The sequence below is a fragment of the Cognatiluteimonas telluris genome (assembly GCF_011320095.1).
Classification (GTDB): domain Bacteria; phylum Pseudomonadota; class Gammaproteobacteria; order Xanthomonadales; family Xanthomonadaceae; genus Cognatiluteimonas; species Cognatiluteimonas telluris.
On sequence record NZ_JAANOY010000015.1, the window covers coordinates 1 to 55,389 of the forward strand.

Here is a 55,389-nt window from a genome sequence, read left to right on the forward strand (position 1 = left end):
CGGGCGGGCCGCGACCGGGCGGTCCACGCGGCGGGCGCCCCGGCGGTGGCGGACGCGGGCCGCAGGGTGGGAATCGCTGAAGCGAAAAGGGCGCCGGGAGGCGCCTTTTTTGCGGGTGCGAAGGAGTTTCGAGGATCGGAAACACCATGTCGCCGGGTTCCCGGCGGCCCGGCGGTGCCTGGTGCGGGGGATGACGGCTGTCCGGGATGGCGGCGCATTGCGGCGTCGAAGAATTCGCGGCTGGAGCCGCTCCCACCAAAAGCCGCTCCTGCGTAAAGTCGCCCCTGTCGAAGGCTGGGGACGCCGCGACGCGCCCGGCAGGTCCGACTCAGGTCAGCGCGAAGGCGTCCGCATCGAGCATCGCGGGGAAGCGTTCGCGATGGGCCAGCACCATCGCGCCATCGAGCGTCGTGGTGGCCACGCCCTCCTCCGCCGCCATCGACAACAGCGACGTGCCCATGAAATCCAGCACCGCACTGTCGCCCGAATACGGCAGGTCGTTGCCGTCGATGCCGACGCGGTTGAGCCCGGCGACGTAGCACAGGTTCTCGATCGCGCGCGCCGGCAGCAGCGTCTTCCACGCCTGCGCGCGCGCCGCCGGCCAGTTGGCGACATAGAGCAGCAGGTCGTAATCCAGCCCACCCGCACGCTCGACATCAAAGCGGTTGCGCGAATACACCGGGAAGCGCAGGTCGTAGCAGACCATCGGACAGATGCGCCAACCCTTCCATTCCACCGTCAGGCGATCGCGGCCGGATGCGTAGCGCTCGTGCTCCCTCGCGTAGCGGAACAGGTGGCGCTTGTCGTAATGCCGCAACGTCCCGTCGGGGGTGGCGAAGAACAGGCGGTTGAACACGCCTTCGTCGGTGCGGACCTGCACGCTGCCGGTGATGGCGGCATCGAGCGTGCGCGCCTGCGCGCGCAGCCAACCCACCGTCGGTCCTTCCATGGTTTCGGCGTTGTGGATCGCCTCGTTGCTGAAGCCGCTGGTGAAGGTTTCCGGCAGCAGGACCAGGTCGGTCTGCCCGCGCAGCGGCGCAATGAGGCCACCGTAATAGTCGCGGTTGCCGGCCGGATCGTGCCAGCGCGTCGCGCCCTGCACGAGTGAGACTCGAAGATCCTGCATCGCCTGCCTCCAGATACCGTTCATGCCGCGGCCCGTCGCCCTTCGCACGAACGGCTTCAGCCGCGAGCTTCCGATCCATGGACGAAACAAATCAAGCGCTCGCGGCTGAAACCACTCCTACGAAAAACCGCTAGAGCTTCTGCAACCTTGCGATCGCCGCATCCAGCGTCGCTTCGTTCTTGGCAAAACACAGCCGCGCCAGGCGCTGTCCCGGCGGCGGGATGGCATAGAACGGCGACAGCGGGATCGTGGCCACACCGTGCTCGGTGGTCAGCCACTTGCAGAACGCCAGGTCGTCCAGGTCGCTCACCTGCGAATAATCCACCAGCTGGAAATACCCGCCGGCCACCGGCAGCGGCTTCAGCCGCGTGGTCAGCAGCTGCTCGCGGAAGCGGTCGCGCTTGGGCTGGTAAAACGCGCCCAGTTGCTCGTAATGCGACGGCTCGTCCTCGATCATCGCCGCGAACGCGTGCTGCGCCGGGGTAAAGCTGCAGAAGGTGTTGTACTGATGCACCTTGCGGAACTCGGTCGACAGCGCCGGCGGAGCGATGCAGTAACCGACCTTCCAACCGGTGCAATGGTAGGTCTTGCCGAAGCTGGACACGACGAACGCGCGCTCGCGCAGCTCCGGATACAGCAGCGCCGATGCGTGGCGGGCGCCGTCGTAGACGATGTGCTCGTAGACCTCATCGGACAGCAGCCAGATGTCCGTGCCGCGCAGCAGTCCGGCGACGGCCGCCATGTCATCGGGGCCGAGGATCGCGCCGGAGGGATTGTGCGGCGTGTTGATCATCAGCATCCGCGTGCGCGGCGTGATCGCGGCGCGTACGGCATCCCAGTCGGGCGCGAACGTTTGCGGATCCAGCGCGACGTGCACGGCGACGCCGCCGGCCAGCTCGATCGCCGGCTCGTAGCAGTCGTAGCACGGGTCCAAGACGATCACTTCCTCGCCCGGCCGCACCACCGCCGCCACGGCGTCGAAGATCGCTTCGGAGGCGCCGGAAGCCACCGTGATCTCGCGATCGACATCGGGGCGCCAGCCGTAGCCACGCTCGGTCTTGTCGGCGATTGCCTTGCGCAGCGCCGGGATGCCGCTCATCGGCGCGTACTGGTTGTGGCCCGCGCGCATCGCCGCATCCAGCGCATCGACCAGCCGCTGGGGGACCGGGAAATCGGGAAAGCCCTGCCCCAGGTTGACCGCATTGCATTCGGCGGCCAGCTGCGACATCACGGTGAAGATCGTGGTGCCGACCTTGGGAAGCTTGGTGTCGATGTGGGGAGCGGTCATCGGTCGCACGGTCGTGGGCAGACCGGGAGTGTAGGACAGCCGCCGTCGCGGATGAGGACGCCGCCTGCACGCCACTCGCGGCGACACTGGGGCCATGGCCAATCCCGACGACCTGCCGCGGCTCGCAGCCGCCTTCGCCGCCTCGCGCTACCGCGTGCCGGCCCTCGGCGCCATCGGCAGGCTGCACGTGGGCGTCGCCGCTCCCGTGCTGGAGGCCGTGCTTCCGGCGCGGCGTTATGCCTTCCTCACCGCCTGGGATTCGGACTCGCAACGCGACACCCGCATCGACAACGATCGCGCCGACGGCGAACTCGTGGCGGAACTGGAACGACTGCGCGTCACCCATCTGCGGGCCCAGGCGCAGGACGACGAGGGCAGGCACCAGGAGGATGGCTGGCTGGTTTGCGACCTGCCACTGGACGCGCTGGACGAGCTCGCGCGACGTTTCGCCCAGGACGGCGTGCTGGCGTGGGCCGCGGGGGAACCGGTGCGGCTGCGCCTGTACCACCCGGCCCCGGATGACGACGCTGCGCGGATGCCTTTCATCGATTGGGTGGGCTGAACGCGCTGGTAGAATGCGCGCTTTGGTGCCGGCGTCGGCACGCCAACCGGCCCGCATGGCTGACCTGCCCCCCGACCATCCGCCGCTGCTCGCCGCCCGCGGCCTTGCCTTCGCGCGCAACGAGGAACCGGTGTTCGGCCCGCTCGATTTTTCGGTCGACGCCGGCGAAGCGCTGCTGGTGCAGGGCGACAACGGCGCCGGCAAGACGACCCTGCTGCGGGTGCTGGCCGGGCTGCTGCGCGCCGACGCCGGTGAAATCAGCATCGACGGCCGCACGGCCAGCGTTGCGCTGCGTTCGCAGGCGATTTCCTACCTCGGACACCTGCCCGCGCTCAAGGCCGACCTGAGCGCGCTGGAAAACCTCGATTTCCTCTGTGGCCTTAACGGCCGCCGCCGCGGCCAGTTGCCCGTCAATGCCATGGGCATCGTCGGCCTGTCGGGCTACGAGGACGCGCTGGTGCGGCAGTTGTCCGCCGGCCAGAAGAAACGCCTGTCGCTGGCGCGCCTGTGGCTGGCGCCCTCGCCGCTGTGGCTGCTGGACGAGCCCTACGCCAACCTCGACCTGGACGGCATCACCCTGGTCAACCGCATGGTGCAGGCGCACCTGCGCGACGGCGGCGCCGCGCTGCTCACCACCCACGGCGCTTACGCCGCTCCGCCGGTGCGGACACGGATGCTGGTACTGGAGCGGGCCGCGTGAGCGTTGAAGTGCTGCCGTCATCCCTGCGAAAGCGGGGATCTAGTCCCTTTCGCCTGAGCCCTCGGCACAAGAGGCATTGGCGTTCAGCCGTCGCCATGAAAACGAGCGGCCATCCCGCATGATCTGGTCCGCCGCCCGCGCCCTGGTCGCCCGCGACCTGCGCCTGCTGTGGCGCCGCCGTGGCGATGCCTTGCAGCCGGCGCTGTTCGCGCTGCTCGTCGTGGTGCTGTTCGCGCTCGCCCTCGGTGGACAAGCGCAGGCGCTGGCGAGCGTCGCGCCGGCCGTGCTCTGGCTGGCCTCGCTGCTCGCGGGCCTGCTGGCACTGGACAGCCTGTTCCGCGGCGATGCCGACGACGGATCGCTGGAGCAGTGGATGCTGGCGCCGGTGCCGCTGGCGTGGCTGGTGCTGGTGCGCACGCTCACCCATTGGGCGACGACCGCGTTGCCGCTGCTGGTCGCCACCCCGCTGCTGGCCGAACTGCTGCACCTGCCGCGCGCGCAGCTGCCGGTGCTGCTGGCCTCGCTGGCGCTGGGCACCCCGCTGCTCAGCCTGCTGGGCGCGGTGGTGGCGGCATTAACCGTCGGCATGCGCCGCTCCGGTATCCTTGTCGCCCTGCTCGCACTGCCCCTGTACGTGCCGGTCCTGGTGTTCGGTGCGGGCAGCGTGGCGGCCGCGGGCCAGGGACTGGATCCCACGGGCGCGCTGCTGCTCCTCGGTGCGGGCCTGGTGCTGGCGCTGGTGCTGGCGCCGCTGGCCGCCGCGGCCGCGATCCGTATCGCCTTGGACTAAGCGCCGCCTTGGACTAAGCGCCGCCCTGGATTAACCGCCGCACTGGACTGAGTTTTCGAATGCATCCCGTCGTCCGCTGGTTCCACCAACTCGGTTCGCCGCCGTACTTCGAGCGCTTCGCCGCGCGGTGGACGCCGATCGCGTACCTGCTCGGCCTGCTGGCAATGGCGTACGGCATCTACGGCGCGTTGTTCGTGGTACCCGCCGATTACCAGCAGGGCGACAGCTTCCGCATCCTCTACATCCACGTGCCGAGCGCGTGGATGAGCATGGCGGTGTTCGCATTGATGGCGATCTACGCCGCGATCGCGCTGGTCTGGCGGATCAAACTGTGCGAGATCCTCGCCATGGCCTGCGCGCCAGCCGGCGCGGCATTCACCCTGATCACGCTGGCGACAGGCTCGATCTGGGGCAAGCCGATGTGGGGCACATGGTGGGACTGGGATCCGCGCCTGACCACCGAGCTGATCCTGCTGTTCCTCTACCTCGGCGTGATCGGACTGTACAACGCGATCGATGACCGCCGCGCCGCCGCACGCGCCGCCGGCCTGCTCGCGATCGTCGGCGTGGTGCTGCTGCCTGTGATCCACTACTCGGTCACCTGGTGGAATTCGCTGCACCAGGGCCAGACGATCAGCCTGTTCGGCAAGTCGCACATGGATCCGAGCATGCTGCCGCCGCTGTGGGCGATGGTCGTGGGCACCCACCTGTGGTTCGTCGGCTCGCTGCTGGCGCGTGCGCGCGCGGACAACCTGCGGCGCGAATCGGGCAAGGACTGGGTCGTCAGGCTTGCGGAGTCGCGCGCATGAGCTACCGCAACTACGTGCTCGCGGCGTACTGCGTCTTCGCGCTGGTGCTGCTATGGGATTACGTCGCCCCGCGCTGGCAGCTGCGCCAGCAATGGCGGGCGGCGCGCATGCGCGTGGCGCGTGCACAGGCGGCGCGCACGGCGACGTCGATCGATGCCCACCTTCGCGGGGATGACGACCTGGAGACACGGGCTTGAATCCGGTACGCAAACGCCGCCTGCTGCTGGTGCTCGTGCTGCTGGCCGCCGCGGCCGCGGCGACGACGCTGGTGGCGATGGCCCTGCAGCGCAACGTGGCCTACCTCTACACACCGTCGGAAGTGCTCCATGGCGAAGCGGGCGGGCACGCGCGGTTCCGCCTCGGCGGCATGGTGCAGGCCGGATCCTTCCGGCGCGCACAGGGCTCGATGGAAGCGCACTTCGCCGTCGACGACGGCGACGCCACGCTGCCGGTGGTCTACACCGGCATCCTGCCCGACCTGTTCCGCGAGAAGCAGGCGGTGATCGCCACCGGCCACATGCAGGGCAACACCTTCGTCGCCGACGAAGTGCTCGCCAAGCACGACGAGACCTACATGCCCAAGGAAGTCGCCGACAAGATGGGCGCGGCGCACATGAAGCACGGCGTTCCGGCGGCGGACGTGTCCGGTGAGTGACGCCATCCGCAGGCGATCCCCGCGCTCGCTGCGTAAAGGGGCCTGACGCATGCTCGCCGAACTCGGACAGGTCACACTGATCCTCGCCCTGCTGGTCGCCGCGCTGCAGGCGGTGCTGCCGCTGGTTGGCGCGCAACGCGGAATTGCGCCATGGATGGCGATCGCGCGGCCGGCGGCATTCGTGCAGCTGGCGCTGGTGGCATCGGCATTCGCCATCCTCACCCATGCCTTCGTCGTCCAGGATTTCTCGCTGCAGTACGTGCAGACGAACTCCAACTCGCTGCTGCCGCTGGTCTACCGCTTCACCGCGGTCTGGGGCGCGCACGAAGGCTCGCTGCTGCTGTGGGCGCTGATCCTCGCGCTGTGGACGGCGGCGGTCGCCGCATTCTCGAAGGCGTTGCCGCCCGCGGTGGTCGCGCGCGTGCTCGGGGTCATGGGCGTGGTGGCGTTCGGCTTCCTCGCGTTTTTGATCTTCACCAGCAATCCCTTCGGACGCCTGCTGCCGGCGGCGGCGGAAGGGCGCGACCTGAATCCGCTGCTGCAGGATCCGGGGATGATCATCCATCCGCCGATGCTGTACCTGGGCTACGTCGGCTTCAGCGTGCCGTTCGCGTTCGCGATCGCGGCGCTGCTCGACGGCCGCATCGACGCGCGCTGGCTGCGCTGGACGCGGCCGTGGACCAACGTCGCCTGGGGCTTCCTCACCATCGGCATCGCGTTGGGCTCGTGGTGGGCGTATTACGAGCTGGGCTGGGGCGGCTGGTGGTTCTGGGATCCGGTCGAGAATGCGAGCTTCATGCCGTGGCTGGCCGGCACCGCGCTGCTGCATTCGCAGGCGGTGACCGAAAAGCGCGGCAGCTTCCGCGGCTGGACGTTGCTGCTGGCGATCGCTGCGTTCTCGCTGTCGCTGCTGGGGACGTTCCTGGTGCGCTCGGGCGTGCTGACCAGCGTGCATGCCTTCGCCGCCGATCCCACCCGCGGCCTGTTCGTGCTGGTGTTCCTGGGCATCGTCATCGGCGGCTCGCTGCTGATGTATGCGCTGCGCTCTCCCGATGCCGACGACAACAGCCGCTTCGCGACGTCGTCGCGCGAGACGCTGCTGCTGGCCAACAACCTGCTGCTGGCCTGCGCCTGCGCGATGGTGCTGCTGGGTACGCTGTATCCGTTGCTCGCCGATGCGCTTGGCCTGGGCAAGATCTCGGTGGGTCCGCCGTATTTCGCTTTGCTGTTCACCCTGCTGATCGCGCCGCTGGTGTTGCTGCTGCCGTTCGGGCCGCTGACGCGCTGGCAGCGCGAGCAGGCCTCGCGGCCGCTGGCAATGCTGCTGCCGTGGGCGGGGCTGGCGCTGGGGATCGGGATCGCGGCGTTCTTCCTGGCTCCGCAAGGCGCATGGAAGGTCGCCGCCGGTGTCGCCGGTTCGGCGTGGGTGCTGCTGGGCACGTTGCGTTTCCTGTGGTCAAGGTTGCGCATGCAGGGCAGCCGCTTCACCCCGGAAATGCTCGGGATGACGCTCGCGCACACTGGCGTCGCTGTCTTCCTGGTTGGCGCATTGCTGACCGAAGGCCTCAGCCGCCAGCGCGAACTCGCCCTCGCGCCCGGCCAGAGCGTGACGCTGGGAACGATGGCGTTCCGCTTCGAGGGCGTCGAGCGGCATCCGGGTCCCAATTATGTTGCCGATACCGGCACCGTCAGTGTCACCGGCAACGGCAGGCCGCTGGGCGTGATGCATCCGGAAAAACGCAGCTACGCCAGCGGCGGCCAGGTGATGACCGAAGCCGCGATCGCGCCCGGCATCGGTCGCGACCTGTACGTCGCGCTTGGCGAGCCGCTCGGCGGCGGCAGCTGGGCGGTGCGTGTACACGTCAAACCGTTCGTGCGCTGGATCTGGATGGGCGCGGTGCTGATGGCGCTCGGCGGTTTCGTGACCGCAACCGACCGCCGCTTCCGGCGCCGTGAGGCGGCAGCGTGAGCGCACCGTCGAAAACCATGCGCTGGTTGCCACTGGCGTCGTTCGGCCTGCTCGCCGCGCTGCTCGCGGCCGGCGTGTGGCTCAGCCGCAATCCCGATCGCGAAGCCCTGCCCTCGCCGCTGATCGGCAAGCACGCGCCGGCGTTCTCGCTGCCCGTGCTGCACGAATCGGCGCGCCTGCTGTCGCTGTCCGACCTCGCCGGGCAACCGTTCGTGCTCAATGTCTGGGGCAGCTGGTGCCCGTCCTGCCGCGAGGAACATCCGGTGATCACCCGCTTCGCCGAAACCAAGCGCGTGCGCGTCATCGGCTACGACTGGAAGGACGAGCGCGCCGATGCCCTGCGCTGGCTCGACCAGTTCGGCAATCCGTACTGGGTCGTCGTCAGCGACGAGGACAGCCGCTACGCGCTGGACTGGGGCATCTACGGCGCGCCGGAAACCTTCCTCGTCGACGGCAAGGGGATCGTGCGCTGGAAGCACGTCGGCCCGTTGACCGACGCGATCGTCGCGCAGGAGCTGTTGCCGGCGCTGGACGCCGCCGAGCGTGGCCGATGAGCGCACAGGCTGCACCGTCATCTCCTCCCAACCCGGCCTTCAGGCCTGTCTCCCGACGGCGCTGGGTCGCGCTGGTCGCGGCACTGCTGCTTGTGCTGGCGTCACTGCCTGGCTTGGCCCAGATCGCCGACCCCGCGCCGCTGCGCTTCACCAACCCGGCCGAGGAGCAGCGCTTCCATGCCCTGGTCACGGAGCTGCGCTGCGTGATGTGCCAGAACCAGTCGCTGGCCGACTCCAACGCGCAGATCGCCCACGACCTGCGCCGCGAAGTCCTCACGCTGATGCGCCAGGGCAAGAGCGACGAGCAGATCCGCGATTACCTGGTCGCCCGCTACGGTGAGTTCGTGCTCTACAAGCCGCGGGTCGAGGAACGCACGTGGTTGCTGTGGTTCGGTCCGGCCCTGCTGCTCCTGGTCGGCGGCGGCGTCGTCGCGCGGGTGGTGCGTCGGCACGCGGGTGAAGGTGGCCTGCCCACCGACGATCGGCAGGAGTGGTGATGTCCCTCTTCGTCATCTTCGCCGCGCTTCTTGTCGCCGTCGTGCTCGCGCTGGTGCTGCGTCCGCTGTGGCGCAGCGCGCCTATGTCCACGATCGCACTCGGCGTATTCCTCGCCGCAGCCTGCGCCGGGCTCTACGTGCTGATCGGCACCCCGGCGGCACTGGACCCCGCCCAGCAACACGCGCCGGCCACGCTCGACGAGGCCATCGTGCAGCTGCAGTCCGCGCTAGAACGCGATCCGAAGCAACTGGAAGGCTGGCGCCTGCTCGGCCACGCCTATGCCTCCGCGCAGCAGCCGGCAAAAGCACGCGATGCGTACGCACGCGCCGCCGCGCTGGCACCCGACCAGCCGGACGTGCTGGTCGAAGCCGCCGAAGCGCGTGCGCTGGCGGCGCCACAGCATCGCTTCGATGCGCAGGCCGTGGCGTGGCTCAAGCACGCACTCGATATTCAGCCCACGCAGCAGCGCGCGCGCTGGTTCCTCGGCATCGCGCAGCGACAGGCCGGCAAGCCGGCCGATGCCGCCGCCACGTGGACGCCGTTGCTGGCGGCCGTCGACAGCCGCACCGCCGAGCCGCTGCGCGCGCAGATCAACGAGGCGCGCAAGGACGCGGGCCTGCCGCCGCTGGCCGCGGCTGCGGCGGCGCCGGGATTGAAGGTGTCGGTGCAGCTCGATCCCGAGCTCGCCGCACGCGTCCGCCTGCGCGGCGACGCGCGCGTGTTCGTCATCGCGCGCGTGCCCGACGGCCCGCCGATGCCGGTCGCGGTCGAAAAGCACGGCGTGCAGGAGTTGCCGTTCACCGCGACGCTCGACGACAGCGACGGCCCGATGCCGATGCAGAAGCTGTCCGCGCTGCAGGATGTGGAAGTCATCGCGCGACTGTCCATGAGCGGTAACGCGATCCCCCAGCCTGGCGACCTGCAGTCGGCGCCAGTGCGGGTGAAATTGCCGAGCCATCGGGTCGTCGAGCTCACGATCGGCGCCAACGCCCGTTAAGCTTTCGCGCATGACCGAATTCATCCCGCCCGCCACGCGTTTCCACACCCTGCCCTCGCCGTTCCCGATGAAGCGCGGGGGCGCGCTGCACGGCGCGCGCATCGCCTACGAGACCTGGGGCGCGCTCAACGCCGCGCGCGACAATGCGATCCTGATCCTCACCGGCCTGTCGCCCGACGCGCATGCCGCCGCCAGCGAAGCCAATCCCGACGCCGGCTGGTGGGATCCGATGCTGGGGCCGGGCAAACCGATCGACAGCGATCGCTGGTTCGTGGTCTGCGTCAATTCGCTGGGCAGCTGCAAGGGATCGACCGGCCCGGCGTCGGTGGATCCCGCCACCGGCGAGCCCTATCGCCTCGACTTCCCCGAACTCGCGCTCGAGGACGTCGCCGATGCCGCGATGTCGGTCGTGCGCGCGCTCGGCATCGAGCGCCTGGCCTGCGTGATCGGCAATTCGATGGGCGGCATGTGCGCGCTGGCGTTCCTGCATCGGCACCGTGGCGTCGCCCGCAGCCACATCAACATCTCCGGCAGCGCGCGCGCACTGCCGTTCTCGATCGCGATCCGTTCGCTCCAGCGCGAGGCGATCCGGCTCGATCCGGCCTGGAACCAGGGACGTTACGACGAGGCGCACTACCCCGATGCCGGCATGCGCATGGCGCGCAAGCTCGGCGTGATCACCTATCGCTCGGCGCTGGAATGGGACGGCCGCTTCGGCCGCGTGCGGCTGGATTCGGATCGCCGCGACGACGAGGATCCGTTCGGGCTGGAGTTCGAAGTCGAGAGCTACCTCGAGGGCCACGCGCGCCGCTTCGTGCGCCGCTTCGATCCCAATTGCTATCTCTACCTCAGCCGCTCCATGGACTGGTTCGACCTGGCCGAAACCGCCTCGGACGGCCGCGACGTGATGGCCGCACTGGCCGCACTGCGGGTGGAGAAGGCGCTGGCGATCGGCGTCGCCACCGACATCCTGTTCCCCTTGCAGCAACAGCAGCAGATCGCCGACGGCCTGCGCGCCGGTGGCGCCGACGCGCATTTCCTGCCGCTGCCTTCGCCGCAGGGGCATGACGCGTTCCTGGTCGATTACGAGCGTTTCGGCCCCGCAGTCGGGGGCTTCCTGGCCGGGCTCTAGGCCAGCCGCGGCGGGCTTTGGACCAGCAGAAAGCCCCGGTTCGCCCTGCAGGGGTAGAATCGCGCCCCATGAACGACGCGCACTGCCCCGGTTTCGACTTCCCCGGCCACGACAAGCTCGTGCAGGCGCTTGATGCCGCTGTCGAAAGCGGCGACCAGCATGCGATCACCTCGGCGCTGCGCAAGACGCTGTGCGGGCTGATCTGCGACCACGACGTGCGCCTGCCCGACTGCGTGCATGAGCCCATCGTCGACCATTACGCCCGCCGCGAGCTCTATCGCAGCCCGCGCCACGGCTACAGCGTGGTCGCGATGACCTGGGGCCCGGGCCAGGGCACGCCGGTGCACGACCATTCGGGCCTGTGGTGTGTCGAAGGCGTCTGGGACGGGCAGCTCGAAATCACCCAGTACGAACTGCTCGAGCGCGATGGCGAACGCTTCCGCTTCCGCGCCGCCGGCGGCATGCAGGCCGGCCCCGGCAGCGCCGGCAGCCTGATCCCGCCGCACGAATACCACAGCATCCGCAACGCCAGCCCCGATACCGTCGCCATCTCGCTGCACATCTACAAGGCACCGATGGAGTGCTGCTCGATGTTCCTGCCGCAGGATGGCGAGTGGTATGCGCGGGCGCCGAAGGCCCTGGCGATCGACGAAGCCGCGTGATCGCCGCCGCGCATGGTGGCCAAGCCTCCGCACGGCTATACTCGCCGCCCGCGCCGAAGTGGCGGAATCGGTAGACGCAGCGGACTCAAAATCCGCCGCCCTTAAAAGCGTGTGGGTTCGAGTCCCACCTTCGGCACCAACAGATTCAATCCCCTGGCCCGCACAAGCGGGCTTCGTCGTTTTGGGCAGCGCAGTCCTTGTGCTGCCAATCCAGCGCGCGATCTATATCCCGGTTGCTGGCTTACTGGCCGGAGCCATCCGATCCGCCAACGACGCGGCGGCCGTGCGCGTGATGTGGTGCGAGTCCCAATAGAGCGGCTTGCCGTTCAGCAGCGGCGGGCATCCGGTTGCCGTGCAGAAGTCGTCGGAGGGATCGACCACGCTTACGTTCGGGTGCCTGCCAGCGAGGGCCTGCAGGGCAGCCAGGATCGGCCTGGCATGCGCGTCGAACGCGGCGCGGGTGAGCGTGCAGGCGGCCTCCGCGTGCTGGCGGATGCATTGCGGGACCGGGGCCGGGAGCGTTGGGGTCGGGCCAATCACAATCACGTGCGGCACGGCATCGAGCGCATCGAGCGTCGGCGCCAGGCGGGCGACTTCACCGGCTGAATTCCAGAGGCCGCCGAGGACGACGACCCTCGCCTTCCGTGCCAGCGGCAGAACCAGGTTGTTGTGGTCGCGGCACTGGATTTGTCCGGGGTGCGGGTGGTCGCGTAGCCAGCCGATGAAGGGTTCGCACGAATCCATGGAGACGTCCGAGGCGCCAGGGAACGCCGGCAGCCACGACCACGCCATGGAGTCGCCCCACACCAGCGTGTCGGAGCGCGGTTGGCACTTCATCAGCATCCTGTCGACGCCGGAGATATGGCACACCTTCGTCGCCATGTCCCTGCCCGCGGCAACGGCGGCCTGGTTATCGGCATGAACGGCCATCGCACTGCGGGCATGTAGCCCGACCGCGCAGGCACAGAGCACCAGGGCCGATGACAGCGCCGCCCCGACGACGACCGTGCGCCCGCTGCGCAAGCGCAGGCGACGGAAGGGCCGTTCGATGTAACGGTAGCTGCCGAGGGCCAGCACGAGGGCGATCGCGCAGAGGGTCAGGCGCACCGACAGGCTGCCGGCGCCGATGATGTTGGCCCGGTAAAAGGCCAGCAGCGGCCAATGCCAGAGGTACAGGGAATAGGAGATCAGGCCGATGCCGACCATCAGGTTGGAGCGCAGCAGCGGGTTGGTCGCGCCGCCGTGGACCGCCGCGATGATCGCGCAGGCGCCGAGGACAGCCGGCAGGGCGCCGACGCCGGGGAAGTGGCCGAGCGGCCAGGCGCAGGCGGCAAGCGTCAGCACGATCCCGGCCGGGGCCAGCCAGCGTGGCAGGACGCGCGGCGCGGAAGCGGCGATCAGCCCGCCCGCCGCCAGCTCCCAGAAGCGCGCAGGCATTTCGTAGAACGCCGCCTGCGAGCCTTGGGCGATCCAATATTCAGCCGCCGCGAACGAGGCCACCGCCAAACCGCACAACGCAGGAACGAGCCAGCGGCGCGGAATGAGCATCAGCAGCGCCGGCCATAGGAAATAGAATTGTTCCTCGACCGAGAGCGACCACAGGTGCAGCAGGGGGAGTTGATCGGACGGTCCGTCGAAGTAGCCGCCGGTGGTGACCTGGAAGAAGACATTGGCGCCAAACAACAGCGCCGCTCCCGCCGACTGCGCGGTGTGTGCCTGTTGCTCCGGGGACAGGAGGAGCGAGGACGCGCCAATGACAGCCAGCACGACGGCAGCGGCTGCCGGGAAGATCCGGCGCACGCGGCGGGCGTAGAAGCCCAGCAGGTCGGTACGGCCGGTCGTCCGGCGCTCGCGCAGCAGCAGCAAGGTGATCAGGTAGCCGGAGATGACGAAGAACACGTCGACGCCGACGAACCCCGCCCCGCCGATGCCGGCGTGGTACAGCACCACGGCCAGCACCGCGATCGCGCGCAGGCCGTCGATTTCCGGGCGGTAGGCGATTCCCATGGCCGGACTATACGGCCACGCCCATTTCCTGAAGATTGCAAAAAGCCGCGCGTTGGTCCAGGAAACCGCGCGCGCAAACCTGCGCGCCATTCTGGATGGGCGGCGACGCGCTTTTACTCAACATGCCAAGCGTGCTGTCGTCCGTGGGGCAGCGTGATCCTGCGCCAAGTGTGCTCGATCGCCTGCGGTTGGCCTCCCTGGAGGACCGATGTACCGCCCGCGGTGGCGTTCGAAGCTGACGTCACGTCCGGCATCGTGGCCCGCTGCCCATCCTCGCCGAAGTGGTGCAGCAAGCCGATCGGCGGGATCCGCTGCCCACGAAGTCGAAGGCCCGGTCTTGCGAGGGGTGAGCCTCGGTGGGGACTGAGCCTTCCATGCCGGATCTGCAGATACTTGCGGGCTGGACTGGTTCGCACCAGGCCGACCCACCTGCCTGTGTTCGTCCGACGCCCGCAGACTAGCGCCGCGCGCGTGACGCAAACATCAGGGATTCGTTTCGCGCTTCAATCCGGCCACGGCCACCAGCCACGGCCGCTGCGGGCATAGCGATCGGCAGCGCGCTCGAAGCGGTTGCGCACCCCGACGCCGCCACAGGCGAAGTACAGCGGCAGGAACAATGGCCCAAGCGCCATGTACTGCAGCACGTGCGCGCGCTCGTGGTCGGCCAGGCCGATGGCCTCCTCACGCGCCAGGCCGGCGCGGTGAGCATAGGTCATGCATGGCACATCCAGCGACGCACCGGTGTGCAGGATGACGTTGCCCAGCGTCAGCGCGCCGCCTGGCCCCCACGGCATGTCGTTGAAGACGACGGCGCAGTCGCGCCGGCTGAACTGCGCTTGCGCACCATAGGCGAGCGCGACCAGCCCGGCGACGAGGCCCAACAGCGTATTGGGCATCGTCCACAGGATGCCGACCGCCAGCAGCACCCGTCGCACGCCGGCCCACTCAGCGCGAACGCTGCGCCAACCAGTCGTGGATCGTCTGCGGCACCTGCGTCTGCGCGCGACCCGAGACGTAGATGCCGATATGCCCGCCGCGGAACGACAGCTCGGTGTAGTCCTCGCTGCCGACCAGCGCCTTCAATGCCTTCGACGATGCCGGGGGCACCAGGTGGTCCTGCTCGGCGAAGATGTTCAACACCGGCATCTCGACCATGCCCAGGTGCACCTCGCGATCACCGATGCGGATGCCCCCGTTCACGAAACCGTTGGCCTGGTAGAACTGCTTGATGAACTGTCGGAAGGCTTCGCCGGCCTGGTCGGGCGAGTCGAAGATCCATTTTTCCATCCGCAGGAAATCCTCGACCGCCTGCTTGTTGTCCAGGATGTCGACCAGGCCCACGTATTTCTGCAGGTTGAGCCGGAACGGCTTGAGGTCCAGGTAGCACGCGTTCATCAGGTCGGCTGGCACGTTGCCGAGGGTGTCGACGAACAGGTCGACGTCGATATCGCGCACCCAGTTGGACAGCATGTTGTCGTCGGTGTGGAAGTCCACCGGCGTCACCATCGTGATCAGGTTACGCACCTTGTCCGGATGCAGCGCCGCGTAGCACAGCGCGAACGCGCCGCCCTGGCAGATGCCGAGCAGGTTGACCGCATCCAGCGCGTGCTCCCGGCGCAGATGGTCCACCGCGCCGCCGAGGAAGCGTTCGATGTAATCCTCGAGGGTGAGGTATTTGTCGGAGCGGTCCGGATAGCCCCAGTCGATGATGTAGACATCCTCGCCGCGGGCGAGCAGGCCCTTGACGATCGAGCGGTCTGCCTGCAGGTCGACCATGTAGGGGCGGTTGACCAGTGCATAGCTGATCAGCAGCGGCACCCGCGCAGCGGGCGTGCTTTCGCCGCGGTAGCGATAAAGGACGACCTTGCCGTCGCGCCAGACTTCCTCGCGCGCGGTCGCGCCATAGTCGACATCCTCGACTTCGCGCAGCGTGCCAAGGCCCGCGCCGAGCTTGGACTGAAGCTGCAGCGCTTCGCGCGCAAGCGCGTCCGGGGAGAAATCGAAGGGGCCGATCATCGCTTGCCACCCTTGGCTTGTGCGCCTTTGCGGGCAGCGGCCTTCGCCGACGTGGAGCCTGCCGGCGATGCGGTTCCTGCCGGTGTCGATTTCGAAGCCGCGCCCATCGCAGGAGTGCCCCTTGCAGGAGCGCGCTTCGCAGCCGCAGCGGTTGGCGCTGCTTTCACCGAGGTGGATTTGCCGGCCGCCTTCGGCCCAGCCGCCTGGCTTTTCGCGCCACGCGGGGAAGCTGGCTGCACCTGGTCGCGCACGGCGCGCAGCGCACGCTCCAGGTCGGCGATCTTGCGGAACGCGGAATCCAGGTCGCTGCGCGTGGGCATGCCGAACAGCGCGCTGGTGCGTTCGATCTCGCCCTGCACCGCCTGCCGCAGCCGCATCTGCGCATTGACGCGCGCGCCGTACGCGGCCCGGAATTCCGGCGACAGCGCGACCTCGGCATACGCCTCTTCGGCGGCATCGATCCACAAGTCGAACAGTCCGCGCGCGGAGGTCAGCTGTTGACCCGGCTGGGCGCGCTCGCGCAGCTTGTCTTCGAACACGCCATACGCCCGCTGCGACGCCTTGAGCAGCAATGCGTTGAACGCCGTCTCGTGCTGCTGGTAATCCAGTTGCGCCTGCGCCAGCTGCTGCCAGCGCTGTTGTTGCTCGCGACCGATGCCGAAGGTCGGAAGGCCCAGCGAGCCGCTGCTTTCCTTGCGCCACGCGTCCAGGTACGGACGTGCGGACTCCATCCATTGCTCGATCCCCTGCGCACCCTGCCCGCGCATGGCACGGAACATGTCGCCGAAGGGATTCTCGCCAAGCCCATCGAGCGCGCGTTTCCAGCTCGCGGCGATGTCCGGGGCCGATGCCTGCTGGCCGGCGAACTGCGCCGCCACCTGCTGCATCTGCCCGTACCAGTCGCGCGCCTGCGCGTTGAATCGATCGAGCATGGCGTCGGCGGCAGGATGGCCGCTGCGTGCCGAGTGGCTCCACCAATCGATCGCCTCCTGCCAGCCGGGCATCGCATTGCCCGTTGCGGGCGACGACGGCGCGCCCGTGCGCATCGCGTCGCCCCAGGCCGACCAGTACTGGCGCGCCAATGCCTCGAAGTCGCCGCTACCGGGCCATTGCGTGTTCATGCGTCTCTCCTTGGACTGCGCATGCTAACGCCAGCGCCGTTGCAATTGCGTTTTCCACTTCCACGCTCCCGGCGAAACCGCCCCGGCAGGAGCGGCTTCAGCCGCGAGCCCGTTTTCGAGGTCCGCAAAGTTCAGGAGCTCGCGGCTTTAGCCGCTCCTACGACGAACTGCAAGGCGGCTCGCAAGGAACGGACGACTACAACACCCCCGTGCGCGCCGGTGCCCGGAACACGCGCCAGGTGAAGATCAGCAGGGCCAGCAGCGTCAGCAACGCGCCCGCGCCCACCACCGGGCCCGCCCATGCGGTGCGGGCGATCGAGCCGACGATACCGATCGGCAACAGGATGGCGCCGGCCAGCTGCACCACGTAATGAACGCCCATCGCGCGCGCCGAGACCTGCGACTGCCCGTTGTAGAACAGGCCGGCCAGGAACATCAGCACGCCGCCCACGAGGTTGAGGTGCGCATGCGCGGGCGCGTAGGTGAAGTCCTGGGTGAGGCCCATGCGGATGCCGAAGCACACGCCAACCAGCAACAAAAGCACCGCGGTGCGGAGAAAGAGATTCCCGTTCATTGACTTGGCTCCCCGAAGTGACGATTCCGGCGCCGCCCCCGGCGCCCGGCACGAATCATGCGCGGCGCCGGGCCACTGCGGCAAACGTCCGCAGGCGCCGCGGCAAGCAGGAACCGCGGGACCCGTAGCCCGGGTATGCGCAGCGCACCCGGGGCTGTCCCATGTCGATCGACGGTTCGGCCGCGACGAAACCCGGGTGCGGCTTCGCCTTGCCCGGGCTACGGATCCAACAATTCCCGACTCAGGGCGTCGACCGGACGGCGGCTTGAAACTCCCCCTACGGCTTGGGGATGTGCAGCGTCTTGCTGATCATCAGCGAGCCCGACAGGGCGTACACCAGCGCCAGCGGGTGCAGCAACCAGGGGCCGATGCGCACGGCGCCCCACCACAGATCGGTGACGCCCAGCCGGCCCTGCAAGGCCGCCAGCGCCAGCACACCGACGATCAGCACGCTGGTCGGAATCGGCGTGCCTTCGAAATACTTCACCTTGCCTTCGTCCCCCGACAGCGACTCCGCGGTCACGTTATAGCGCGCCAGGCGGCTGACACCGCAACCGACGAAATACGACAGCAGCACCCAGTCCCAGCCGCCCTGCAGGCCGCAGGCGTAGCCCAGCGCCGCGGGAGCGACGCCGAAGGAGATCACGTCGGCCAGCGAATCCAGCTCGCGCCCCAGCGTGGAGGCAACCTTGCGCCAGCGCGCCACCCGCCCGTCCAGTGCGTCGAACACGAACGCCGCCGGAATCAGCGCCATTCCCCACAGCAGGTCCGCCACCTTGCCTTCCAGCAGGAACCGCATCGCCGCGAACACCGCGCCGGTGCCGCAGAAGGCGTTGGCCAGCGTGAACCAGTCCGCCAGCTGGAAGTCCCGCAACATCGAAAAGTGCCGCTGTTTCATCGCGAAGGCTCCCGCCGCAACCCGGCCCTGGCCCACAGCGTGCCAAAACCGGCGTGAAGTCGGCAAACTGCGAGTCCCGCCACCTGGAGCCGGCCATGGCCACCCGCTGCATCCTCATCACCGGCGCCGGCAGTGGCATCGGCGCCGGCATCGCAGCCGAACTGGCCCGGACCGGGCACCACATCATCGTGTCCGACGTGGATCTTGCGGCCGCCGAAGCGGTCGCCGCCGCGATCCGCGACAGTCGCGGCTCGGCCGAGGCGCTGGCGCTGGACGTGACCCGCGATGACAGCGTCGATTCCGCCCTCGCAGCGATCGGGCGGCCGGTCGACGTACTGGTCAACAACGCCGGCCTGCAGCATGTCGCACCGCTGGAAGACTTCCCGATGCCCAAGTGGAATTTCCTGGTGCAGGTGATGCTGGTCGGCGTCGCCCGGCTCACGCGCGCGGTGCTGCCGGGCATGCGCGAACGCGGCTTCGGCCGCATCGTCAACCTCGGCTCGATCCATTCGCTGGTCGCCAGCCCTTACAAGAGCGCCTATGTCGCCGCCAAGCACGGCCTGCTGGGATTTTCGAAGGTGATCGCGCTGGAGACCGCCGATACCGACATCACCATCAACACCATCTGCCCGACCTACGTCAAAACCCCACTGGTCGACAAGCAGATCGCCGACCAGGCCCGAGCGCGCGGGATCCCCGAATCGCAGGTGGTCAGTGAGGTCATGCTCAAACCGATGCCCAAGGGCGTGTTCATCACCTTCGAGGAGCTCGCCGGGATCACCGCCTTCCTGCTCACCCCGGCGGCGCGCAACATCACCGGCCACACCATCGACGTCGACGGGGGATGGACGGTGCAGTAGGCCCTGATTTCGCCGCAGGAACCGACGCGCGTACCGACCGCCCGGCTATCGTCGCGATGATCGACGTGAGCGCACTCGCCACCGGCAGGCATGAGCTACGGATTGGCCAGCCGCCAATCCCTGGACATCCCGCCACGGAGGCATCCGACGCCGAGAGTATCCGGTTCTGGCGGTGACCAGCGTGGCGCCGACAGGCTTGCGACGACACCGCGTTGCCGGCAACCAATGTCATGGCCTGCCCGCGCGGGGACCATGGCATCGAGGGATCGAACGCCAGCCCATCGTCCCCTCCGCGACCCGCATGTCGCCACCTTCATGCATCGGGTGGGCCTGGCAGGCGACACTGCAGCGATGTCCCGGACGCCGCGACCTGCCGGACAACGACCCAGCCTGCGCGAGCGGGTCGGCGCGCTGCGCAACATCCCGCCGTTCCTGCGCCAGATCTGGGCGACCAGCAAGGCCCTGACGCTGGTCAGCCTCGGCCTGCGCCTGGTGCGCGCGCTGCTGCCGATCGCCACGCTCTACGTCGGAAAACTCATCATCGACGAGGCCGTGCGCCTGGTCGGGCTCGCGCCGCACTTCGATGGCATCGCGGATGCATCGCGCAGCGGGATGCTCTCGCACCTGGTCGCATTGCTGCTGGCCGAGTTCGCGCTGGCGATCGCCGCCGACCTGCTGGGGCGGGTGGTGAGCTACGCCGACGGCCTGCTGTCGGAGCTGTTCACCAATGCCACCAGCATCCGGCTGATGGAACACGCGGCGACGCTCGACCTCGAGGACTTCGAGAACCCGGACCTGCAGGACAAGCTCGATCGCGCCCGCCGGCAGACGATGGGGCGGATGAACCTGATGTCGCAGCTGTTCGGCCAGGTGCAGGACACGATCACCGTCATCAGCTTCGCGATCGGGCTGCTGGTCTATGCGCCGTGGTTGATCCTGCTGCTGGGCGTGGCGCTGGTGCCGGCCTTCGTCGGCGAGGCGCACTTCAACTCGCTGGACTACACGCTCAACTTCCAGTGGACGCCCGAGCGGCGGCAACTCGAATACCTGCGGCAGATGGGCGCCAGCGTGGAGACCGCGAAAGAGGTCAAGATCTTCAACCTCAACCGCTTCTTCATCGCGCGCTTCCGCGAGCTGTCCGACCGCTTCTTCGCCGCCAACCGCCTGCTGGCACGCAAGCGCGCATTCTGGGGGACGCTGCTGGCGGCACTGGGCACGCTGGGCTACTACATCGCCTACGCCTACATCGCCTGGCGCACGGTGCGCGGCGATTTCAGCATTGGCGACCTGACCTTCCTCGCGGGGAGTTTCCGTCGCCTGCGACAACTGCTCGAGGGCCTGCTGATCGGTTTCTCGCAGGTCGCGGGGCAGGCGCTGTACCTGGACGATCTGTTCTCGTTTTTCGAGATCACGCCGGAGATCGCGCCGCCGGCGGATGCGCTTCCGATGCCACGTCCGATCGCGCGCGGCTTCGTGTTCGAGAACGTCGGCTTCCGTTATCCCGATGCCGAGCGCTGGGCGCTGCGCGGCCTGGATTTCGAACTGCGCGCGGGCGAAGTGCTGGCACTGGTCGGCGAGAACGGCGCCGGCAAGACCACCCTGGTCAAGCTGCTCGCGCGGCTCTACGACCCGGACGAGGGCCGCATCCTGCTCGACGGCCGCGACCTGCGCGACTACGACCTCGATGACCTGCGCGCCAACATCGGCGTGATCTTCCAGGACTTCGTGCGCTACCACCTGACCGCGCGCGAGAACATCGGCGTCGGCCGGATCGAGGCGATGGACGACCTGCCGCGCATCCGCGAGGCGGCCCATCATGCTTTTGCCGATGAGGTCATCGACGGCCTGCCGATGGGCTACGAGCAGCTGATCGGGCGCCGCTTCAAGACCGGCATCGACCTGTCGGGCGGGCAATGGCAGAAGATCGCCATCGCGCGGGCCTACATGCGCGACGCGCAGGTGATGATCCTCGACGAGCCGACCGCGGCACTGGATGCGCGCAGCGAGTTCGAGGTCTTCCAGCGCTTCAAGGAGCTGTCCAGCGGACGCACCGCGGTGCTGATCTCGCATCGCTTCTCCAGTGTGCGCATGGCCGATCGCATCCTGGTGCTGGCCGAAGGCCGGCTGGAAGCGTCGGGCACCCACGAGCAGTTGCTGGCGCAGGGCGGCCGCTATGCGGAGCTGTTCGAGCTGCAGGCAGCGGGGTATCGCTGACGGCGCCAAGCGGGCCTGACCCACCACGCGCGGGTTGCTGAATGCATCGACGGGCGCGTTGTCGTAACGGTAACGCCGCTTCCCCTAGCCTGCAGCCGACCACTCCACGATGGAGGCTGCAATGCGACATCGACACGACGACCGCCACGGCGACAGCCGCCACACCGGACCGCGCGCAGGCCGGCCCCCGCACTACGCTGCCGCACCCGACAACGCGGCGCTCTACGACGGGCTGCCCTCGGTGACCAACCGCGCGTGGGGCGCCGACCGCCACGAAGACACCGAAACCTACGGCTACCGCGGCCAGGGTGGCTATGGAGATTTCACCACCGACCACCAGGGCGGCTACGGCGAAAGCCAGGGACGCCACGCGCAGAGCGGCCACGGGCGCGGCGGCGCCGATTTCGACGGCCACCGCCACGGCAGCACGCCATCGCTGGGCGTGCGCGACGACGCCCGCGGCGACGCCCGCGCCACAAACCACCGCGGACGCGGCCCGCGCAATTACGTGCGTGCCGACGACCGCATCGTCGACGACATCGTCGACCGGCTGACCGACGATCCGCAGATCGATGCCAGCGAGATCCTGGTGATGATCGAAAACGGCGAGGTCACGCTCAGCGGCGACGTCCCCGAGCGCGCGATGAAGCACCGCGCGGAGGACCTCGCCGCCGATGCGCGCGGCGTGCGCGAGGTGCACAACCGCATCCGCGTCGACAATGGCGCGCGGTCGGCAGGCAAGCCGGGCCAGGCCGTCCGCAGCGGCAACGACCAGCTCGGCAGCGGCTTTTCCAGCTCGGCGCGGCCGGATCCGGTGTGGAGCAACATGCAGGAGGACTCCGACTGGCCGGGGCGCAACTGGCCCGGGCAATGATCCCGCGTCGCGTCCCCTGGCGAGTCGTCCCGCTGCTGTGCGCACTGGCCCTGTCCGCCTGCGACGCCGCGCGGCAGGCGTCCGCATCGGCGGCGCCACGGACGGAAGCGCAGCTGCAGACGATCGCGCGCGGACTCGAGCATCCGTGGGCCGTCGCGCTGCTCGATGACGGCAGTTTCCTCGTCACCGAGCGGCCAGGACGCCTGCGGCGGATCAGCGCGGACGGCGTGGTCTCGCCGCCGATCGCCGGGGTGCCGAAGGTCTGGGCGCACGGCCAGGCAGGGCTGCTGGACCTCGTATTGGCGCCGGATTTCGCCAGCAGCCATCGCCTCTACTTCACTTACGTCGAACCGGCTGGAGATGGCAGTTCACGCACCACCGCGGCGACGGCGACGTTGCGAGGCGACGCGTTGTCAGGCCTCCAGGTGCTCTATCGCGAAGCACCCGCGATGAGTGGCGAGGCGAACTTCGGCTCGCGCCTGGCGCTGGACGATGGCCATGTCTTCATCACCCAGGGCGACCGTTTCGCGCCACGCATGCGCGCGCAACAGCTTTCGGCCAGCGAAGGCAAGTTGATGCGGCTGGATGTCGATGGCAGCGTGCCGGACGACAATCCCTTCGTGGGCCGCAAGGATGCGCTGCCGCAGACCTGGAGCTACGGCCATCGCAACAGTCAAGGGCTGGTGTTCGATCCCCGCACGGGGACCTTGTGGGAAAGCGAACACGGCCCGCGCGGCGGCGATGAGATCAACCTGCCGCGCCCCGGCAGCAACTACGGCTGGCCGATCGCCAGTTTCGGCATGGATTACGCGACCGACCGCCCCTATCCGGACACCGTCGGCACCTCCGCGCCGGGCACGCAGCCGCCGCACCACGTCTGGCGCAAGTCGCCGGGCCTGAGCGGGATGGCGTTCCTGGCCGGTCATCCGGAGTTGGCGTGGAACAACAGCCTGTTCCTCGGTGCGCTGGCCGATCGCAACCTCATCCGCCTGTCGCTGGACGGCGACCGCATCGTGGCCGAGGAGCGCCTGCTCGGCGAGCTGGGCGCGCGCATCCGCGACGTGCGCGTGGGCCGCGAGGGTGACGTCTACGTGCTGACCGACGAGGACGACGGGCGCCTGCTGCGGTTGCGGCCGCCGGCTGCCGCGAATTGATCCGGTCGCGCGCACGCGTGCGGCGATGCTGATCGCTTGATCCGCTGTCTGGTCGATGACCCGAGCGCTTGATATCCCGTGTTGCTGGAAGCCTGCGAGGACGACTCCCGTGCAAGATCCCATGAGCCTCCTGCAATGGCCCGCGATGGCAGTCACCTTGCTGGCGGCATGGCTGGTCGCCTCGCTGCACAAGAAGAAGCGCAGCTGGGGCTTCTGGTGCTTCATCGCCAGCAACGTGCTGTGGGTGGCCTGGGGCTGGCATGACCAGGCCTGGGCGCTGATCGCGTTGCAGGTGGGACTGTTCGCGATGAACCTGCGCGGCGCACGCAAGAACGAGCCCGATGCCGGTTGAGACCGCCGAGCGGCGCCTGTCGCAGGCGGTGCGCCCTTCGAAGATCCCCTTTCGCAGGAGCGGCTTCAGCCGCGAGCTGTTCCGCATTCCATGAAAACGTCGGGGATCGGAGGAAGTCCTCGCGGCTGAAGCCGCTCCTGCCAGGGCAGGCACGACGGCGACAGCGATCAGAACAATGCCGCCTGCGCCTCCGGGGCCGCCGGATAGACCAGCACGTCGTCCACCATCCGCGCAGCCGGATTGAGCACGTGCTCCTGCGCCTTGCCCGGCGCCATCAGGTGCAGCACCTGCCAGCCACGTGCGACGAAGTCGTCGGCGATCAATCGGCGATGGCAGCGCCACCACACCGCCTCGGCGCACATCACGCTGGTGCGTCGCGCGCTCGCCAGCGGCATCAGGCGGGCGCGGGCAAGTTCGAATTCGGGGGTCGCCATGTAATCGGCATAGCCGCGGAACGCCGCCACCCGCCACGCGCCGTTACGCGACTCCGCCAGCGGTGCGCGCCGCCCGCCGTACTCGGGCATCGGCAGGTACTCGATGCCGGCCTCCTGCAGCGCAGGCCCCATCGCCAGCGGCGAATACTGCGGATTGCGCCTGGAACCGGCGAAGCGCCGCACATCGACCAGGCAGGCGATCCCCGCCTCGCGCAGCATCGCCAGGAACGCATCCCATTCGCGCGTGGAATGGCCGATGGTCCACAGCGTGCCCGGCGGCGACGCGTTCGATGGCTCCTGCATGCCTTCATCCTGCCGTAACGAGCATGAAGCCGCCTTGACGGCGCCCGGACTAGGCTGGATTTCCTTCCTTGTCGCGCCCACCGATCCCATGACCGACTCCAGCGGCCTAGCCCGCACCGCGCAGATCCTGCACTTCCTGGTCAAGTACCGCAGTGCCGGCGTGTTCACCGGGCTCGACCTGGATGCGTCGTTGCTGGACGCGGACAGCGAGCCTGCCGCCGAAGGCAAGCCGGTCGAATTCGCCAGGGACCTTGAAGCACTCGGCCCGACCTTCATCAAGATCGGACAGGCGCTGTCGACACGACCGGACATGGTGCCGGCGCCCTACCTCGCGGTGCTGGAACACATGCAGGATGAAGTCGATCCGGTACCGTTCGACCAAGTCCGCGAGGTGGTTGAATCGCAGCTCGGCGTGCGCCTCAATCGCGCCTTCGCCAGCTTCGATGAAGTGCCGCTGGGCAGCGCATCGCTGGCACAGGTGCATCGGGCGACCTTGCGTGATGGCATGGACGTCGCCGTCAAGGTGCAGCGTCCCGGCATCGCCGAGCAGGTGCGCCAGGACCTGGACGCGCTGGCGCGCCTGGCAGGCCATGCCGACCGCATGACCGAAATGGGCAAACGCCTGCGCTTTTCCGACTGGGTACATGAGTTCGGCAAGGCGCTCATCGCCGAGCTGGATTACCGCGCCGAAGCCGAAAACCTCGAGCGCTTCGCAGACCACCTGCAGAAATACCCGGAATTGTTCGTACCCCAGCCGGTGTGGGACTTCACCGCGACGCGCGTGCTGACCATGCAGCTGGTGGCCGGCACCAAGGTCACCGAACTGTCGGGACTGCAGCGGACCGAACAGGATTTCTCCAAGTTGGCCTCGGCGTTGATGCGCGGCTACCTGGACCAGATGTTCATCCACGGCGAGATCCACGCCGATCCGCACCCCGGCAACCTGCTGGTCACGCAGGATTGCCGGCTCGCGCTGTTCGACCTGGGCATGGTCGCGCACGTGCCGCCCAAGCAGCGCGAACGCATGCTCAAGTTGCTGTTCGCGGCGGTCGACGGCCGTGGCGAGGAAGTCGCCAACGAAGCGATCGCGATGGGCACGCGGCTGGAAGATTTCGACGAGGAGCGCTTCACCCGCGATGTCGGCCAGATGGTCGCCCGCTACGCCGCGCATGGCTCGCAGTCGCAGTCCGAAGGCCGGCTGATGCTGGAAATCGTGCGACAGGCGACCGCCTGCGACCTGCGCACGCCCGCCGAACTGAGCCTGCTGGGCAAGACCCTGCTGAACCTGGAGCAGGTCGCGCAGGCGCTGGATCCGGCGCTGGACGTCAAGCGCATCGTCGAGCGGCATTTGGAATACGTGATGAGCCAGCGGCTGAAGAAGGCGCTGTCGCCGTCCAACCTCGCCAGCGAGCTGATCGAGGTGCAGGCGTTGCTGCGCGAATCACCGCGCAAGCTCTCCGACATCCTGTCGCTGCTGGCCGAGAACAAGCTGCAGGTGCGCATGACCGGGCTGGAGGATTCGCACCTGACCGAGAACCTGCAGAAGATCGCCAACCGCATCGCCGCCGGGCTGGTGACGGCGGCGTTGATCGTCGCCTCCTCGATGATGATGCGGATCGAGTCGAAGCATCAGCTGCTGGGCTATCCCGCGGTCGCGCTGGTGCTGTTCCTGGTCGGCGCAGGGCTCGGCATCGCCATCGTCCTCAGCGCGCTGTTGGGCGACCACAAGGCCAAGCCGCACGAAGAGCGCGGCCCGCGTTGAGCAGCGACAGATGCTAATGCGGGCCGATGTCGAGCGTGGAGGACTGCATGCAGTGAAGCGCGGGGGCGATGCGCGCTTCCCGAGAACACTTCCCGCACCGCGCCCAGGCGGCTTCGGCCGACCTGGCCGCCGACCTGCGCGCCGCCCTTGGGCAGCGTACGCGCGAGTGCGCCGGGACGTGGCCGGCGAGCGGCCGGCCGCAGGTCGCACGCACTCCGCGCACGGACGGACTGCGGGTCGCCCGCCGCGTGGCCTAGAACTCGCGCCCGTTGACCGGGACCCGCTTGATGCCGTCCAGGTCGATGCCGTCCAGGCAGCGGAGGTTGATCGCCGCCATTTCCGACCCGTCGGGCATGCGACCCAGTGCGAACGGCTGGCACCCGCAGGTCGGGCAGAACCGATGCTCGATCACATGCTTGTTGAAGGTGTAGGTGGCCAGCTCATCACCGCCCGACGTCACCTCGAACGCCTGGCGCGGCACGAACCACAACAGCAGGCCCTTGCGGCTGCAATGCGAGCAGTTGCATTCGATCGCCTGCTCGATGTCGCCCCGCGCGGTGAAGCGGACCGCACCGCAATGACAGCTTCCCGATGGCATCTGAATTCCCGGCAGCGTGGAGGGTCCGCCATGATGCCGCCGGGATCGGGACCTGCCCAGTCCTGGTCGCCGCCGATCTGCCGACGGCGCTTCCGGGCCTGCGGCAACGTGACCGGATGCCTTTCCGTGCCGCGATGGCGGGGATACTCTCATCCGTCCCCCATGCAGCGCCGGCCGCCGGCGAATCGATGACCGCGACGCTACCGCCCTTCGCCGATGTGCTGAACCTGCTGCCGGACGCGGTCTGCGTGGTCGATGTCGATGGGCATTACCTGTTCGTCAGCGCGAGCTTCGAGCGCATCCTCGGTTACGGACCTGGCGAAGTGCTCGGCAGGCGCGCGTTCGAGTTCGTCCACCCGGACGATGTCGCCGCGACGATGCAGCAGGCGGGCGATGTCGTCGCGGGCACGATGCAACGCCACTTCCGCAACCGCTATATCCACAAGGATGGGCACAGCGTGGACATCCAGTGGTCGGCGCACTGGTTGCCGGACTACGGCGTGCGGATCGGCGTCGGCCGCGAGATCACCGAACTGCGACGCGCCGAACGCGAACTCGAATACCTGGCCAGCCACGACGCGCTGACCGGCCTCCCCAACCGGCACCGCCTGCAACTGGAGCTCCGGCAACAGATCGACAACGCCATCCGGACCGGCGGCACACTGGCGCTGCTCTATCTGGACCTCGACGGCTTCAAGGCGGCCAACGACCGCAGCGGCCATCTTGCCGGCGATGGCATCCTGCGCGATGTCGCGCAACGGCTGCAGCAGGGCCTGCGCCAGAGCGACCTGGTGGCGCGGGTGGGTGGTGACGAATTCGTCGTGCTCCTGCCCGGGTGCCGCGGCCAGGCGGCGGCGCGCATCGTCGCCGAGGGCCTGCGCGCACGCCTGCTGCCTCCCTACCTGCTGCCGGACGGGCCGATGCAACTGGACGCCAGTGTCGGCATCGCCTGTTTTCCCGTCGACGGGACCGATCCGGAAGCCCTGCTCGCGCATGCCGACCGCAAGATGTACGCGGCCAAGCGGAACACCGTGTCGGGCCCCGACGCGCGGGTTGCCCAGCAGTCCTGCGGTGACGCCGCCGGTTGACCGCGTCCGTGCGCCTTCCATGGCGGCACCGGGGTTGTTGTGATCGAACAGGCTATTGCCGCCATCCCTCACCGCCCGCCCCGTCCGCGATGCGTCCCCTCACTCTTCGAACGTCAGCCATGGCCAGGCACTTGCCACCGCGTGCCAGCCACCCGGTAGACATGCGGGCACGCACTGCGATCACGGCGACTTCGATGGCGCGGCGGGCGCGCCGTCAGGCACCGTGACCGGGGACGCCGCGGCGGCATTGCCCGTGTCCACTGGTGCCGCGGGTTCCTCGAGTTGCGGTGGTGGATCGAAATCGGCGACGCGACAGCCGCGGTCCCGGAACAGCCCGGTCACGCGCGCCCGTCGCGCATGCAGGACCGCGTGTGACATCGAGGCCTGCTGCGCCTGCTGGAAGCGCGCCATCCGATCCGCGTTCCTGGCGGCCGTCCAGGGAGGCCGCTCCGACACCGCCGCCAGCAGCCCGCCGACCAGCGGCACGCGCGACAGCGCCGCCGACGCCACCATGTGGCCCGCACCGGCGACATTGGAATTGACCTTCGGACGCATCTCATCCGACAACGCCGCCCAATCCGGTTGCGGCGGCAGATGCGCGATCTCGGTGCCCAGCGACTGCAGTTCGGCATTGAGCTGCGGGCAATCCAGATCGGCGTCGTTGTCGCGCACGATGCCGTAGTAGCGGCCGAACGCCGCCGGATCCATCGTCTGCGCATCCGCGGGAAGCGGCGGAATGACCGCCGTCGTGACGCGATCCGTTGCCGCCGGCGCGACACCCGCAGGCGGTCCTGCGCGTCCCCACGCCGACGTGATCGATAACAGCATCAGGCCGCCCAGGGCGACGGCCGCGTTCCTCGATGCCGGCATGGCATGGCTCCGCAATGGCCGGAGCCGACTTTAACGCTGCTGCGCCGGCCCCGCACTGCTGGCGTCCGGTCGGTCACGCCGCGCATCCGTGGCGCGAGGCCGATGCGCGTGCCTGCGCGCGTGCGATGCGGCCGCACCGCATGCCGGGCGGTACGCGCTAGGCGGCGATGCCGCCGCCGCGCGCCGCCAGCCTGCGCTCGCACTACGGCCGCCCGGTGCGCGGCTAGAATGCGCGCTTCCCGACGCACTCTCCCTCGCCCATGTCCTCCGCCTTCGGCACTGAAACCGTGCTGGACGTCCGTCACTGGACGGATGCCTATTTCAGCTTCACCACCACCCGCGACGACGGCTTCCGGTTCGAGAACGGGCAGTTCGTGATGATCGGGCTGCAGGTGCCGCAGGCAGACGGCAGCGGGAAACCGTTGCTGCGCGCATATTCGATCGCCAGCGCAAACTGGGAGGAGCAACTGGAGTTCTTCAGCATCAAGGTGGACGATGGGCCGTTGACTTCGCGGCTGCAGCATGTCCAGCCTGGCGACACGGTGCTGGTCGGCCGCAAGCCGACCGGAACGCTGCTGCTGCATGACCTGCTGCCGGGCCGCAACCTCTACCTGCTGGGCACCGGGACCGGTTTCGCGCCGTGGCTGGCGGTGATCAAGGATCCGGAGACCTACGAGCGCTTCGACAACGTCGTGCTGACCCATGGCGTGCGCAACGCGGCCGACCTGGCGTACCGCGACTACATCGTCAACGAGTTGCCGCGGCATGAATTCCTCGGCGAGCAGATCGCGGCCAAGTTGAAGTACTACCCGGCGGTGACGCGCGAGACGTTTACGTTCGACGGCCGCGACCAGCGCGGGCGGTTGACCGAACTGCTCGGCAGCGGGCGTATCGCCGACGACCTCGGCCTGCCGCCGCTGGATCCGGAACACGACCGCGCGATGCTCTGCGGCGGGCCGCAGGTGCTGGCCGATTTCCGCGCGCTGCTCGATGCCCGCGGCTTCGTCGCCGCGCCACGGATCGGCACGCCCGGGCATTACGTGTACGAGCGCGCCTTCGTCGAGAAATAGGCCGGTCGCCCAAGCGTGCGCGAGGGAGCGGCGCGTTGGCGGAGCAGCTTCAGGCGCGAGCCGATCTTCGTTGGCGTGTCGCGTCGCCTGTGCCCAAGGGCGCCCATGAAGCATGCACTTAACCTGTTCCATTAAAACTGAAACGTACGCCTTTGACTCATAAGAGTCTGAGTTCCTGCGACTGGCGAGGTACTAAAATAGCTACCATGCCTTCCCCGCCCGACCTCACCGACCGCCAGCAGGCCATCCTCGACTTCGTCCGCGAGCGCATCGCCGCCGACGGCCTGCCGCCGACCTGGGCGGAAATCGCGCGCGCCTTCGGCTTCCGCCAGACCCGCGCGGCGCAGAAACACCTGCAGGCGCTGGAAGCCAAGGGTTACCTGGCGCTGCTGCCGGGCAAGGCGCGCGGGATCCGGTTGTCGCCGCGCTTGCAGCGCACGCCGCCGCGCGAGGATGAAGTCGAACTGCCCATCCTCGGCCGCGTCGCCGCCGGCCTGCCGATCGGCGCCGATGCCGGCGTGCAACGCCACCTGCTGCTCGACCGCCGGCTGTTCTCGTCGCCGCCGGATTACCTGCTGCGCGTGCAGGGCGATTCGATGCGCGGGGACGGCATCCTCGATGGCGACCTGGTGGCGGTGCACCGCACGCAGGAGGCGCGCGACGGCCAGACGGTGATCGCGCGACTGGATGACGAGATCACGATCAAGCGCCTGCAGGTCACGCCCGATGGCATCCGCCTGCTGCCGCGCAATCCCGGGTACGCACCGATCGAGGTCGCGCCCGGACAGGATTTCGCCATCGAAGGCATCTACTGCGGCCTGATCCGGGAAGGCTGACATGGCGGCCGTGCTCAAACCTGCCGCGCTACAGCCGGTCGTCGACCTCGACACGCTGCTGTCCGACCGTCGCGTCTGGCGCGGCCAGCCGGCGACCGCGCCGGCGACGCCCCGACAACCCACCGGCCACGCCGCGCTGGACGCGGTGCTGCCCTGGGGCGGCTGGCCGGAAGCGGCGCTGACCGAACTGCTGTTGCCCGCCGACGGCATCGGCGAGTTGCGCCTGTTGTTGCCGACGCTGGCGCGACTGACCGGGGCCGGCCACGATATCGCCCTCGTCGCCCCGCCCTACCTGCCGTATCCCGACGGCTGGCGCCAGGCCGGCGTCGACTTCGCGCACGTGCACCTGATCGATGCCAACGCGCGCGAAGCGCTGTGGGCCAGCGAGCAATGCCTGCGCGCGGGTTGCCTGTCGGCGGTGCTGTCCTGGCCGATGCAGGCCGACGACCGCGCGTTGCGAAGGCTGCAGGTCGCGGCCGATACCGGCGGCGTGATGGGTTTCGTGTTCCGCGAGGCGCGCGCCGAGTGCAACCCGTCGCCGGCGGTGTTGCGGATCGCGATCCTGCGACAGGATCGGGAGGACAGCGGGATCCTGGCTGAGGCACGGCAACGTGCTGCGCACCCTCATCCGCCCTTCGGGCACCTTCTCCCGCAGGGAGAAGGAAGCGCGGGAGAGTCGGGGGCGTGGAGCCCCTCTCCCCTCGGGAGAGGGGTTGGGGTGAGGGCCGGAGCGCGTGGAGACCGCGGTGCTGCATACCCTCATCCACCCTTCGGGCACCTTCTCCCGAAGGGAGACGGGATGGGCTTTGGTGCGACCACGCAGGTGCGCGTGCTCAAGTGCCGCGGCGCTACCGCGCCGGCACGGCCGGTGCTGATCACGGATCCGGCCTGCGCGGCCTGATGGCGGACGGCGATGTCCTGGGCCTGCATCCTCCTGCCACGCCTGGCGCTCGACGGCGTCCTGCGTCGGCATCCCGAGCCCGAGCGCCCGCTCGCGCTGGTCACGGGGCCGGCGCAGAAACGTGTGCTCGCGGCGGTGAATCCGGTCGCGGCGCGCATCGGATTGCAGGCAGGCCAGGCGTTGGCGGCGGCGCACGCGCTGGTGTCGGACTTCGCCACCGTGGAGTACGACGCCGGCGAGGTCGCGCGCTGGCGTGATTTCCTCGCCGCCTGGGCGTATCGCTACAGCTCGCAGGTCACCACCGCCTTCGACGACGCGATCGTGCTGGAAGTCGGCGCCAGCCTGCGCCTGTTCGGGCCGTGGCCGCGGTTCGAGCGGCAGCTGCGCGAAGACCTCGTCGCACTCGGGTTTTCGCATTCCATCACGCTCGCGCCCCACCCGCGTGCGGCCTGGGTGCTGGCCGGCGCGCAGGATGGGCTCGCGCTCACGCAGCCGTCGACATTGTCCACCGCCCTCGCCCGCCTGCCGGTCGCGCAGGCGCGGCTGGAGGCGAAAACCGCGCGGGCGTTGCATGCGATGGGATTGCGCCGACTGGGACAGTTGTTCGCCGCGCCGCGCGCGTCACTGGCGCAACGATTCGGCACCGGCCTGCTGCAGCACCTGGATCGCCTGCGCGGCGATGCGCCGGACCCCTTCGACCTGTACCAGCCACCGGATCGCTTCGACCTGCGACTGGAGCTGCCCTACGACATCGAGCATTCGCAGGCGCTGCTGTTTCCGATGCGGCGCGCGATCGCCGACCTGGGTGCCTTCCTTGCCGGCCGCGACGGCGGGGTGCAGCGCTTCGTGCTGCACCTGGAGCATGAGGACCATCCGGCGACCGAAGTCGTGGTCGGCATGCTCGCGGCCGAGCGGGAACCGTCGTTGCTGTTCGACCTCGCACGCGGACGCCTGGAGCAGGCGCGCATTCCCGCGCCGGTACGCGGCCTACGACTGGTGGCCGAGGAACTGCCGCCGTTCGTACCGGCCGGGCGCGAGCTGTTCGACGAGCGTCCTTCGCAATCGATGCCATGGGGCACGCTGCGCGAACGCCTGCGCGCGCGGCTGGGCGACGATGCCGTTTACGCCCTCGCACCTGCCGACGACCATCGGCCGGAACAGGCATGGCGCCGCGCGCCGCTGCCGGCCGCGACGGCATCGGCCATCGAACCTGCGCCGCGTCCGACCTGGCTGTTGCCGCGCGCGATCCCGCTGCGCGATGCCGATCCACGCCTCCTCGCCGGTCCCGAGCGCGTCGAAAGCGGCTGGTGGGATGGCGGGGACACGCGCCGGGATTATTACGTGGTCGAAACCAGCAATGGCCAGCGCGCCTGGGCCTATCGCGGCGTGGGCGAGACCGATACGCCGCTGATGCTGCACGGATGGTTTGCGTGAGCGACGTTCGTTCGAAGCTGGTTTCGCTCCCCTCTCCCCCCGGGAGAGGGGTTGGGGGTGAGGGGCAGCCAGGCGACGAAGTTGCAAACGCCGCTGTAAAGCTGGAGGCGGCGTCACTGTCCTGGCTCGTCCACCCCTCACCCCGACCCCTCTCCCGGGGGGAGAGGGGCTTTTACGCCGAACTCCACTGCCTGTCCGATTTCAGCTTCGGCCGCGGTGCGTCGAATGCGGCGGAGCTGTTCGAGCGTGCGCGGCAGCAGGGTTACCGCGCGCTGGCAATCACCGACGAATGCTCGCTCGCCGGCATCGTGCGCGGGCTCGAAGCCTCGCGCGCGACCGGGCTGCGGATGATCGTCGGCAGCGAGGTCACGCTCGACGGCGACAGCGACGCGCCGCTGAAACTGGTGCTGCTGGTCGAAACGCGCGCGGGCTATTCGACACTCTGTCGATTGATCACGCAGGGACGCAGGCGCTCGGAGAAAGGCGAATACCGGCTGACGCGCAACGACCTGGATGACGGCCTGCCCGGCCTGCTGGTGTTGTGGGTGCCCGATGCACGCCTGTCGCGTGCTGAAGGCGCGTGGTTGAAACAACGGTTCGACGGCCGCCTGTGGCTGGCGGTCGAGCTGCATCGCGGACCCGACGACGCGCGGCGCCTGCAGGCGCTGGAAGCATTGGCGGCGGAGCTCGGCATTCCCGCCGTCGCCAGCGGCGACGTGCACATGCACGTGCGGGGCCGGCGCAGGCTGCAGGACACGATGACCGCGATCCGCCATCGCACCCCGATCGCGCAAGCCGGCAAGCGCCTGTTCCCGAATGGCGAGCGCCACCTGCGCACGCAGCGCGCGTTGTCGGCGATCCATCCACGGCACCTGCTGGATGAAACCCTGCGCATCGCCGAGCGCTGCGTGTTTTCGCTGGAAACGCCGCTGGGCTACGAATATCCGCATGAGCTCGTACCCAACGGACACACGCCCCAGACCTGGCTGCGCGAACTGGTCGAGCGCGGCATGTGCGAGCGCTGGCCGGAAGGCGCCAGCCCGCAGGCGCGCGCGCTGATCGAAAAGGAACTCGCACTCATCCACAGGAAGCACTACGAGCCGTACTTCCTGACCGTCCACGACATCGTCCGCCATGCACGGTCGCTCGACATCCTCTGCCAGGGCCGGGGCTCGGCGGCGAATTCCGTGGTCTGCTACGTGCTGGGCGTCACCTCGATCGACCCGGCGCGCATGGGCCTGCTGTTCGAGCGCTTCCTGTCCGACGAGCGCAACGAGCCGCCCGACATCGACATCGACTTCGAGCACGAGCGGCGCGAGGAGATCATCCAGTACATCTACGCGCGCTATGGACGCGACCGCGCGGCGATCGCAGCGACCGTCATCCGCTATCGCACCCGCAGCGCGGTGCGCGACGTCGGTCGCGCGCTGGGATTGCCGGAAGACCAGCTGGCGCAACTCAGCCGCAGCACCAGCGCGTGGAGCAGCGATACGCCCTCGACGCAGCGCCTGCGCGAATACGGATTCGACCCCGACAGCGCGGTGATCCGGCGGCTGGTCGAGCTGGTCGGGCAACTGCTTGGCAAGCCGCGGCACCTGTCGCAGCACGTCGGCGGCTTCGTGATCTCCGAGCACCCGCTGCACACGCTGGTGCCGGTGGAGAACGCGGCGATGGACGAGCGCACGATCATCCAGTGGGACAAGGACGACCTGGACACGATGCAACTGCTCAAGGTCGACGTGCTGGCGCTGGGCATGCTGACCTGCGTGCGCAAGGCACTGGAGCTGGTGCGCAAGCATCGCGGCCGCGATTACACGATGGCGACGATCCCGCCGGAAGATGCCGCCACCTACGCGATGATCCAGCGCGGCGAGGTCATCGGCGTGTTCCAGATCGAATCGCGCGCGCAGATGGCGATGCTGCCGCGGTTGAAACCGGAGACCTTCTACGACCTGGTGATCGAAGTCGCCATCGTGCGCCCGGGCCCGATCCAGGGCGGCATGATCCATCCCTACCTGCGCCGCCGGCAGGGACTGGAACCGGTCGACTATCCGTCCGAGGCGCTGCGCAACGTGCTGGCGCGCACGCTCGGCGTGCCGCTGTTCCAGGAACAGGTGATGCGCATCGCAATGGAAGCCGCCGGCTATACGCCCGGCCAGGCCGACCAGTTGCGGCGCGACATGGCGGCGTGGAAGCGCCATGGCGGGCTGGAGAAGCATCGCGATGCGCTGCTCGAAGGCATGGCCGGCAACGGTTACGCGCCCGACTTCGCCGAACGCATCTTCGAACAGATCAAGGGCTTCGGCGATTACGGCTTCCCGGAATCGCATGCGGCGAGCTTCGCGCTGATCACCTACGTGAGCTCGTGGATCAAATGCCATGAGCAGGCCGCGTTTTCCTGCGCCTTGCTGAATTCGTTGCCGATGGGGTTCTACCAGCCACCGCAACTGGTGGCCGATGCGCGCAAGCAGGGCATCGAGGTGCGCCCGGTCGACGTGCGCTACAGCCACTGGGATTGCACGCTGGAGGAAGGACTTCCGGCCGCCTCGGCTGTTGCCCCTCTTCCGCTTGCGGGAGGGGGCCGGGATGAGGGCGCCTCACCGCTCGCCCTGCGCCTGGGCATGCGCCTGGTCGGCGGGCTGCGCGAAGCCGTCGCCCAGCGCATCAGCGCCGCGCGGGCATCAGGTGACTTCCGCGACCTGGATGACCTGGTCGCGCGCGCCGACCTGGATCGCGGCAGCCTCGACCGCCTCGCCGAGGCCGGCGCCCTGCGCGGGCTGGCCGGGCATCGCCACCGCGCGCGCTGGCAAAGCGCGGCCACCGAAAAACAACTGCCGTTGTTCGCCGCCGCGCAGGCCGTCGATGCGCGCTCCAGGTCCGAGCCGCGGATCGCGATCCCGCCACCGAGCGCCTTCGAGGACACGCGCGCCGATTACGCCAGCATCGGGCTGACACTCGGCACGCATCCCGTCGGGCTGATCCGGCGCGCATTGCAGCAGCGCCGTTACCGCAGCGCGCGCGAACTGGCGCAGTGGCCCGACAAGCGCCGCGCGCGCTACGCCGGCCTGGTGATCCTGCGCCAGCGCCCGCAGACGGCCAGCGGCGTCACCTTCATGACGTTGGAAGACGAGACCGGCATGGTCAATGTCGTGGTCTGGGCGCAGGTGGCCGAACGCCAGCGCCGGGTTTTCCTCGAATCGCAGCTGCTCGCGGTCGAAGGCCGGATGGAATCGGCCGAGGGCAGCCAGCACCTGATCGCGACCCGGCTGCAAGACCTGTCGTCGCTGCTGGGCGGAGTGGCGACGGTGTCGCGGGATTTCCGCTAAACGGCGGTGGGACGCAGGGCAGGAAAAGCGCGACGCTGGCGCCCCTCCCGCGCAGGGCCGGGACTCTCGCGGGCAGGCGACCGGACGTGGGGAGCGCGCCGGTGAAGCCGCCCCTCGCCGGGCTGGCGATTCTCGCGGGCGCCTGGTGCCGCATGGCAGACTCAAATCGCGTCCCGCCACCGGAGCCGACGATGCGCCCGTCCCTGCCTGGCCTGCTGCTCATGCTCGGCATGCTCTTCGGGTGCTATCCGAAGGGCGATCCCACCAGGCCCATTCCCACCGTGACCGTGCCCGCGCCACGGACCGCCACCCGGCTGGTGGTCGTGCTGCCCGGCCGTGGCGACGACATCGCGGCGTTGCAGCGCGCCGGCATCGCGCAGGCCATCAAGGCGCAATGGCCCGACGCCGATGTGGTCCTCACGGGACTGGCGATGGGCTACTACCTCAAGGGCAACGCGGTGCAGCGCCTGCACGACGAGATCCTGGTGCCGGCCAGGCAACGCGGCTATCGCGAGGTCTGGCTGCTCGGCGCATCGCTCGGCGGCCTGGGCGCGCTGATGTACGACGGGCAATGGCCCGGCAGCGTCGACGGCATCCTCCTGATGGCGCCGTACCTGGGCGAGAAACCGCTGCTGCAGCAGATCGATGCGGCCGGCGGCCTGGCGCACTGGAACCCGGGACCGGTGCCGCCGCAGGTCAATGGCGACAATTTCCAGCGCGAGCTGTGGCGGCACCTCCAACAGTGGACGCGCGATCCGTCGCGCGCGCGCAACGTCTGGCTGGCCTACGGCGACCACGACTACCTGCGCGACACGATGCCGGCGCTGGCGCCGCTGCTGCCGCCCTCGCACGTGCTGGTGCGCAGCGGCAAGCATGCATGGGCGGTATGGACGCCGGCCGCGCGGGAAATACTGGCAAGGATCGATGCCGGGCGCGCTCAGCGCGCGCCGTGACGCAACCACAGCAACGCCGTCGCCTCGTCGGAAAAGACGCCCGCCGAGATCCCCGATTCGATCGCGATCATCGTCGACAGTTCGTCCTGGCGAAGGCGCTCGTGCCGCGTCTGCACGACGGCCACCCGGAAATCCGCCAGGTCCAGGTCGGCGACGCCAGCGATGACATGGCGAAAGCCCGCCTCGGTCATCATCGCGCCGGAAAACTGCAGCACGACCAGCATCTGTCGCAGGCCCGCCTCGCGCGCCAGCCCCAGGTTGTACCGCCAGCGACGCAGCGCGGCGTCGGCATGCCCGCCCTCGCCGGTGATCTGCACGCGCAGGACGCCACGCAGGCTGCGATCCACGGTCATGATCACCGGGCCGAAATCGCCTTCGACGACGATCGGGAGTTTTCCGATATGCGCGATCATCCCCATGGCCGATCGTGCCCGTGTCGCAGCCACAGTTCCGCGGCGATCGGGTTGTCGAACACTCGCGCCGAAAACCCGTGCTCGCTGGCGAGGATCTCCGCCGTTTCCATCAGCGGCGTCTTGAAACCCGCCATGTCGACATAGGCCACGCGCACGCCTTCCAGTCCCAGCCCGGTCATGCCGGCGAAAAAGCCGTGCATGTGCTCGAGCTGCATCGGCTCGCCCTCGACGTGGCTGATCGCCAGCAGCCTTTTCGATCCACGCAGCTTGACCTCCGCCGCGATCCGCAGCCAGCAGTCCAGCACGTTCTCGGGCACCCGCTCCCCACCGGTGATCTTCACCTGCAGGTCGTCACCGAAGCTGCGGAAGGCCAACTGGTAGGGCGTCGGCATTGGCGTCAGCCCAGCGCGGCCTCGATGTCGGTGGCGATCGCTTCGGGCTTGTCGGTCGACGCATAGCGGCGGATGACGCGGCCGTCGCGGCCGACCAGGAACTTGGTGAAGTTCCACTTGATGGCCTCGGTCCCCAGCAAGCCGGGTCTCTCGCCCTTCAACCAGCGCCACAGCGGGTGCGCGCCAGCGCCATTGACCTCGACCTTGGCGAACAGCGGGAAGTCGACCTCGTAATTCAGGCTGCAGAAATTGCGGATTTCCGCTTCGTCGCCCGGCTCCTGGTGGCCGAACTGGTCGCAGGGGAAACCGAGCACCACCAGCCCGCGATCGCGGTACTGCCGCCACAGCGCCTCGAGCCCTTCGTACTGCGGCGTGAACCCGCACTTGGACGCGACATTGACTACCAGCAGCACCTTGCCCGCGTATTGCGACAGCGGCTGCGGCGTGCCGTCGATGCCGACCGCGTCGAATTCAAATGCCGTGGTCATTTGCCTGCCCCCGTTTGCACCCGTTCCGGCTCGGCGAAGGGCTTGATCCCCAGTGCCGTGTCGATCTCGCTCGGGTAATACGCATTGCCGTCCTTGAGCACCAGCGCGACCTTGCGGATGTCCGAGATGTCCTTCGTCGGATCGCCATCGACCAGCACCAGGTCGGCGCGCTTGCCGATCGCGATCGATCCGCGGTCGTCGAGCACGCGCGAGAACTTCGCGCCATTCCAGGTCGCCACCTGCAGCACCTGCGCCGGCGTCAGGCCAGCCCGTACGTACAGCTCCAGCTCGCGCTGCAGGGTGAAGCCAGGCAATTCGTCGGTGCCGGCCTCCAGCGGCACGCCCGCCTTGTAGGCGCGGCCGACGAACTCGACCATCTTGTCGAAGGACTTCGCATAGCGCGCGGCGGTGGCGTCGTCGGGGATGTCCATCTCCGCGGCGCGGCGCGAACGCTGCACGTCCGGTGGCAGGTGGTCGGCGATGTCGGCCACGATCGACGACATCTCGCCGTCACGCTGGTGGATGAATTCGAAGGTCGCCAAGGTCGGATCGATCACCGTCGTGTGCGACACCAGCAGCGCGATGAAGTCCTGCACGGGCTTGCTGTCGAAGTCGAGATCGGCGGTCTTCTCGGCCGGCAGGTAGAAGCGCTGCAACGTGCGGGTATCGGTCTTGTCGTCGACGAAGAAGTTCAGCAGCAGCTGGTTGATGTGCTGGATCTCGTCGTAGCCCTGCTCGACGGCATCCTGCGCGCGCATGAACGCCGGCACGTGGCCACTGACGCGCATCCCGTAGTGGTGGGCATAGGCCGCGGTGTCGTGGACGAGATCCTTGGGGAACGAGTTGTATATCTTGATCTGCGGATAGCCGTGCGCGTGGTACCAGTCGACGGCCTTCTTCGCGCCATCGAGGTCCTTGATCACGAAGCCGATCCGCGCCGACATCTGGCTTTCGCCTTCGATGAAGCCGGCCGGCACGATGTGCGGCGCCATCAGCTTGCCGGTCTTGCCGTCGGCGATCAGCTGCTGCAGCGTGGCGTTGTCGTTGCCCATGTCGCGGATGCTGGTGATGCCGGCCGCCAGGTGCAGGCCGCCGTCCCAGGCGCTGAAGTGCGCGTGCATGTCGAACAAGCCCGGCAGCAGGACCCGGTTCTTGCCATCGACGACATGGTCGGCCGCGATCGGCGTCGCGCTCGCGGGATCGATCGAGGCGATGAAACCGTCACGCACCAGCACGTCGCTGGGCTGCAGGAGCCTGGCGTGCTCGCTGTCGAACACGCGCACGTTGCAGATCAGGGTCGAACCCGGCATCGGATGCAGCAGCCGCTGCTGCAGGTCGACCAGCGCCTGGCTCTCCGCCTCTTTCTGGCGCGCTTCCAGCGCATCGCCGTCGGCCTCGTAGCCTTCGGGCATCAGCTGCAGGAAGCCCGGCGCGATGAAGGCGAACATCCGCGGGGTGGCATCGGTCGTCGCCCAGGCGAACGTCGGCGTGAAGCCCAGCCCGGTCAGCGCGAGCAGTTGCAGGTGGCGTTGCCGGTCCGCCTTGCCGATGGTGGCTTCGGCGACCTTGCGCATCGTCAGCGTGCCGTTGGGCAGCAGCGGCAGCTTGCCGTCCGCACGCTTGGACAGCGCACTGATCGCGACCGAGATCGCTTCGGGCGATCCGCCCAGCGGCGTGTACTGCGCGGTGCCTTCGACCGCCTGCGCGCCATGGTCGGAGGTGGACTTCCATTGCGCCTGGTGGCCTTCACGCTGGAAGGACTCGTCCACCGGCGCCCCGAAAGTCGACGTGCCCTTGGCCTGGTAGCGGGCGAAGGTGCCGTCCGGCGCGAGCGTGTACTGCTCCTTCAACTCCGGCCCGCGCCCGTTGTCCTTGAACACGAACTCGACGTGGGTCACACCATCGTCGCCGTGGGTGACGATCTCATGGCCCGCCTGCTTGCCGCCATGGACCAGGGCCACGTAGCGCACGGTCTCGGCCGCCATCGCGCCGGATGCCAGCAGCAGTGCGAACAGGCCCAGCGACAGGCGGACGGCGAGGACCACGCGGCCTCGGCGTGCCGGGGCACCGGGCCCGGCAAAGGAATGACGCGTTGCGTGCATGGTGTTCCCCGGGGTGGTCTGGCCGCCGAGTCTAACCCTGCCGCCAAGCCGTGAACGCGAGCCCTGCAACGTCGATCGGGTAAAGTCGGGGGCTCATCGGTCAACCGAAGGAAGCCGTCATGAAGCACCCGCTGCCCCTGGCGCTCGCCGCCGTCCTCGCCCTGTCCAGCCCCGCGTTCGCGGCGGGCGGAACGGACGCCGCGCCAGCGACCGCGAACCCCTTCGCGAGCGCGAGCACACTGCCGTTCCAGGCTCCCGACTTCGCCCGGATCCACGATGCGGATTTCGCGCCCGCGTTCGCCGAGGGCATGCGCCAGCAGCTGGCCGAGGTGCAGGCGATCGCCGACAACCCGCAACCGCCGACTTTCGACAATACCTTCGTGCCGCTGGAGAAGAGCGGCCGCATGCTGTCGCGCGTCAACATGACCTTCAACGCGCTGACCTCGGCCAACACCGACGACGTGCTGCAGAAGACGCAGGAGGACGTCGCGCCGAAGCTGGCCGCGCACGCCGATGCGATCTACCTCAATCCAAAGCTGTTCCAGCGCATCTCCGCCGTCTACGACAAGCGCGATTCGCTGGACCTCGATCCGGAATCCAGGCGCCTGGTCGAGTGGTATTACCTGGACTTCGTCCACCACGGGGCGCGCCTGTCCGATGCCGACAAGGCCAAGCTCAAGGCCCTGAACAAGGAAGAGTCGACCCTCAGCGCCGGCTTCATCAACAAGCTGCTGGCCGGGACCAAGGCCGGCGGACTGGTGGTCGACGACAAGGCCAAGCTAGCCGGCCTGTCCGATGCCGAAATCGACGCCGCTGCCCAGGCCGCCAAGGACCGCAAGCTCGACGGCAAGTGGGTGATCCCGCTGCAGAACACCACCCAGCAGCCGGCGCTGCAGTCGCTGACCGATCGCGGCGTGCGCGAGCAGCTGTTCAATGCATCGTGGACCCGCACCGAGAAGGGCGACGGCAACGACACCCGCGACACCATCTCGCGGCTGGCGCAGGTGCGCGCGCAGCAGGCCAGGCTGCTGGGCTACGACAACTATGCCGCCTGGAAGCTCGAGGACCAGATGGCGAAGAAGCCGGAGACGGCGTTGAAATTCCTCGACGACCTGGTGCCGGCCGCGACCGCGCGCGCGCGCAGCGAGGCCGCCGACATCCAGGCCCAGATCGACAAGGACGGCGGTGGCTTCAAGCTGCAGCCGTGGGACTGGCAGCTCTACGCCGAACAGGTGCGCAAGGCCAAGTACGACCTCGACGAATCGCAGATCAAGCCCTACTTCGAGCTCGATAACGTGCTGCAGAACGGCGTCTTCTACGCCGCCCACCAGCTGTACGGCATCAGTTTCAAGGAGCGCAAGGACCTGCCGGTGTACCAGCCGGACGTGCGCGTGTTCGAGGTGACCGATGCCGACGGCAAGCCGCTGGCCCTGTTCTACGCGGATTACTTCAAGCGCGACAACAAGAGCGGCGGCGCCTGGATGGACAACCTCGTCGGCCAGTCGAAGCTGCTGGGCACCAAGCCGGTCATCTACAACGTCGCCAACTTCACCAAGCCGGCGCCCGGCCAACCGGCGCTATTGAGTTTCGACGACGTGACGACGATGTTCCATGAATTCGGCCATGCGCTGCACGGCATGTTCGCCGACGAGCGGTATCCGAGCCTGTCGGGCACCAATACCGCGCGCGACTTCGTCGAGTTCCCCTCGCAGTTCAACGAGCACTGGGCGCTGGAGCCGAGTGTGTTCGCGCACTACGCCAAGCACTACAAGACCGGCGAGCCCATGCCGCAGGCGCTGGTGGACAAGATCAAGAAGAGCGACACCTTCAACAAGGGCTACGACATGACCGAGGCGATCTCGGCCGCGCTGCTCGACATGTCCTGGCACACGCTGCCGGCCGATGCGCCCAAGCAGGACGTCGATGCCTTCGAACTGGCCGCGCTGAAGAAGAACGGCACCGACCTGAGCTACGTGCCGCCGCGCTACCGCTCCAGCTATTTCCTGCACATCTGGGGCAATGGCTACGCGGCCGGCTACTACGCGTACTCGTGGACACAGATGCTGGCCGACGACGGCTACGAATGGTTCAAGGAACACGGCGGCCTGACGCGGGCCAATGGCGACACCTTCCGCAAGATGGTGCTGTCGCGCGGCAACACCGAGGACCTGGCGACGATGTACCGCAACTGGCGCGGACATGATCCCGACATCAAGGCGATGCTGCGCGACCGCGGCCTGGCCGGCGGGGATGAAGGCAAGACGCCCTGACCGTCGCCGCGAATGCATGAAAAAACGCCGCCCGAGGGCGGCGTTTTCGTTTGGCCGATGCCTGCGCCGCCAACAACGCGCCGCACCGCCCGACCGATCACGCCCGACCGACAGCCGGATAGCGTTCCGGCCGCGCCAGCGTGAACAGCTGCCACAGCGCGGACAGCCCGACCACCACATACACCACGCGTGAAAGCAGGGCGTCCTGGCCGCCGAACAGCGCGGCAACAAGGTCGAACTGGAACGCGCCGACGAGCGCCCAGTTCAAGCCGCCGACGATCAGGAGCAACAACGTCACAAGATTCAGGTGCCTCATTGGATGTCTCCGGTTTGCTCGGGGGGTGGGAGGGGGCGATCAGCCCCCGGGGATCAGGACCTTGTCGATCACGTGGATGACGCCGTTGCTGGCCATGACGTCGGCACCGACCACGTGGGCATCGTTGACCATCAATGCATCTCCGGACCGGGCGATCGCGAGCCGGCCGCCCTGGACCGTGGTGGCCGCGTCCATCGTGGAGACGTCGGCCGAGCCCAGCCGGGCGGGGACGACGTGGTAGGTGAGGATCGCCACCAGCTTGTCGCGGTTTTCCGGGTTCAGCAGGCTCTCCAACGTGCCGGCCGGCAGCGCGGCAAACGCCGCATCGGTAGGAGCGAACACCGTGAACGGGCCCTTGCCCTTCAGGGTGTCGACCAGGCCGGCGGCCTGCAGTGCGGCGGCGAGCGTCTTGAATTGCCCGGCCTGCACCGCCGTGTCGACGATGTCGGCCTGTACGGGTGCCGGGGCGGCGGCCTTGGCTTGGCTGTTCTTCGCCCCACCAGGCGCCGCCAGGGCGAGCGGCGCGGAGATCGCAAGAACCAAGGCGAAAGCCAACAGCGAAAGGCGGGATGGATGGATACGGGACGGCATCGCAGGACTCCGAGAGGAATGTGAGGGGCGAGGCGAAGTATTCGGCGCCTGCTGTTAAATAAATGTACAATCTATAGTTGTACATCTCATGTACAATTCGTCCATGTACCCCATCAAGGCGGCCGCCGCCCTCGCCGGACTGAGCACGGAGACCCTGCGCGCCTGGGAGCGCCGGCACGGCGCGATCCACCCGATCCGCGACGCGCAGGGACGCCGGCTGTACGACGCTCCGACCGTCGAACGCCTTTCGAGGCTCCATCGCCTGACCGACCGCGGCCACCCGATACGCGACCTGGCCGCGCTCGACGACGCCGCCCTCGACCGCCTGCTGGACGACAGCCGGCAAACGGCTTACGGCGGGGTGGAGTCGCTGCCTTCGCAGATGCTCGACGCGATCGCCGACTACCGCGTCGATGTCTTCGACCGGGATCTCTCGGTGGCGATCGCCACCCTGCCCATGCCGGTGCTCATGGCGCGCGTCATCCGGCCACTGCTGCAGGAAGTGGGGTTGCGTTGGGCCGATGGCCGGCTCGCCGTCGCGCAGGAACGGCTGGTCAGCAGCCTGATGCGCATGCGCCTGCTGACGGTGCTCAGCCCGCCGCCTCGCGAGCAACGACCACGCGTGCTGTTCGCGACGCTGCCCGGCGAGCGCCACGAGTTGGGATTGATCGGCGCCGCGCTGCAGGTGCATGAAGCAGGCCTGCCCGTCCTCTACCTGGGCACCGAGCTGCCGGCAATGGAGATCGCACGCGTCGCCGCCCGACTGGATGTCCTGGGCGTCGCATTGAGTTCGGTCGACCCATCGCAGGCTGCGCCGGCGTTGGCCGATCTGCGTGAACTGCAGGCGGCATTGGCGCCGGGCGTGCCGGTCTGGCTTGGCGGCGCGAACGCACGGTACCTGGACGAGGAACTGGCGTCAGCCCGGATCCGGTCGGTGGAAGACCCGCAGGCCATGCTCAGGAGCCTGCGCGCGCTCGCCAGGCAGCGTGCGGGTGGCTGACACGCGGCTACGGTGAATGCCGGCGCCAGCGAACTGCAGACGCGTGCGGATTTGCTGACGCCTGCGACGGGCGCCGCGACCGCGCGCGGAACGCCCTGGCCCAGGCCTAGTGCGAGCGCCCCGGCTCGGAGACCTGCTTGACGACCTCCGCCGTCTTGCCGTCGCGACCGGCGAGCGCGATGTCGGCCTGGGCGACGATGCCCGCGACCTTGCCCTGGTCGTCGACCACCACCACGCGTCGGATCTGTTCGCGTTCCATGACCTTGGCCACGTCGTCGAGGCTGCACTGGTCGGACACGGTCGTCGCCGGCGCCGTCATGTAATCGCCGGCGGTCGCGCTTGCCGGATCGCCGCCTTCGGCCACCATGCGCATCGCGATGTCGCGATCGGTGATCACGCCCAGCGGCTGGCGGTCCTGGCCCACCACGGGAATCTGTCCACAGTCGTTCTGTTTCATCATCTGCGCCACCTGGCGCAAGGTCGCGTCGGGCGTGCAGGTGGCGGGGTTGGCGGTCATCACCGAGCGGATATCCATGGCGGCTCCTGGTTGCGGGCGAACGCTCACCCTGCCGCAACCGCGGTGGGTACAGAGTGAATCGCACGCCGCGGCCCTCCCTGGGCATGGACGCTGCCGGACCTGGAACACAGCGACCGTGCCTTTCGCCATAGGCCAGCCGCGCATGCCATCGGCTAGGCTGCCTGTTCAACCCTGAAGGGATGTCCCGATGAAGCACCCGCTTGCCCTGGCGCTTGCGCTGGCCCTGGCCGCCGCCCCCGCCTTCGCCTCAGCCGCAGATGCCCCCGTGAACCAATCGCAGACCCAAGCCAACCCGTTCTTCGCCGACAGCCCGCTGCCGCTGCATTACCCGCAGTTCGACAAGATCCACGACAGCGACTTCGCGCCCGCGTTCGACCGCGGCATGGCCGAGCAGCTCAAGGAAGTCGAAGCGATCGCCAACGACCCGGCGGCGCCGACCTTCGACAACACCATCATCCCGCTGGAGAAATCCGGCCGCACGCTGACCCGCGCGGCGACGGTGTTCTTCAACCTCGTCGGTGCCGATACCAATCCGACCCGCGACAAGATCGAGGCCGCGTATTCGGCGAAGTTCGCCGCGCACCGCGATGCGATCAACCTCAACCCGAAGCTGTTCGCGCGGATCAAGGCGCTGTACGACGGGCGCGCGACGTCGGGCATGGATCCGCAGTCAACGCGCCTGGTCGAGAAGTACTACCAGGACTTCGTGCGCGCGGGCGCGCAGCTGTCGGACGCCGACAAGGTCAAGCTCAAGGCGATGAATGCCCAGCTCGCCGACCTCGGCACGAAGTTCAGCCAGAACGTGCTGGCCGAGGTCAACGATTCGGCGATCGTGCTGGACACCCGCGAGCAGCTCGCGGGCCTGACCGACGCGCAGATCGATGCCGCCGCGGCCGAAGCCAAGAAACGCGGCCTGGAAGGCAAGTACGTCATCACCCTGCAGAACACCACCGGCCAGCCGCCGGAAACCTTCCTGCAGGATCGCGCGGTGCGCGAAAAGCTCTACCGCGCTTCGATCGCGCGCGGCAGCCGCGGCAACCAGTACGACAACACCGGCATCGTCTCGCAGGTGATGTCGCTGCGCGCCGAGAAGGCGAAGCTGCTGGGCTACCCGAACTACGCCGCCTACAGCCTCGAAGACCAGACGGCGCAGACCCCGGAAGCCGTCAATGCCATGCTCGGCAAGCTCGCGCCACCCGCGGTCGCCAATGCCAAGCGCGAAGCGGCCGACATGCAGGCGCTGATCGACAAGGAGCAGGCCGCCAAGGGCCAGCCGACGTTCAAGCTCGAGCCGTGGGACTGGGCGTACTACGCCGAGAAGGTGCGCCAGCAGCGCTACGACTTCGACGAGACCCAGCTCAAGCCCTACCTTGAACTCGACAACGTGCAGCAGAACGGCGTCTTCTACGCCGCCAACCAGCTGTACGGGCTGACGTTCAAGGAGCGCCACGACCTGCCGGTGTACGAGCCGGACGTGCGCGTGTTCGACGTCTTCGACAAGGACGGCAAGCAGCTGGCGATCTTCATCTCCGACATGTACGCGCGCCCGTCCAAGCAGGGCGGCGCGTGGATGAATTCCTATGTCGACCAGTCGGCGCTGACCGGCTTCCTGCCGGTGGTCGCCAACCATCTCAACATCCCCAAGCCCGCCGCCGGGCAGCCGACGCTGCTGACCTGGGACGAGGCGACGACGATGTTCCATGAATTCGGGCATGCGCTGCACGGCATGTTCTCGAACGTGGAGTACCCCTACTTCAGCGGTACCAGCGTGCCGCGCGACTTCGTCGAGTATCCCTCGCAGGTCAACGAGATGTGGGCCGACTGGCCGCAGGTGCTCGAGCACTACGCCAAGCATTACAAGACCGGCGCGCCGATCCCCAAGGACCTGCTGGACAAGGTCATCGCCTCGCAGAAATTCAACCAGGGCTTCACCACCACCGAGTACCTCGGCGCGGCGATGCTCGACCAGAGCTGGCACCAGCTGACCCCCGGCCAGGTGCCTGATGCGGCGGGCGTGATGCCGTTCGAAGCCGCCGCGCTGAAAAAGGACGGCGTGGACTTCTACGCCGTCCCCCCGCGTTACCGCACGCCCTACTTCAGCCACATCATGGGCGGCTACGCGGCCGGCTACTACGCCTACATCTGGTCGGAAGTGCTGGTGGCCGACAGCGTGGAATGGTTCAAGCAGAACGGCGGCCTGACGCGCGCCAATGGCGACCACTTCCGCGACACGCTGCTGTCGCAGGGCGGCAGCCAGGATGCGATGAAGATCTTCAAGGACTACACCGGCCGCGAACCGTACATCGAACCGCTGCTGGTGCGTCGCGGACTGACTACCGGCACCGACGATTCGACGAAGCCGGATTCGCAGCCAAACGAGACGCCGCCGAAGCAGTAATCGGCAATGCACGAGAAAAGCCACCGGAATCCGGTGGCTTTTTTTTGCGCGCCCGTCAGGCGGGGAGCGCCACGAGCTTCTGTCGCACCGCTTTCGTCCAACCCATCCATGGGTCGCCACGCTGGCTCGCGGCACGGCGCAATGCGCGTGGCAGCGGATAGTCGTGGCCGGACAGCGTGCGGCCCAGTTCGCTCCACGCCAGCGGCATCGCCACGCCCGCTTCGGGACGCGCGCGCAACGACCAGCTGGCGACGCTGGTGGCGCCGCGGCTGTTGCGCAGCCAGTCGATGAAGATCACGCCCTCGCGCTTGGCTTTGGACGCCGTGGCGACGTAGCGCTCGGGCGCCTGCTCCACCATGCGATCGGCGAAACGCTCGCAGAAGGCCTTGGCCTCCGCCCAATCGGGACCCGGCCGGATCGGCAGCACGACGTGCAGGCCCTTGCCACCGGACAGTCGCGCGAAGCTTTCCATCCCCAGCGAGGCGAGTCGCGCACGGATCTCGCGGCCCGCGGCGATGATCGTCTTCCAGTCGACGCCTTCGCCTGGATCCAGGTCGAAGACCAGCCGGTCCGGCCGCTCGACGTCGTCGATGCGCGCGCCCCAGGGATGCAACTCAAGCACGTTCATCTGCACCAGGTTGAGCACGCCTTCGTCGACATAGAGGTAATCCTCCTCGCCGCCGTCCTTCTCCCGGATCGGGATCGCACGTACGCTTGCGCCCAGCTTCGCGGCGTGGTGCTTCTGGAAGAAGCACTTGCCGATGCCATCCGGGCAGCGCACGACCGACAGCGGTCGGTCCACCAGTTCAGGCAGCAGCTTCGAAGCGACCGCGCGATAGTAGGCGGCGACCTGCTGCTTGGTGATGCCAAGTTCGGGGTACACCACCCGATCCGGGCTGCTGATCCGGGTGGCCGGCTCCCGCCGGCGCCCGCGGACCCGGCCTGCCGAGGTCTGGGTCGTTGTCGTCGTGCGCATCTCCGGTCAGGCCGACTTGCGGCGCGCGGTCTTCGCCGCCGATTTCTTGGCCGGCGCCTTCGCAGCCTTGCGCGCCGGCTTTTTGGCAGCCTTGGAAGAGGCTTCCGTCGCCTTCTTCTTCGCCGGCGTGCGCTTGTTGCGCTCGATGCTCTGCTGCAGCAGCGACATGAAGTCGACGACGTTGGTCGCCGCGCCCTCGCCCGCCTCGTGCTCTTCTTCGTGGCGCTTGACGACGCCGTGCGCTTCCATCCGCTCCTTGATCACCTTCTGCAGGCGCTCGCGGAATTCGTCCTGGTAGTCACCGGGCTTCCACTTCGTCGACATGGTTTCGATCAGCTGCTCGGAAAACTCCAGTTCCTTTGGCGTGATCCGGTAATCGGCACGGTCGCCTTCGGGAATGTTGTATTCGTTGACGTCGACCAGTTCCTGCGGGTAGCGCATCATCATCAGCAGCAGCGCATGCCCCTGCGGCATCACCGCGCACAGGCTCTCGCGGGTGCGGATGACGACGCGCGCGACGCCGATCTTGCCGGTTTTCTGCAGCGCCTCGCGCAGCAGCACGTACCCCTTCTCGGCCTTCTTGGCTGGCACCAGCACGTAGGGTTTCTCGAAATACTGTGGGCCGATGGCATCGGCATCGATGAAGCCTTCGACCTCGATCGCATCATGGCTTTCCGGGGCGGCGGACTTGATGTCCTCCGGCTCGAGCACGACATAACTGCCCTTGTCGTATTCGAAGGCCTTGACGATCTCCTTCCAGGGAACCTCTTCACCGGTCTCGGCGTTGATCCGCTCGTACTTGATCGGTGCGTTGTTGCGCGCATCGAGCATGCGGAAGGAAATGTCGGTGCGGCGCTCGCCGGACATCAGCGAGACCGGGATGTTGAGCAGCCCGAACGACAGCGTTCCTGACCAGACTGGACGTGCCATGGCGATCCTCCGTGGGCCGTGCCGAGCGCATCGGCAGGTCGCGGCCGCGCCGCGACTCGCGTTCATGCGAGCCCATGAGTATCGCGGTCAGGCGTGACGCGGCCGTGGAGTCCACCAAACGGCAACGCCGCCTTTCGGCGGCGCTGCAGGGATGACGCGGACAGGGACCGTCAGGCGGCCTTGAACACCGGTGCGTCGTCGCACAGATGGCCTTCGCGCTCGAGCTTGGCGACCTGCCAGGCCGCGTGCGCCTCGCGGCGGACGTCGGACCACTTCAGCGGCGAGGTGCCGCGGACGGCATGCCATTCGCCGGCGACCTGGGTTTCGATGGCCGCCCACGGCGCACCGGGGTACATGCCGGTCGCCACTTCGCCAAGGATGCGCGCGCGGGTCCGGCCCTCGTCGAAACAGTGGGGTTCTTGGCTGGAGTGCAGGTGGATCACCATCGTGGAGCTCCGGGTTCGCGAAGCGCCATTTACACAGCCGGGGTGTTGCCCCGATGTGAAAGCGGCGGCAAGACGCCGGCCCCGCGCATTCATCCCACGCCCCGCTCAGCGGACCGACGCGTAGCCGCCCGGCACCCCGCGCGGGGACAGCACCAGCTGCCAGAGCTGGGCACGGCGGGTGCGGAACACCGCCATCGAGGCGCACAGGTAGAAGCGCCACATGCGCCGGAATCGCTCGTCGTAATCGGGCAACTCGCCCCACGCGGCTTCGATGTTGTCGCGCCAGGCCTGCAGGGTGCGGTCGTAGTCCACGCCGAACCCGTGCCAGTCCTCGATCACGAACCGGCCTTCGACCGCGCGCGCGATCTGCGCCGCCGATGGCAGCATCGAGTTGGGGAAAATGTAACGGCCGATCCACGGATCGGTGTGCGTCACCGATCGGTTGCTGCCGATGCAGTGCAGCAGGAACAGGCCACCGCCGGTCGCAGGATCGTCGACCAGGCAGCGCCGGGCGACATCGAAGAACGTGTCGTAGTTGCGCACGCCGACGTGCTCGAACATGCCGATCGAGAACACGCGGTCGAAGCGGCTGTCGGCCGACAAACCATCCAGCTCGCGGTAATCCTGCAGGCGGATGTCGATCGGCAATCCGTCGCACAGCCTGCGTGCGTACCTGGCCTGCGCGCGCGAGATGGTGACGCCCACGCCGGTGATGCCGTAGCGCTGCGCCGCGTACTGCAGCGCCTCGCCCCAGCCGCAGCCGATGTCGAGCACGCGCATGCCCGGGCGCAGGCCGAGCTTGCGGCAGACCAGGTCAAGCTTGGCTTCCTGCGCGGCGTCCAGGTCATCGGCCTGTCGCCAATAGGCGCAGCTGTACACCAGGCGACGGCCGAGCATGCGCTGGAACAGGTCGTTGCCGATGTCGTAGTGGCGCTTGCCGACGACGCGTGCGCGGCGCGCCGTCTGCAGATTGAGCAGCCAGGCGCGCAGGTCGTCCAGCAACGACAGCCACCCGGGCACGCGCTTGTCCAGCCGCGCGCCGATCAGCCGCGTGAGCAGGCCATCGAGGGAGTCCACGTCCCACCAGCCTTCCATGTACGACTCGCCCAGGCCGAGCGAACCCTGCGACAGCACGCGTGCATGGAAGCGCTCGTCGTGGATGCGCGGGTCCCAGGGATCCGCCCCTCCGGGATGCACGCCTGCCAGTTCAAACAGCCCCAGCACGCGTTTTCGGATCAACGCCGGCATCCCCGCGCTCCGGTGCTCAGCCGCCGGCGAACAGGCCGCGCCAGGCAGGCGCGATGTGCGGCAGCAACACGTCTGCGGGCAGGTCCACCGTCTGGGTGCCGTCGGCATACGGCCCGACCTGGTAGGGCGCGAAGACGAAACGCAGGGCGACGATGCGGCCGTCGGCGCCCAGCACCGGTTCGAACTGCGAGAAGTTGGCCGGATCGGGTCCGGTGCCCTCGTCTATCATGTGCCCGGCGTCGCGCATCACGTCCGCGCGCTCGGCGGGCGGTAGTGCGTCGGCGTCCACGCGTTGCGCCAGCGCCGCATGCAGCTGCACGCGCACCTGGCGCGCGATATCGGCCCAAGCCGCGCGATCGGGCACCAGGTCGGTGATCGTGAGGGCGCGATCGGCCTTCGGCAGCCAGACGAACCGCGCCACCAGCGGATTGCCGTGGGCACCGCCGGTGTAGCTGCTGCCGTCGGCGGCGATCGCGATCAGGTCTGGCGTAGCCGCCAGCTGGGTGAAGGCCAGCGACAGGTCGTAGGGCGCCGCGGGTTTCTCGTTGCCGATGCCCGCCACCGCCTGCATCAGTTCGGCACGCGCGGCATCGGCATAGCGCTGCAAGGCGCGCGCCAATCCCGGATGGCGGTTGGCGATCGGCGGATAGCTGATGCCGATCATGTAGCGCGGGTCGCGCTCGATGACGTCGTGCAGCAGTGGCGTCGCGGCGGGGCCGGCGGCGTTGGGGGAAGACGGCGTCGTTGCCGCGCGTGGCGGGGCCGCATCGCGCTTGCAGGCGGCCAGGGTCGTCGCCAGCGCGAACGAGGCCAGCAGGCAGGACACCAGCACGCGGGCCGGCAGGTGAAGACATGGGCGAAGCACGGCGGGTTCCTTTCCCGACTCGACCGCAGTCACGATAGCGAGGGCGGCGTGATGCCCGGATCACGCGGCGGCGCATGGCGCTGGAACCTGCCGTGCGCTGCGGGGCGGATCAGTTGGCGCGGCCAAAGAAAAACCCGGCCGAAGCCGGGTTTCCCGTGTTGCTGATGTACCGGCTGTATCGATGCAGCGACCCGAAGGCCGCCGCGTCAATTACATGGCCTGGACTTCATCGGCCTGCAGGCCCTTCTGGCCCTGCACGACCTTGAACGACACCTTCTGGCCTTCCTGGAGCGACTTGAAGCCGCTGCCCTGGATCGAACGGAAGTGGACGAACAGGTCCGCGCCGCTTTCCGGGGTGATGAAGCCGAAGCCCTTGGCGTCGTTGAACCACTTGACGGTACCGGTCTGACGATCCGACATTTTGAAACTCCTTGAAACGAGGTTTTGGTGTACACGGCCGCATCGTTCGATGCGTACCGGACTGTCGGCCAAGGGGTCAAACACACGAGAGCGATGTAGCGGATCGTCCGCCAGTGGTGCTTTTTTGATCAAGCCCCACCAGCGTAAAACTGGTGATCTACCGCATCGGAGCCACGATGTACCGTGATCCCGGCTTTGAACAGTGCGCGCACCATACCTTACTTTGCCGGGCAAGTGTGAACAGGTCTGCACGGCCGCTTTCGCCGCATTGCAGCATGGCCTTGGGGCGCGTTCGGGGCCCGTCCCGGCGCCGGACGGGCGCAGGTTGCGATGGGCGCTGTATCGCGCTTTCGGGTCCGAACCCTGCTGGGCCGCGATCCCGGGTGCGCTGCGCTTGCCCGAACTACGTTCATCCAGTCGCTGGAGCGTGGCCCGGGTCAGGCCGGAGGCCGCACCCGGGGTGAACGCCGCTTCCGGCGCGCGGGCTGCTACCAGTCTTCCTGCCGCGGCAGCAGGCCGCGCAGTTCGACGTCGGTGAGGTTGCGCCAGCCGCCGGGCTTGAGATGGCCGAGTTTGACGTTGCCGATCCTGACCCGCACCAGTTGCTTCACCCGGTAGCGGAAATGGGCGGCCATCAGCCGGATCTGCCGGTTCAGGCCCTGCACCAGCACGATGCGAAACCCGAACGGGCCCAGCTTGCCGACCTTGCACGGCAGCGTGGTTTCCCCGTGCACCGGCACGCCGCGGCCCATGCCGCGCAGGAACTCGTCGGTCACCCGGTGGTTGACGGCCACCAGGTACTCCTTCTCCAGCTTGTTTTCGGCGCGCAGGATCGCATTGACGATGTCGCCGTTGCTGGTCAGCAGGATCAGGCCTTCGGAATCCTTGTCCAGCCGCCCGATCGGGAAGATCCGCTGCTGGTGGCCGACGAAGTCGACGATGTTGTCCTTGATCGCGGTGTCCGTCGTGCAGGTGATGCCGACCGGCTTGTTGAGCGCGATATAGACATGGCGGCGCTGGCCCTTGGCGGCCGTGCGCGGTTTCAACGCCTGGCCGTCGATGCGGACCTCATCGCCCTCGCCCACCTCCGAACCGATCCGGGCGCGCAGACCGTTGACGGTGACCCGGCCTTCGGCGATCAGGCGGTCGGCTTCGCGCCGCGAGCAGGTGCCGGCGTCGCTGATGTGCTTGTTCAGGCGCATGGGAAGTTTCGATGCGGTGCGCGCCGCCGATGGCGCCAGCGCGGGGAGACGCATGCTGCCATAGGCGGGCGATCCACGCCGGCTGCGGGTGCAGCCAGCGCCCCGGGGCCCGAAGTCGGCTTACGAGGTCAACAGGTCCTGGTACTGCGGATGGCGTTCGATATAGCGGGCGGCATAGGCACACGACGGCACCACCTTCAGCCCCTTGGAGCGCGCGTACTCCAGCGCGCTGCGCACCAGCGCGCCCGCCACGCCCCTGCCACCGATCGCCGCGGGCACGCCGGTGTGGGTCAGGCTGAGGACGTCACCGCGCTGTTCGTAGTCGAGCTCGGCGCGCACGCCGTCCACGGTCGTCTCGAAGCGCTGCTGCGCCGCATCGTGACGGATGTCGAGTCCCTCCCGCATCCCAGGTCATCCTTCCGGCCCTGCCGGTCTAACGGTTGTCGCGCTTGCCCTGCTCGTGGCGGTCGCGGGTGCTGATGCTGCCCTGATTCGCGCTCAGGCGCATCTCCTCCTGGTGCAGCTCCTGCACCTGCTCGCGGGCGGACTCCGATTCGAAGCCCGGCTTCGGCGCGGCGCCGGCATGCGAGCCGTCGTGTTCCTGCCAGGGCGGCGCGCGGCGTGCCTTGGCCTGCTTGGCCGCCAGCAGCTGCCGTGTGTTGTCCAACGCTTCCTGGGGAGTGATCGCAGCGCGCCCCGCCGCGCTGGCGGCAGCCGGGCGCCGCTTGCCGTCGCCGCCGGTGGCGCTGCCCGTCGCGGCCTGATCAGTGGCGGATTCACGGCCCGGCGCGGCCTTCTTCGCGGTCGCGACGCCAGCGCTGGCGTCGTTGCGGGACGTCGCTGCAGCGGAGGTGTTGGCTATGCGGCCCCCGGCTGCCGGTTTCCCGGTCGCCCTGCTAGCCGTGGACGCCGTCCGCGTGCCGGCTGCCGGGCGCCTGCTCGCGGTTCCGGATGGCGGGGTCACGGGGGTCGGCTTCTTCATGACAGCCGGTTTTGTCGCAACGGCTGTATCCGTCTTCGCCGCGTTGACCCGCTGTGCCAGGGTGTTCTTCGAGACACCCTTCCTGGCGACGGCCTTCTTCGCGACCGCCTTCTTCGCGACCGCCTTCTTGGCGACCGCCTTCTTGGCGACCGCCTTCTTGGCGACCGCCTTCTTGGCGACCGCCTTCTTGGCGACCGCCTTCTTCGCGACCGCCTTCTTCGCGACCGCCTTCTTCGCGACGGTCTTCTTCGCGACGGTCTTCTTCGCAGCGTCCGCCCGGCCCGGGGTCTTGCGCGCGGTCTTGCGGCGCGCCGCGGTGGAGCGTGGACTGGTGGTGGCCATGCGTGTCTCCCGTCGGAAATGATCGCGCCGCCGATGGCGGCCCGCCCTCGATAGCACCGGAGGCATGCAGGCCAGGTGAGCGC

At 68.4% G+C, this 55,389-nt stretch carries 55 protein-coding genes and 1 tRNA gene; 29 read left to right on the forward strand and 27 right to left on the reverse strand.

All coding sequences use genetic code 11. The annotated features are described in order from the left end of the window. Positions 1 to 328 precede the first annotated feature (328 nt). Both G7B67_RS08720 and G7B67_RS08725 read right to left on the reverse strand, forming a co-directional pair. A complete protein-coding gene (locus G7B67_RS08720; RefSeq protein WP_166210972.1) occupies positions 329 to 1,126 on the reverse strand; it encodes an amidohydrolase in 798 nt (265 codons plus the stop codon). Positions 1,127 to 1,256: 130 nt separating this feature from the next. Next, on the reverse strand, positions 1,257 to 2,414 hold the full coding sequence (locus G7B67_RS08725) for a pyridoxal phosphate-dependent aminotransferase (RefSeq protein ID WP_166210975.1): 1,158 nt from the start codon (positions 2,412 to 2,414) through the stop codon (positions 1,257 to 1,259). Positions 2,415 to 2,508: 94 nt separating this feature from the next. Between G7B67_RS08725 and G7B67_RS08730 the strand changes: the two genes are divergently transcribed. The 13 genes from G7B67_RS08730 (at position 2,509) to G7B67_RS08790 (ending at position 11,881) form a co-directional block, all read left to right on the forward strand. Beyond that, complete coding sequence (locus G7B67_RS08730; RefSeq protein ID WP_166210978.1) at positions 2,509 to 2,976, forward strand: DUF3293 domain-containing protein; 468 nt, start codon at positions 2,509 to 2,511, stop codon at positions 2,974 to 2,976. 55 nt (positions 2,977 to 3,031) lie between these two features. Beyond that, entirely contained in the window at positions 3,032 to 3,676 is a 645-nt protein-coding gene (gene ccmA / locus G7B67_RS08735) for a heme ABC exporter ATP-binding protein CcmA (RefSeq protein WP_166210981.1), read from the forward strand. A 118-nt stretch (positions 3,677 to 3,794) separates the two neighbouring features. Next, positions 3,795 to 4,466, forward strand: a complete 672-nt coding sequence (ccmB, locus tag G7B67_RS08740) for a heme exporter protein CcmB (RefSeq protein WP_166210984.1) — start codon at positions 3,795 to 3,797, stop codon at positions 4,464 to 4,466. A 59-nt stretch (positions 4,467 to 4,525) separates the two neighbouring features. Beyond that, the gene (gene ccmC / locus G7B67_RS08745; protein ID WP_166210987.1) at positions 4,526 to 5,275 is read left to right on the forward strand and encodes a heme ABC transporter permease CcmC; all 750 of its coding nucleotides are present in this window, start codon (positions 4,526 to 4,528) and stop codon (positions 5,273 to 5,275) included. Further along, positions 5,272 to 5,472 (forward strand): heme exporter protein CcmD, encoded by a 201-nt coding sequence (gene ccmD, locus G7B67_RS08750; protein ID WP_166210990.1) that lies wholly within the window; start codon positions 5,272 to 5,274, stop codon positions 5,470 to 5,472. Before ccmC ends, ccmD begins: the two co-directional genes overlap by 4 nt. Continuing rightward, complete coding sequence (ccmE, locus tag G7B67_RS08755; RefSeq protein ID WP_166210993.1) at positions 5,469 to 5,930, forward strand: cytochrome c maturation protein CcmE; 462 nt, start codon at positions 5,469 to 5,471, stop codon at positions 5,928 to 5,930. The genes ccmD and ccmE overlap by 4 nt, the downstream gene beginning before the upstream one ends. A 49-nt stretch (positions 5,931 to 5,979) precedes the next feature. Further along, a complete protein-coding gene (locus G7B67_RS08760; RefSeq protein ID WP_166210996.1) occupies positions 5,980 to 7,899 on the forward strand; it encodes a heme lyase CcmF/NrfE family subunit in 1,920 nt (639 codons plus the stop codon). A 17-nt stretch (positions 7,900 to 7,916) separates the two neighbouring features. After that, entirely contained in the window at positions 7,917 to 8,453 is a 537-nt protein-coding gene (locus G7B67_RS08765; protein ID WP_166211131.1) for a DsbE family thiol:disulfide interchange protein, read from the forward strand. Between the two features lie 71 nt (positions 8,454 to 8,524). After that, a complete protein-coding gene (locus G7B67_RS08770; RefSeq protein WP_425482431.1) occupies positions 8,525 to 8,950 on the forward strand; it encodes a cytochrome c-type biogenesis protein in 426 nt (141 codons plus the stop codon). Beyond that, complete coding sequence (locus G7B67_RS08775) at positions 8,950 to 9,948, forward strand: tetratricopeptide repeat protein (protein WP_166211002.1); 999 nt, start codon at positions 8,950 to 8,952, stop codon at positions 9,946 to 9,948. Before G7B67_RS08770 ends, G7B67_RS08775 begins: the two co-directional genes overlap by 1 nt. A 10-nt stretch (positions 9,949 to 9,958) precedes the next feature. Beyond that, positions 9,959 to 11,080, forward strand: coding sequence for a homoserine O-acetyltransferase MetX (gene metX / locus G7B67_RS08780; protein ID WP_166211005.1), 1,122 nt, complete (start codon positions 9,959 to 9,961; stop codon positions 11,078 to 11,080). A gap of 68 nt (positions 11,081 to 11,148) precedes the next feature. After that, positions 11,149 to 11,742: a cysteine dioxygenase family protein gene (locus G7B67_RS08785; protein WP_166211008.1), complete on the forward strand. Its 594-nt coding sequence runs from the start codon at positions 11,149 to 11,151 to the stop codon at positions 11,740 to 11,742. Between the two features lie 52 nt (positions 11,743 to 11,794). Further along, positions 11,795 to 11,881, forward strand: a tRNA-Leu gene (locus G7B67_RS08790). Positions 11,882 to 11,964: 83 nt separating this feature from the next. Here the strand turns inward: G7B67_RS08790 and G7B67_RS08795 are convergent. From G7B67_RS08795 to G7B67_RS08820, 6 genes are all read right to left on the reverse strand, one after another. Beyond that, positions 11,965 to 13,749: an acyltransferase family protein gene (locus G7B67_RS08795; protein WP_166211011.1), complete on the reverse strand. Its 1,785-nt coding sequence runs from the start codon at positions 13,747 to 13,749 to the stop codon at positions 11,965 to 11,967. Positions 13,750 to 14,252: 503 nt separating this feature from the next. Next, the gene (locus G7B67_RS08800; RefSeq protein ID WP_243412312.1) at positions 14,253 to 14,645 is read right to left on the reverse strand and encodes a P-loop NTPase family protein; all 393 of its coding nucleotides are present in this window, start codon (positions 14,643 to 14,645) and stop codon (positions 14,253 to 14,255) included. A gap of 49 nt (positions 14,646 to 14,694) precedes the next feature. After that, on the reverse strand, positions 14,695 to 15,765 hold the full coding sequence (locus G7B67_RS08805; RefSeq protein ID WP_166211016.1) for a class III poly(R)-hydroxyalkanoic acid synthase subunit PhaC: 1,071 nt from the start codon (positions 15,763 to 15,765) through the stop codon (positions 14,695 to 14,697). Then, positions 15,762 to 16,886, reverse strand: a complete 1,125-nt coding sequence (gene phaE, locus G7B67_RS08810) for a class III poly(R)-hydroxyalkanoic acid synthase subunit PhaE (RefSeq protein ID WP_166211019.1) — start codon at positions 16,884 to 16,886, stop codon at positions 15,762 to 15,764. Before phaE ends, G7B67_RS08805 begins: the two co-directional genes overlap by 4 nt. A 196-nt stretch (positions 16,887 to 17,082) precedes the next feature. Continuing rightward, positions 17,083 to 17,460, reverse strand: a complete 378-nt coding sequence (locus tag G7B67_RS08815) for a hypothetical protein (RefSeq protein WP_166211022.1) — start codon at positions 17,458 to 17,460, stop codon at positions 17,083 to 17,085. A 277-nt stretch (positions 17,461 to 17,737) separates the two neighbouring features. After that, a complete protein-coding gene (locus tag G7B67_RS08820) occupies positions 17,738 to 18,358 on the reverse strand; it encodes a CDP-alcohol phosphatidyltransferase family protein (protein ID WP_166211025.1) in 621 nt (206 codons plus the stop codon). A gap of 95 nt (positions 18,359 to 18,453) precedes the next feature. Here G7B67_RS08820 and G7B67_RS08825 point away from each other — a divergent pair, with 95 nt between their 5' ends. The 5 genes from G7B67_RS08825 (at position 18,454) to G7B67_RS08845 (ending at position 23,812) form a co-directional block, all read left to right on the forward strand. Next, a complete protein-coding gene (locus tag G7B67_RS08825; RefSeq protein ID WP_166211028.1) occupies positions 18,454 to 19,218 on the forward strand; it encodes a 3-hydroxybutyrate dehydrogenase in 765 nt (254 codons plus the stop codon). A 351-nt stretch (positions 19,219 to 19,569) separates the two neighbouring features. Further along, positions 19,570 to 21,432, forward strand: coding sequence for an ABC transporter ATP-binding protein (locus tag G7B67_RS08830; RefSeq protein WP_166211031.1), 1,863 nt, complete (start codon positions 19,570 to 19,572; stop codon positions 21,430 to 21,432). Positions 21,433 to 21,553: 121 nt separating this feature from the next. Next, entirely contained in the window at positions 21,554 to 22,306 is a 753-nt protein-coding gene (locus G7B67_RS08835) for a BON domain-containing protein (RefSeq protein ID WP_207780896.1), read from the forward strand. Further along, positions 22,303 to 23,460 carry a PQQ-dependent sugar dehydrogenase gene (locus G7B67_RS08840; protein WP_166211037.1) on the forward strand — a complete coding sequence of 386 codons (1,158 nt, stop codon included), beginning with the start codon at positions 22,303 to 22,305 and terminating at the stop codon, positions 23,458 to 23,460. The genes G7B67_RS08835 and G7B67_RS08840 overlap by 4 nt, the downstream gene beginning before the upstream one ends. Positions 23,461 to 23,581: 121 nt before the next feature. Continuing rightward, the gene (locus G7B67_RS08845) at positions 23,582 to 23,812 is read left to right on the forward strand and encodes a hypothetical protein (RefSeq protein ID WP_166211040.1); all 231 of its coding nucleotides are present in this window, start codon (positions 23,582 to 23,584) and stop codon (positions 23,810 to 23,812) included. A 167-nt stretch (positions 23,813 to 23,979) separates the two neighbouring features. Here the strand turns inward: G7B67_RS08845 and G7B67_RS08850 are convergent, their stop codons facing one another. Continuing rightward, positions 23,980 to 24,549, reverse strand: a complete 570-nt coding sequence (locus G7B67_RS08850) for a DUF488 domain-containing protein (protein ID WP_166211043.1) — start codon at positions 24,547 to 24,549, stop codon at positions 23,980 to 23,982. An 88-nt stretch (positions 24,550 to 24,637) separates the two neighbouring features. On the opposite strand from G7B67_RS08850, the gene G7B67_RS08855 reads away from it, so the two are divergent. Next, complete coding sequence (locus G7B67_RS08855; protein WP_166211046.1) at positions 24,638 to 26,311, forward strand: ABC1 kinase family protein; 1,674 nt, start codon at positions 24,638 to 24,640, stop codon at positions 26,309 to 26,311. Between the two features lie 253 nt (positions 26,312 to 26,564). On the opposite strand, the gene G7B67_RS08860 is transcribed toward G7B67_RS08855, so the two are convergent. Then, positions 26,565 to 26,909, reverse strand: a complete 345-nt coding sequence (locus tag G7B67_RS08860; RefSeq protein WP_166211049.1) for a GFA family protein — start codon at positions 26,907 to 26,909, stop codon at positions 26,565 to 26,567. 188 nt (positions 26,910 to 27,097) lie between these two features. Here G7B67_RS08860 and G7B67_RS08865 point away from each other — a divergent pair, with 188 nt between their 5' ends. After that, the gene (locus tag G7B67_RS08865; protein WP_166211052.1) at positions 27,098 to 27,997 is read left to right on the forward strand and encodes a diguanylate cyclase domain-containing protein; all 900 of its coding nucleotides are present in this window, start codon (positions 27,098 to 27,100) and stop codon (positions 27,995 to 27,997) included. A 180-nt stretch (positions 27,998 to 28,177) separates the two neighbouring features. Here G7B67_RS08865 and G7B67_RS08870 read toward each other — a convergent pair whose 3' ends face one another. Next, the gene (locus G7B67_RS08870) at positions 28,178 to 28,825 is read right to left on the reverse strand and encodes a hypothetical protein (protein WP_166211055.1); all 648 of its coding nucleotides are present in this window, start codon (positions 28,823 to 28,825) and stop codon (positions 28,178 to 28,180) included. Between the two features lie 302 nt (positions 28,826 to 29,127). Between G7B67_RS08870 and G7B67_RS08875 the strand changes: the two genes are divergently transcribed. From G7B67_RS08875 to G7B67_RS08900, 6 genes are all read left to right on the forward strand, one after another. Continuing rightward, on the forward strand, positions 29,128 to 29,937 hold the full coding sequence (locus G7B67_RS08875) for a ferredoxin--NADP reductase (RefSeq protein ID WP_166211058.1): 810 nt from the start codon (positions 29,128 to 29,130) through the stop codon (positions 29,935 to 29,937). Positions 29,938 to 30,143: 206 nt separating this feature from the next. After that, complete coding sequence (gene lexA / locus G7B67_RS08880) at positions 30,144 to 30,773, forward strand: transcriptional repressor LexA (protein ID WP_166211061.1); 630 nt, start codon at positions 30,144 to 30,146, stop codon at positions 30,771 to 30,773. A 1-nt stretch (position 30,774) separates the two neighbouring features. Then, positions 30,775 to 31,674, forward strand: a complete 900-nt coding sequence (imuA, locus tag G7B67_RS13435) for a translesion DNA synthesis-associated protein ImuA (RefSeq protein ID WP_243412307.1) — start codon at positions 30,775 to 30,777, stop codon at positions 31,672 to 31,674. Positions 31,675 to 31,686: 12 nt separating this feature from the next. Then, the gene (locus G7B67_RS08890; protein WP_166211064.1) at positions 31,687 to 33,108 is read left to right on the forward strand and encodes a Y-family DNA polymerase; all 1,422 of its coding nucleotides are present in this window, start codon (positions 31,687 to 31,689) and stop codon (positions 33,106 to 33,108) included. Between the two features lie 116 nt (positions 33,109 to 33,224). Further along, positions 33,225 to 36,434, forward strand: coding sequence for an error-prone DNA polymerase (locus tag G7B67_RS08895; RefSeq protein WP_243412313.1), 3,210 nt, complete (start codon positions 33,225 to 33,227; stop codon positions 36,432 to 36,434). Positions 36,435 to 36,625: 191 nt separating this feature from the next. Continuing rightward, positions 36,626 to 37,387 (forward strand): alpha/beta hydrolase-fold protein, encoded by a 762-nt coding sequence (locus tag G7B67_RS08900; RefSeq protein WP_166211070.1) that lies wholly within the window; start codon positions 36,626 to 36,628, stop codon positions 37,385 to 37,387. Here G7B67_RS08900 and G7B67_RS08905 read toward each other — a convergent pair. Genes G7B67_RS08905 through G7B67_RS08920 form a run of 4 tightly spaced genes read right to left on the reverse strand, consistent with a single transcriptional unit; the run spans position 37,372 to position 40,725 of the window. Further along, positions 37,372 to 37,800 carry a hypothetical protein gene (locus tag G7B67_RS08905; RefSeq protein ID WP_166211073.1) on the reverse strand — a complete coding sequence of 143 codons (429 nt, stop codon included), beginning with the start codon at positions 37,798 to 37,800 and terminating at the stop codon, positions 37,372 to 37,374. The two genes, G7B67_RS08900 and G7B67_RS08905, sit on opposite strands and share 16 nt — an antisense overlap. Next, positions 37,797 to 38,192, reverse strand: coding sequence for a hypothetical protein (locus G7B67_RS08910; RefSeq protein ID WP_166211075.1), 396 nt, complete (start codon positions 38,190 to 38,192; stop codon positions 37,797 to 37,799). The genes G7B67_RS08905 and G7B67_RS08910 overlap by 4 nt, the downstream gene beginning before the upstream one ends. A 5-nt stretch (positions 38,193 to 38,197) precedes the next feature. Next, a complete protein-coding gene (locus G7B67_RS08915) occupies positions 38,198 to 38,680 on the reverse strand; it encodes a glutathione peroxidase (RefSeq protein WP_166211078.1) in 483 nt (160 codons plus the stop codon). Beyond that, positions 38,677 to 40,725, reverse strand: coding sequence for an amidohydrolase family protein (locus G7B67_RS08920; RefSeq protein ID WP_243412308.1), 2,049 nt, complete (start codon positions 40,723 to 40,725; stop codon positions 38,677 to 38,679). The genes G7B67_RS08915 and G7B67_RS08920 overlap by 4 nt, the downstream gene beginning before the upstream one ends. 176 nt (positions 40,726 to 40,901) lie before the next feature. Here G7B67_RS08920 and dcp point away from each other — a divergent pair, with 176 nt between their 5' ends. After that, positions 40,902 to 43,052 carry a peptidyl-dipeptidase Dcp gene (gene dcp / locus G7B67_RS08925; RefSeq protein WP_166211084.1) on the forward strand — a complete coding sequence of 717 codons (2,151 nt, stop codon included), beginning with the start codon at positions 40,902 to 40,904 and terminating at the stop codon, positions 43,050 to 43,052. 97 nt (positions 43,053 to 43,149) lie between these two features. Here dcp and G7B67_RS08930 read toward each other — a convergent pair whose 3' ends face one another. Continuing rightward, the gene (locus tag G7B67_RS08930) at positions 43,150 to 43,368 is read right to left on the reverse strand and encodes a DUF378 domain-containing protein (protein WP_166211087.1); all 219 of its coding nucleotides are present in this window, start codon (positions 43,366 to 43,368) and stop codon (positions 43,150 to 43,152) included. Between the two features lie 39 nt (positions 43,369 to 43,407). Next, positions 43,408 to 43,959: a fasciclin domain-containing protein gene (locus G7B67_RS08935; RefSeq protein WP_166211090.1), complete on the reverse strand. Its 552-nt coding sequence runs from the start codon at positions 43,957 to 43,959 to the stop codon at positions 43,408 to 43,410. 103 nt (positions 43,960 to 44,062) lie between these two features. Between G7B67_RS08935 and G7B67_RS08940 the strand changes: the two genes are divergently transcribed. Next, a complete protein-coding gene (locus G7B67_RS08940; RefSeq protein WP_166211093.1) occupies positions 44,063 to 44,959 on the forward strand; it encodes a MerR family transcriptional regulator in 897 nt (298 codons plus the stop codon). A gap of 106 nt (positions 44,960 to 45,065) precedes the next feature. On the opposite strand, the gene G7B67_RS08945 is transcribed toward G7B67_RS08940, so the two are convergent. Further along, positions 45,066 to 45,494, reverse strand: a complete 429-nt coding sequence (locus G7B67_RS08945; RefSeq protein ID WP_207780898.1) for a CBS domain-containing protein — start codon at positions 45,492 to 45,494, stop codon at positions 45,066 to 45,068. A gap of 190 nt (positions 45,495 to 45,684) precedes the next feature. Between G7B67_RS08945 and G7B67_RS08950 the strand changes: the two genes are divergently transcribed. Further along, positions 45,685 to 47,895: a M3 family metallopeptidase gene (locus G7B67_RS08950; RefSeq protein WP_166211096.1), complete on the forward strand. Its 2,211-nt coding sequence runs from the start codon at positions 45,685 to 45,687 to the stop codon at positions 47,893 to 47,895. A 55-nt stretch (positions 47,896 to 47,950) separates the two neighbouring features. Here the strand turns inward: G7B67_RS08950 and ligD are convergent, their stop codons facing one another. The 9 genes from ligD to G7B67_RS13310 all read right to left on the reverse strand — a co-directional run bounded on the left by ligD (position 47,951) and on the right by G7B67_RS13310 (position 55,306). After that, entirely contained in the window at positions 47,951 to 48,871 is a 921-nt protein-coding gene (ligD, locus tag G7B67_RS08955; protein ID WP_166211099.1) for a non-homologous end-joining DNA ligase, read from the reverse strand. Between the two features lie 6 nt (positions 48,872 to 48,877). Continuing rightward, entirely contained in the window at positions 48,878 to 49,801 is a 924-nt protein-coding gene (gene ku / locus G7B67_RS08960) for a non-homologous end joining protein Ku (RefSeq protein ID WP_166211104.1), read from the reverse strand. Positions 49,802 to 49,971: 170 nt separating this feature from the next. Further along, complete coding sequence (locus G7B67_RS08965; protein WP_166211107.1) at positions 49,972 to 50,247, reverse strand: hypothetical protein; 276 nt, start codon at positions 50,245 to 50,247, stop codon at positions 49,972 to 49,974. Positions 50,248 to 50,352: 105 nt separating this feature from the next. After that, positions 50,353 to 51,495 carry a cyclopropane fatty acyl phospholipid synthase gene (cfa, locus tag G7B67_RS08970; protein ID WP_166211110.1) on the reverse strand — a complete coding sequence of 381 codons (1,143 nt, stop codon included), beginning with the start codon at positions 51,493 to 51,495 and terminating at the stop codon, positions 50,353 to 50,355. Positions 51,496 to 51,511: 16 nt separating this feature from the next. Beyond that, positions 51,512 to 52,321: a DUF3298 and DUF4163 domain-containing protein gene (locus G7B67_RS08975; RefSeq protein WP_166211137.1), complete on the reverse strand. Its 810-nt coding sequence runs from the start codon at positions 52,319 to 52,321 to the stop codon at positions 51,512 to 51,514. A gap of 249 nt (positions 52,322 to 52,570) precedes the next feature. Beyond that, positions 52,571 to 52,780, reverse strand: coding sequence for a cold-shock protein (locus tag G7B67_RS08980; protein WP_159015699.1), 210 nt, complete (start codon positions 52,778 to 52,780; stop codon positions 52,571 to 52,573). Positions 52,781 to 53,268: 488 nt separating this feature from the next. Then, positions 53,269 to 53,982 (reverse strand): pseudouridine synthase, encoded by a 714-nt coding sequence (locus G7B67_RS08985; RefSeq protein WP_243412311.1) that lies wholly within the window; start codon positions 53,980 to 53,982, stop codon positions 53,269 to 53,271. A 120-nt stretch (positions 53,983 to 54,102) separates the two neighbouring features. After that, positions 54,103 to 54,387 (reverse strand): GNAT family N-acetyltransferase, encoded by a 285-nt coding sequence (locus tag G7B67_RS08990; protein WP_166211116.1) that lies wholly within the window; start codon positions 54,385 to 54,387, stop codon positions 54,103 to 54,105. 28 nt (positions 54,388 to 54,415) lie between these two features. Next, positions 54,416 to 55,306, reverse strand: a complete 891-nt coding sequence (locus G7B67_RS13310) for a histone H1-like repetitive region-containing protein (protein WP_207780899.1) — start codon at positions 55,304 to 55,306, stop codon at positions 54,416 to 54,418. Positions 55,307 to 55,389: the final 83 nt, after the last annotated feature.

Bases quoted from the DNA above. Each gene is read 5' to 3' on its own strand.
- ccmB (WP_166210984.1), top strand. From the start codon at position 3,795: ATGATCTGGTCCGCCGCCCGCGCCCTGGTCGCCCGCGACCTGCGCCTG.
- G7B67_RS08830 (WP_166211031.1), top strand. From the start codon at position 19,570: ATGTCCCGGACGCCGCGACCTGCCGGACAACGACCCAGCCTGCGCGAG.
- G7B67_RS08950 (WP_166211096.1), top strand. From the start codon at position 45,685: ATGAAGCACCCGCTTGCCCTGGCGCTTGCGCTGGCCCTGGCCGCCGCC.
- G7B67_RS08785 (WP_166211008.1), top strand. From the start codon at position 11,149: ATGAACGACGCGCACTGCCCCGGTTTCGACTTCCCCGGCCACGACAAG.
- ccmC (WP_166210987.1), top strand. From the start codon at position 4,526: ATGCATCCCGTCGTCCGCTGGTTCCACCAACTCGGTTCGCCGCCGTAC.
- ligD (WP_166211099.1), bottom strand. From the start codon at position 48,871: ATGCGCACGACGACAACGACCCAGACCTCGGCAGGCCGGGTCCGCGGG.
- G7B67_RS08805 (WP_166211016.1), bottom strand. From the start codon at position 15,765: ATGATCGGCCCCTTCGATTTCTCCCCGGACGCGCTTGCGCGCGAAGCG.
- G7B67_RS08850 (WP_166211043.1), bottom strand. From the start codon at position 24,549: ATGCAGGAGCCATCGAACGCGTCGCCGCCGGGCACGCTGTGGACCATC.
- G7B67_RS08720 (WP_166210972.1), bottom strand. From the start codon at position 1,126: ATGCAGGATCTTCGAGTCTCACTCGTGCAGGGCGCGACGCGCTGGCAC.
- imuA (WP_243412307.1), top strand. From the start codon at position 30,775: ATGGCGGCCGTGCTCAAACCTGCCGCGCTACAGCCGGTCGTCGACCTC.
- G7B67_RS08795 (WP_166211011.1), bottom strand. From the start codon at position 13,749: ATGGGAATCGCCTACCGCCCGGAAATCGACGGCCTGCGCGCGATCGCG.
- G7B67_RS08900 (WP_166211070.1), top strand. From the start codon at position 36,626: ATGCGCCCGTCCCTGCCTGGCCTGCTGCTCATGCTCGGCATGCTCTTC.
- phaE (WP_166211019.1), bottom strand. From the start codon at position 16,886: ATGAACACGCAATGGCCCGGTAGCGGCGACTTCGAGGCATTGGCGCGC.
- G7B67_RS08910 (WP_166211075.1), bottom strand. From the start codon at position 38,192: ATGCCGACGCCCTACCAGTTGGCCTTCCGCAGCTTCGGTGACGACCTG.
- ku (WP_166211104.1), bottom strand. From the start codon at position 49,801: ATGGCACGTCCAGTCTGGTCAGGAACGCTGTCGTTCGGGCTGCTCAAC.
- G7B67_RS08870 (WP_166211055.1), bottom strand. From the start codon at position 28,825: ATGCTGTTATCGATCACGTCGGCGTGGGGACGCGCAGGACCGCCTGCG.
- G7B67_RS08980 (WP_159015699.1), bottom strand. From the start codon at position 52,780: ATGTCGGATCGTCAGACCGGTACCGTCAAGTGGTTCAACGACGCCAAG.
- G7B67_RS08930 (WP_166211087.1), bottom strand. From the start codon at position 43,368: ATGAGGCACCTGAATCTTGTGACGTTGTTGCTCCTGATCGTCGGCGGC.
- G7B67_RS08965 (WP_166211107.1), bottom strand. From the start codon at position 50,247: ATGGTGATCCACCTGCACTCCAGCCAAGAACCCCACTGTTTCGACGAG.
- G7B67_RS08860 (WP_166211049.1), bottom strand. From the start codon at position 26,909: ATGCCATCGGGAAGCTGTCATTGCGGTGCGGTCCGCTTCACCGCGCGG.
- G7B67_RS08815 (WP_166211022.1), bottom strand. From the start codon at position 17,460: ATGAACGGGAATCTCTTTCTCCGCACCGCGGTGCTTTTGTTGCTGGTT.
- G7B67_RS08875 (WP_166211058.1), top strand. From the start codon at position 29,128: ATGTCCTCCGCCTTCGGCACTGAAACCGTGCTGGACGTCCGTCACTGG.
- dcp (WP_166211084.1), top strand. From the start codon at position 40,902: ATGAAGCACCCGCTGCCCCTGGCGCTCGCCGCCGTCCTCGCCCTGTCC.
- G7B67_RS08865 (WP_166211052.1), top strand. From the start codon at position 27,098: ATGACCGCGACGCTACCGCCCTTCGCCGATGTGCTGAACCTGCTGCCG.
- lexA (WP_166211061.1), top strand. From the start codon at position 30,144: ATGCCTTCCCCGCCCGACCTCACCGACCGCCAGCAGGCCATCCTCGAC.
- G7B67_RS08730 (WP_166210978.1), top strand. From the start codon at position 2,509: ATGGCCAATCCCGACGACCTGCCGCGGCTCGCAGCCGCCTTCGCCGCC.
- G7B67_RS08840 (WP_166211037.1), top strand. From the start codon at position 22,303: ATGATCCCGCGTCGCGTCCCCTGGCGAGTCGTCCCGCTGCTGTGCGCA.
- G7B67_RS08940 (WP_166211093.1), top strand. From the start codon at position 44,063: ATGTACCCCATCAAGGCGGCCGCCGCCCTCGCCGGACTGAGCACGGAG.
- G7B67_RS08855 (WP_166211046.1), top strand. From the start codon at position 24,638: ATGACCGACTCCAGCGGCCTAGCCCGCACCGCGCAGATCCTGCACTTC.
- G7B67_RS08760 (WP_166210996.1), top strand. From the start codon at position 5,980: ATGCTCGCCGAACTCGGACAGGTCACACTGATCCTCGCCCTGCTGGTC.
- G7B67_RS08835 (WP_207780896.1), top strand. From the start codon at position 21,554: ATGCGACATCGACACGACGACCGCCACGGCGACAGCCGCCACACCGGA.
- G7B67_RS13310 (WP_207780899.1), bottom strand. From the start codon at position 55,306: ATGGCCACCACCAGTCCACGCTCCACCGCGGCGCGCCGCAAGACCGCG.
- G7B67_RS08765 (WP_166211131.1), top strand. From the start codon at position 7,917: ATGCGCTGGTTGCCACTGGCGTCGTTCGGCCTGCTCGCCGCGCTGCTC.
- G7B67_RS08990 (WP_166211116.1), bottom strand. From the start codon at position 54,387: ATGCGGGAGGGACTCGACATCCGTCACGATGCGGCGCAGCAGCGCTTC.
- G7B67_RS08800 (WP_243412312.1), bottom strand. From the start codon at position 14,645: ATGCCCAATACGCTGTTGGGCCTCGTCGCCGGGCTGGTCGCGCTCGCC.
- G7B67_RS08945 (WP_207780898.1), bottom strand. From the start codon at position 45,494: ATGGATATCCGCTCGGTGATGACCGCCAACCCCGCCACCTGCACGCCC.
- metX (WP_166211005.1), top strand. From the start codon at position 9,959: ATGACCGAATTCATCCCGCCCGCCACGCGTTTCCACACCCTGCCCTCG.
- G7B67_RS08845 (WP_166211040.1), top strand. From the start codon at position 23,582: ATGAGCCTCCTGCAATGGCCCGCGATGGCAGTCACCTTGCTGGCGGCA.
- ccmD (WP_166210990.1), top strand. From the start codon at position 5,272: ATGAGCTACCGCAACTACGTGCTCGCGGCGTACTGCGTCTTCGCGCTG.
- G7B67_RS08905 (WP_166211073.1), bottom strand. From the start codon at position 37,800: ATGATCGCGCATATCGGAAAACTCCCGATCGTCGTCGAAGGCGATTTC.
- G7B67_RS08775 (WP_166211002.1), top strand. From the start codon at position 8,950: ATGTCCCTCTTCGTCATCTTCGCCGCGCTTCTTGTCGCCGTCGTGCTC.
- G7B67_RS08935 (WP_166211090.1), bottom strand. From the start codon at position 43,959: ATGCCGTCCCGTATCCATCCATCCCGCCTTTCGCTGTTGGCTTTCGCC.
- cfa (WP_166211110.1), bottom strand. From the start codon at position 51,495: ATGCCGGCGTTGATCCGAAAACGCGTGCTGGGGCTGTTTGAACTGGCA.
- ccmA (WP_166210981.1), top strand. From the start codon at position 3,032: ATGGCTGACCTGCCCCCCGACCATCCGCCGCTGCTCGCCGCCCGCGGC.
- G7B67_RS08725 (WP_166210975.1), bottom strand. From the start codon at position 2,414: ATGACCGCTCCCCACATCGACACCAAGCTTCCCAAGGTCGGCACCACG.
- G7B67_RS08820 (WP_166211025.1), bottom strand. From the start codon at position 18,358: ATGAAACAGCGGCACTTTTCGATGTTGCGGGACTTCCAGCTGGCGGAC.
- G7B67_RS08890 (WP_166211064.1), top strand. From the start codon at position 31,687: ATGTCCTGGGCCTGCATCCTCCTGCCACGCCTGGCGCTCGACGGCGTC.
- G7B67_RS08915 (WP_166211078.1), bottom strand. From the start codon at position 38,680: ATGACCACGGCATTTGAATTCGACGCGGTCGGCATCGACGGCACGCCG.
- G7B67_RS08825 (WP_166211028.1), top strand. From the start codon at position 18,454: ATGGCCACCCGCTGCATCCTCATCACCGGCGCCGGCAGTGGCATCGGC.
- G7B67_RS08985 (WP_243412311.1), bottom strand. From the start codon at position 53,982: ATGCGCCTGAACAAGCACATCAGCGACGCCGGCACCTGCTCGCGGCGC.